This window comes from Rhodococcus sp. IEGM 1381, from assembly GCF_030056795.1.
GTDB lineage: Bacteria > Actinomycetota > Actinomycetes > Mycobacteriales > Mycobacteriaceae > Rhodococcoides.
Genome location: NZ_JASHKQ010000014.1, coordinates 56,717 through 107,639, shown reverse-complemented (window position 1 = coordinate 107,639; position 50,923 = coordinate 56,717). Strand labels below are relative to the sequence as shown.

Sequence of the window (50,923 nt, the reverse complement as noted above, 5' to 3'; positions counted from 1 at the left end):
TCACCGATGACGTGATCGAGGCGATGGCGTCGACCCCGAACATCTGTCCCACTCTGCACATGCCGCTGCAGTCCGGATCGGATCGAATCCTCAAGGCGATGCGCAGGTCCTATCGGCAGACGAAGTTCATGGGCATCATCGACAAGGTGCGTGCGGCCATGCCGCACGCAGCGATCACCACCGACATCATCGTCGGCTTCCCGGGCGAGACCGAAGAGGATTTCGAGCAGACCCTGGACGTGGTGCGACGCGCGAAGTTCGCCAACGCCTACACCTTTCAGTACTCGAAGCGTCCCGGTACCCCGGCCGCCGACATGCCCGATCAGGTACCCAAAGAGGTTGTGCAAGAACGGTATCTGCGGTTGATCGCGTTGCAGGAAGAGATCGTTCTCGCCGCCAACCAGGCGCTCATCGGAACCGAGGTCGAACTGCTCGTCGCCACCGGTGAAGGTCGCAAGAATGCCGCTACGCATCGGATGAGCGGTCGAGCACGAGACGGTCGACTCGTGCACTTTGCCGTCGACGCCGAGAGAGCGAGCAAGATTCGCCCGGGCGACGTCGTGACGACCACCCTCACCGCGGCCGCTCCGTACCACCTCATCGCCGATGCGGGAGTGCTCACGCACCGCCGCACGGCCGCAGGCGACGCGCACGAACGCGGCGTCATGCCGAAGACGGCACCGATCGGTGTCGGCCTCGGACTACCCTCGATCGGCGCACCGGCGCCGCTTCCGGTTCAGACAGGATGCACCGTATGACCGAGACAGACGGACCCGACCGCGTCGTACCTTCTCGATCCGCAGAGGAACTCGAACGAACCGAGAGAGCGGTGATGACCGAGTTGGACCCTGGCGCGCGGGCCATGGTCGTGGCCGGGCTGGTGCTGGTCCTACTGGTCACGTTCGCGTTGCCGCACACCGGATCTGCCAGCGGATTCGATGTGCTCTCGGGTAGCGACGCGGCAGTAGCAGAATCGATCGCGCTGCCGTCGCGCATCTTCGTCGTGCTGGTACTGACGTTCGGTGTGGTCATGTCCGTACTCGCGCTGGTGACCCGCATGTGGGCGTTGGCCTGGGCGGCGCTTGCCGGCTGCGCGGTGTCGTCGGTGTTCGGGATGCTCTCGATCTGGTCGCGGCAGACCGTGCCGGACAACCTGCAGGGCAGCGGACCAGGACTCGGTCTGATCATTGCCTGGATTGCTGTGATCGCGCTGACGTTCCACTGGCTCAAAGCCGTGTGGAACAAGACGAATTCGCAACTCGCGGCTCAGGAACAGCGACGCATCGCGGCCGCGTCGGGCGAACAGAAGCTGCGACTGTGGGACGGCCACTCGGCCCCGTAGACCGAACCGGCCGCCTCCCCGGTCCCGAAGAGGAGGCGGCGGAACGGCTCGACGTGTCGAGTCACAACTCGTCGACGGCGCTCTCGGCCGCGTCGGCCCACTCACGCCACTGCTGTGCCTGGGCCAGCGCACGCTCGGCGTCCTTCGTCTTTCCTGCTGCCGTCGCCTTCGCCGCCTGATCCTCGAACTGGGCTACCCGTTCGCGGAACTGAGCAGCGCGGGCGACAGCCTCGGGGTCGGAACGACGCCACTGCGACTCCACCGCGTCGTGCACGGACTTCTCGATCGCGCGTAGTTTGCCTTCGAGCTCCTGCATTTTTTCACGCGGAACCTTGCCGATGGCATCCCACTTGTCCTGCAGATCCCGCAGGGCCGAGCGGGCGGCGTCGAGATCCTTGCTCGGATCGATGTGGGTTCTGGCCAACAGGGCTTCCTTGGCCTCGGCGTTGGCATCGAACTCGGCGTCCCGCTCGGAGGCCGCGGCGTTTCGGGCCGCGAAGAAGACGTCCTGGGCAGCTTTGAAGTTCTTCCACAGGGCGTCGTCGGCGTCGCGTGGAGCCCGCCCGGACGCCTTCCACTCCACCAGGAGATCGCGGAATGCGGCCGCGGTGGGACCCCAGTCCGTAGACGAGGACAACGCTGTAGCGCGCTCGACCAACTCTTCCTTACGGACTTTCGCTGCCCCTCGCTCGCGATCGAGATCGGCGAAGTGCGCGCCGCGGCGGCGGTTGAAGTTCTCCCGGGCCTTGGAGTAGCGCTTCCACAAGGCGTCGTCGATCTTGCGGTCGACCCCGCGGATCGTCTTCCACTCGTCGAGAATTTCGCGTAGCCGATCTCCGGCCTGCTTCCATTGTGTCGATTCGCCGCCGATCTGCTCGGCCTCGACCGCGAGAGCCTCCTTGCGAGCAGTGTGCTCGGCTCGTTCGAGTTCTTTCTCGTGCTTGGCCACGGCCGCTGCGGCGTCGGAGTGCTCGATGACGGCGTCGAGTCGTCGGGCGAGCAGGTCGAGATCGCCGATGACCGCTGCGGTCGGCAGACTCTCCAGCAACGAGGAGGCTGCGGCCTTGGTCTTCTTGGCATCGCCGGTGCCCGAAGTCAATCGAGCCTCGAGCAGACCGACCTCCGTGGCCAGGTCGTCGTAGCGCCGACCGAAATGCGCGAGGCCCTCGGCTGCGTCGCCGGCCTGCCAGGACCCGATCTGCCGCTCGCCGTCAGCGGTGGTCACCCACGCAGCGCCGTCGTTGTCGACTCTGCCGAATTTACTGGGATCGCTTGCCGGGGCAACCGTCGGAACCACAGTGGTGACGTGCGAGGAGGTCGGGTGGGGCTTGGCTCCGGCCGAACCGCCGGGACGAGGAGAACCAGCACCTGGGCCGCCGGGCTTGGGTCCACCACCGGGCTTGGGTCCCCCGCCTGGCTTGGGGCCGCTGCCGGGCTTCGGTGCGTTGCCTGGCTCGGATTCGCCGGGGGTCGAGGTGCCGGGCTGGGCGGCACCGGGGGTAGGGGCAGGTACATCCGAGGATGTGGCCTCGGTGGGCGTGCCGGCGTTCGGGTCGGTCATTGTTCCTCATCTCTGCCGCGCGTCACGGCTGCCTTCACTCGCGATCTGGACACCATTGAACTAGGTGACGACCGATCGGACCATTGAAACAGCTCAGACGACTCGAGGTGGACTCGTCGGGCCAAGTCGCGCCACCGACTAGCGTGGTGTTCGTGTTTCGTGCCGCGGCCCTGGTGCCCTCCCCACCGTTGCTCGTCCCCGAACTGACGGGCTCCAGTGCGGCCGAGACGGCCGATCTTCGTGCCGCCGCGGTCGAGGCGGTGACGCAGCTGACGTCGAAAGTCGACCGGTGGATCGCGATCGGTGTCGATCACACCGAAGGAACGTACGACGCGACCACAGTCGGTACGTTTCGCGGCTTCGGCGTCGACGTCGTGGTGCGACTGTCCGATCGACCGTTGTCGACTCTGCCGGACCCAGAACTGCCGTTGACCGTCCTGATCGCCGGTTGGTTGCGCGGAGCGAGTGATCCAGACTCTGCGGTCGAGGTCCGGACGGTCCCCGCAGATGCGAGTGCCCAGTGGTGCGCGACACTCGGCGCGGAGCTGCGGCGCGAACTCGACGCGTCATCCGAGAGCTGGGGCATTCTGGTGCTGGCAGACGGCGCGAACACGCTGACTGCGAAGGCACCGGGCTCGTTCGACGAGCGGGCCGAAGCGATTCAGCGGAGGATCGACGATGCCCTCGCCGCGGCCGATGTCGATGCGCTGGCGCAGCTCGATGAGGACTTGTGCGCGGCAGTCGGCGTAACCGGACGGGCGGCATGGCAGGTACTGGCGGCCGCGGTCGGCTCGGACGCCATCACGGCTACCGAGCTGTACCGCCTGGCTCCCTTCGGCGTCGGGTACTACGTCGGAACGTGGTCCCGTGCCTGACGAACCCGACTCGCACGACCCGGCGACGACCCCGATCGCAGTGATCGGGCCGACGGCCACGGGCAAGTCCGATCTGGCTCTCGATCTGGCCGAGACGCTCGGCGGCGAGATCGTCAACATCGACGCGATGCAGCAGTACCGGGGGATGGACATCGGGACCGCGAAACTGCCGGCGGCAGACCGTCGCGGCATACCGCACCACCAGTTGGATGTGCTCGAGGTCACCGATATCGCGACCGTTGCGCGCTACCAGGGCGCTGCCGTCTCGGACGTCGACGACATCCGATCCAGAGGTCGGCGACCGATCATCGTCGGGGGATCGATGATGTACGTGCAGTCACTGCTCGACGAGTGGGCTTTTCCGGCCACGGATCCGGTCGTCCGCGCGAAATGGGAAGACGTGCTCGACCGCGACGGGGTCGACGAGATCCATCGCGCGTTGACGGCGGCCGATCCCGAGGCCGCCGCGTCCATTCTGCCCACCGACGGTCGTCGCATGGTCCGTGCGCTGGAGGTGGTGGAGCTGACCGGGCAACCGTTCGCGGCATCGGCACCTAAGATCGGTGAACCACGTTGGGGCACAATCATATTGGGAGTCGATCGCGACACTGCTGAGCTGGACGCGCGAATCGATACCCGCACCCGGCTGATGTTCGACACCGGACTGCTCGACGAGGTGGAGAGCCTGCTCGGGCTCGGATTGCGTGAAGGGGTCACGGCGTCGCGGGCGATCGGGTACGCGCAGGCTCTCGAGGTACTGGCGGGGGAATACGACATCGAGCACGCCCGCGAGCGCACGTTCATCGGTACCAGGCGTTACGTGCGACGGCAGCGTTCCTGGTTCCGCCGAGACGACCGGGTGTGCTGGCTCGACGGCGCGTCGTCCACGTTGACCTCGGACGCCCTGGGTGTCATCGACCCCCCGTAGACTGGGGGCCATGGAATTCGCCAAAGGCCACGGAACGCAGAACGATTTCGTCGTACTGCCGGATCCGTCAGCCGAGCTCGAACTCACCAGGTCGGCAGTTGCGGTGTTGTGCGATCGACGCCAGGGCATCGGTGCCGACGGCATTCTGCGCGTCGCCCGAGCCGGTGTGCTCCGAGATGCAGGCGTGCTCGATCGACTGCCGTCGGGTGTCGAGCCCGAGGACTGGTTCATGGACTATCGCAACGGCGACGGCACGATAGCCGAGATGTGCGGCAACGGCGTTCGCGTGTTCGCCCACTATCTGCGCGTGCGCGACCTCGAACATCGCGATCAGTTCGTGGTGGGTTCGCGGGCCGGTGCGCGCGCGGTGACGGTGCACTCGTTCGACGACACCGACGCCGACGTCACCGTTGCGATGGGTGATGTCACGTTGATGGGCTCGAGCTCGGTGACCATTGCGGGTGGCTCGTACGAGGGCGTCGGGATAGACGTCGGCAACCCGCATCTGGCCTGCGTCGACGGCACGCTCACCCGTGCGGCTCTCGGCGCGCTCGACCTGTCCGCACCGCCGACGCTGGACACCGAGTTCTTTCCCCGCGGTGCAAACGTGGAGCTGCTGACCAGGCTGGACGACGGCGGCGTCGAGATGCGGGTGTTCGAGCGTGGCGTCGGCGAGACGCGCTCGTGTGGCACTGGCACGGTGGCCGCGGCCGCGGCGGCGCTGTCGTACGAGGGCCTCGAGACCGGTGAGGTGAGCGTCGGTGTACTCGGTGGTCGGGTTCGCGTGAACATCGATCACGTCGGTGCCACCCTCCGTGGGCCTTCGGTCCTGCTCGCCCGCGGCGAGATCGACGACCGATGGTTCGAGGCCCAGAACTGACGTCTCCTCGGGCCTGATGTGTGTGCGGAGCCGAAACCCGCGTGCACACGCTGGGATTTTCGTGGATCATGGGGGATGTATGACGAACTCACATGAAACATCACCTGCGGGCGAACCGGTCGACCAGAATGCCGACGGTTCACCCGATACCGCATCTGCATGGACCCGCGAGGAATCCGACGCGTGGTCGAGGCGGCTGGCCCGATCTCCGCTCAACGACGAGGACTCGCCGTCCTCGGGTGACATGCAACTCGAAGAACGCACCGCGCTGCGACGAGTGGCCGGACTGTCCACCGAGCTCACCGACGTCACCGAGGTCGAGTATCGACAGCTACGCCTCGAACGCGTCGTGCTGGTCGGAGTGTGGACCACCGGGACTGCTGCGCAGGCGGAGTCCAGCATGACCGAACTTGCGGCGCTGGCCGAGACGGCAGGCTCGGAGGTACTCGAAGCGTTGATGCAACGGCGCGACAAGCCCGATGCTGCGACGTACATCGGTTCCGGTAAGGCAAAAGAGGTCCGCGACATCGTGCTCGCGACCGGAGCCGACACGGTGATCTGCGACGGCGAACTGACCCCCGCCCAGCTCAACGCGCTGGAGAAGGTCGTCAAGGTGAAGGTCATCGACCGCACCGCGCTGATCCTCGACATCTTCGCGCAGCATGCGACGTCGCGAGAGGGCAAGGCGCAGGTTGCTTTCGCTCAGATGGAGTACATGTTGCCCAGGCTTCGCGGCTGGGGTGAATCGATGTCGCGTCAGGCCGGTGGACGCGCAGGCAGCAACGGCGGTGTCGGTCTGCGTGGACCGGGTGAAACGAAGATCGAAACCGACCGCCGACGCATTCGTGAGCGGATGGCCAAGCTGCGCCGCGAGATCAAGGGTATGAAGCAGGCCCGCGACACCAAACGGGAACAGCGACTGAGCGGCACGGTGCCGTCCATCGCGATCGTCGGTTACACCAACGCGGGCAAGTCGAGTCTGCTGAACGCGTTGACCGGTTCCGGCGTGTTGGTTCAGAATGCGTTGTTCGCCACCCTCGATCCCACGACGCGTAAGTCGACTCTCGAGGACGGCCGCGCGATCGTGCTGACCGATACCGTCGGCTTCGTCCGGCATCTCCCGACTCAGTTGGTCGAGGCCTTCCGCTCGACGCTCGAGGAGGTCACCGATGCCGATCTGCTGCTGCACGTGGTCGACGGCTCCGATCCGCTGCCGCTCGATCAGATCAAGGCCGTCCGTGAAGTGATCACCGACGTGGTTCGCGAGCAGGATGCGAAGATGCCGCCGGAATTGTTGGTGGTCAACAAGATCGACGCTGCCGACCCGGTGCAGCTCACGCAGTTGCGCGGCCTGCTGGACGGCGCGCGATTCGTCTCGGCCAAGACCGGTGAGGGTATCGACGCGTTGCGCGATCACCTCGGCGAGATCCTGTCCGAGCCCGACGTACTGGTGGACGTCCTCGTGCCGTACACCCGCGGCGATCTGGTCGCACGGATCCACACCGACGGTCGAATCGTGCAGTCCACGCACGAAGAGGACGGCACTCGCGTCGAAGCTCGGGTACCGCAGTCTCTGGCAGCTGCGCTCGTCGAGTTCACGGCTATCGTCCCCAGCGCCTGACGTCTATGGGGCCACGGCTGGTGGTGCGTGGCGTTGCGGCGTCTGTGGTCGCCACCGCCACCACGTTCTCCGGAACGGCGTTCGCTGCACCGATCGACACGCAAACATACTGTCTGCCAACTGATCCCGGTCTCGCGGAACTGTCCGGGATGACGTCGATCGACGGTGTTCTGTACGCGATCGGAGACAGTGGAGCCGACGATCGGGTCGCGGTGCTCGACGCGAACTGTGCTGTAGAACGGTGGATCGACGTACCCGTCGACCCGTACGACGTCGAGGACCTGACCGCGTACGACGGTTCGCTGTGGTTGGCCGACATCGGCGACAACCAGATGCGTCGCGACACAGTGGCATTGACGCGAATGGACCCGACGACGGGCGCGGGCGAACTGCACCGGCTCACGTACCCCGACGGCGCGCACGACGCCGAGACGGTGTTGATCGAACCCGGCGGTCGACCGGTGATCGTCACCAAGGAACTCTCGGGCGTCAGCGGAGTGTACGTACCTGCAGGCGACGAATCCGTCGCCGATCTGACCAGCCCGGGGCCGACGCCGATGCGCAAGGTGGGCGATCTGGCGTTCACCGCGACGGACACGGTCGGTGGGCCGCCGTTCGTGGTGGGATCCATTCTGGCGACCGGGGGAGCGGTGACCGAAGACGGCATCGTCGCCGCGGTACGCACATACACCGACGCGTACCTGTTCCAGCCGACCGATGGCGACATCGCGTCTGCTCTGGTCGACCCTGCTGCGCCGCGCGCGGTGGTGCCGCTGCCCGATCAGCCGCAAGGCGAGGCCATGGCTTTCACCGACGACGGATCGCTGCTCATCGCATCGGAGGCCGGCTTCGGACCGACAACGGGGACGCTTCCCCCCATTCTGGGGATTCCCGACGCGGCCGTGCTGGATGTTTCCGCGCCCACACCTGCTGCGGAAGAACAGAATTCGCCGGTCGTGGTGGATGAGCAGTCTTCGCAAACGCCGGCAGCGACGGACTCGGAATGGATATTCCGAGCGGCCGTCGCTGCCGGGGTGGTGCTGATCGCCGGAGCGGTGGGATTCACCGTCCGGCGATCGAGGCGTTCTCGCTAGCGCTCTGGTCAGGCGTCCAGATCAGCTTCGACGAGTGCGACCACCTTGTCGAGTGCTGTCTGGTCGTCACTGCTGACGGTGACTTCGGTGCCCTTGGTGGCTCCGAGCGTCATGATCATCAGGGCCGAACCTGCGTCCACCGGCTCCGAGTCGGCCACTGCGAGGGTGACGTCCACGCCGGCTTCGGCGACGGCGTCGGCGATCAGTGCTGCGGGACGAGCGTGCAGACCGATCGAGGATCCGACGGCGACTGTGGTGCTGGGCATGTGCTGCTCCTTCGTAGTGGGTTCGTTGCGATCGTAACGAGTGTCAGACGCCGGCGAGTGCGGGATCGATTTCGGCGTCGGACGGGGCGTTCTTACCCTTGATGAACTGTTTGGCGGAGACGACCAGGAACGCGGCCACGATGGTGCCCACGGCCAGCGAGATGAGGAATCCGAGTAGGTTCCCGATGGCTACGAAGACGAAGATGCCACCGTGCGGGGCACTGAGGGTGACGTCGAACGCCATGATCATCGCGCCGGTCACGGCGCCACCGGCCATCATCGAGGGGATGACGCGGAACGGATCGGCAGCAGCGAACGGGATCGCGCCCTCGGAGATGAATGCTGCTCCGAGGAACCAGGCAGCCTTGCCGTTCTCGCGCTCGGCCTCGGTGAACAGACGCGACCGAACGGTCGAGGCGAGGGCCATCGCCAGCGGCGGCACCATGCCGGCTGCCATGACCGCTGCCATGATGCGTAGTGACGCGGTGTCGGTGACAGACAGGCCTGCCGTTGCGAAGGCGTAGGCAGCCTTGTTGACCGGTCCGCCGAGGTCGAAGCACATCATCAGGCCGAGAATGATGCCGAGGACGATCACCGCAGAGCCGCTGAGGCCGTTGAGCCAGTCGGTCAGCCCACTGGTGATAGCTGCGAGCGGCTTTCCGAGGACCAAGAACATGAGACCACCGACAACGAGCGAAGCAACGAGAGGGATGACGACCACCGGCATGAGACCGCGCAGGACGGCGGGGATCTTCCACCGACTGACCCACAGAGCGACGAAGCCGGCGATGAGGCCACCGACCAGACCACCGATGAAGCCTGCGCCCACGAGCACAGCCACCGCGCCGGCGGTGAATCCCGGTGCGAGGCCCGGCCGGTCGGCGATGGCGTACGAAATGTAGCCGGCCAGCGCGGGAACCAGGAAACTGAAGGACAGCGCTCCGATTTGGAATAGCACGGCACCCAGATAGATCTTCAAACCGCCGTCGGGCAGTTCGGTGAGTGAATAATTCACTACGACGTCGGCCGCGATGTCCTTGATTTCGAAGCCACCGATAAAGAATCCCAGAGCGATCAGCAGACCACCGGCAGCGACGAACGGAATCATGTAGCTGACGCCGGTCAGCAGGATCTGCCGCAGTCGGGTGCCCCAGCCGAGTTCGCCGGCCGAGTCGTTCGAACCGGCCGCGACCGCGGTACCGCCGACACGGGCTGCATCGGGGTTCAGCGCGGCGCGAAGGGCTTCGGTGAGCATGACGTCGGGCTCGTTGATGGCGCGCTTGACGCCCGAGGAGATGACGGGCTTGCCGGCGAAACGCTCGCGGCCCTTGACGCCCACATCGGTGGCGAAGATGACTGCTTCGGCTCCGGCGATGATCGAGGGATCCAACGGCGTGCTGCCGCTCGAGCCCTGGGTCTCGACGTGGACGGTGACTCCGGCACGCTCTCCTGCTGCCACGAGGGAGTCGGCAGCCATGTAGGTGTGCGCGATTCCGGTGGGGCAGGCGGTGACGGCGACGATGTGCTTCGGGGCCGACGACGCCTCCGCGGGGGTGTCCGCCGCGCTGTGCTTGGCGGTGGAGACAGGTGCAGCGGCAGGAGTGGCTGCGGCGGGGTTGGCCGCCGGGTTGATGACCCCGTCGACGAGCGAGACGATCTCGGCTGCCGAGGACGCGTTGCGCAGCGAGGTGACGAACTCCGGCTTGACCAGTGCCCGCGCCAGGCTGGAGAGCAACTTCATGTGCGCGGAACCGGCACCGGCCGGCGCAGCGATGAGGAACACCAGATCGGCGGGGCCGTCGGGGGCACCGAAATCGACCTTCGGGCTGAGCCTGGCGAACCCGAGCGAGGCCGAAGTGACCGCCTCGGAGCGGCAGTGGGGGATGGCGATGCCGCCGGGTAGGCCGGTGGCCGACTGTGCTTCGCGGGCCAGAGCGGCGTCGCGCAGGGCATCGGTGTCGGTTGCGCGACCCGCTGAGGCCAGAACACCTGCGAGGCGTTCGATGACGGCTTCCTTGGATTCGCCGAGATCGGCGTCGAGGAGGATCAGATCCTCGGCGATGATCTGCTGATCTTCGGTGGGGGTGGACATTGTGCAGACTCCTAGAGACGATTCGAAGAAGGGGAGAGTGTGGACGGGGTGACGGGCGTGGGGATGTCGAGCGCACGGACCGTCACCGAATTCGGGTGGGTCTGCTCGGGCAGGGGAAGCGTGGTGCCTGGAAGTGCGGTTGCTGCCGTTCCGTAGGCGACGGCGCGGCGAAGTTTGTCTGCGTTGGAACAGTTTTCGGCATCGGCGAGGATGTAGCCGGCCAGCGAGGAATCGCCTGCACCGACCGTGCTCACCGCGGTGATCGGAGGCGGACTGGCATACCAGGAACCGTTTTCGGTTACCAGAACGGCCCCGGCACTACCGAGGGTGGCCAGTACCGCGCCGACACCTCGGCCCAGAAGAATTGTGCTGGCAGCGATCGCGGCTGTCGGATCACCCAGTGCTGCTGCGCTTTCCAGCTCATCGGAATCGTACCCGGTGAGCTGGGCAAGTTCCTCGGAATTGGGTTTGATCAGATCCGGTGCCGATGCCGGAAATGCGTGTGCGAGAGCGAGGAGAGGCTCGTCGGACGTATCCACCGCAACCTTTGCCGAGGTGGCCCGCAGCGCAATGACGAGCTCGGCATACCAGTCGACGGGCAGGCCGGGCGGGAGAGAACCCGACAGAACGACCCATTCGGCGTCCACCGCGAGAGTGAGGATCCGCTTGCGCAGTTCGGCGCGGGTCTGCTCCGACACCGTTGCGCCCGGCTCGTTGATCTTGGTGGTCGTACCACCGATCTCGCTGACCGTGATGTTGGTTCGGGCCGGCCCCGACGTCGGGACTGCCGAGTAGTGCACTCCTTTCGCGGCCATCGCGTCGAGCAGCGGGTCGCCGACGTTGGCCGGGAGAACTGCCAACGCCTCGACTCCGGATCCGCCGAGGACACGAGCGACGTTGACGCCCTTGCCACCCGGGTCTGTGGCCGACGTCGATGCCCGGTGCACGCCGCCGCGGACGAGCGGTGCGTCGAGTGTGACCGTGCGGTCCATGCTCGGGTTGGCCGTGAGTGTGACCATCATGCGATCACCACCTCGATTCCTTTGTCGCTGAGATTCTTACGGTCGTCGGTCGAGATGTCGCTGTCGGTGACGATGACGTCGATGGACTCCACTCGGGCGAAACTCACCAGGTGCTCGCGGCCGATCTTCGACGAATCTGCCAGTACGACAACATGATTCGCCGCGTCGACCATCGCACGCTTGACTGCAGCCTCGTCGCTGTCCGGGGTGGACAGCCCGTGCCCGACGCTGATGGCGTTGGTGCCGATGAACGCGACGTCCACCCGAAGCCATTCGAGGGCCCGCAGTGCTTCGTCGCCGACGGCCGCCTGAGTGGTTCCGCGTACGCGTCCACCGAGCAACCGAAGATTGATGCTCGGCATGGTGGCAGCTCGAGCGGCGATCGGTACCGCGTTGGTCACCAATGTCAGTTCGCGATCGTGTGGAAGCAGACCTGCCAGCCGGCCCGTGGTAGTACCGGCGTCGAACACCGCGCTGCCGCCCACAGGCGGCAGGAAGGACAACGCCGCGGCTGCGATTGCGTCCTTCTGGTCTGCGCGAGTGAATTCTCGCTCGGAGACGCCGGGCTCGAGTGTGGTCAGTGCTGATGCGGGTACTGCTCCACCGTGGACGCGACGGACGACTCCCATTCGATCGAGAGTGGCGAGGTCGCGCCGCACGGTTTCGGTGGTGACGCCGTACGTGGCAGAAAGATCGTTGACGGAGACACGGCCATGTGTACTGATCAGTTCGGCAATCGCGTGCTGTCGTTCTTCGGCGTACACCTGCGTCTCCTTCCCGGTTGATGTTGCTTTATGTTGTTTTACGCCCGTGTGTGTTGACATGTCAAGGCTTTGGAGTAATCTCGGTCACAACACAGGCAAGCAATTGGGTGCGCCACAGCTCGCCGAACAGTACGAAGACCTTTTGTTCACGCAGGATCCGAGGAGGACCACATGACGGGATCGGTTAGCACCGCTTCGACCGGACACGCAGACACGACAGTCGATGCTGCCGGGACCGGAGCAGCGCAGACGACACTGCGCGGCACGCCCGTCGTACCCGGTGTCGGATACGGTCCCGTCATTCGTCCCGGTGCCCGTCCGTCCATTCCCGTCGATACCGGCGAGGTGGCCGAGGCCGATCGGGAGTCCGAGAAGGCTGTGTTCGATGCCGCGGCGAACGCCGTCGCCACTCGATTGCGCGGTCGCGCGCAGCTGGCGACGGGAGCCGCTTCGGAGGTTCTGTCGGCCAACGCCGCGATGGCAACCGACCGTGGATGGCTCGGTGCTGCTCGCTCGTCGATCGCCAAGGGCAGTTCTGCCGTCACCGCAACCGCTGCGGCCACCGAGAAATTCGCTGCCATGTTCACCCAGCTCGGTGGCCTGATGGCCGAGCGAGTGACAGACCTACGCGACATCCGCGACCGCGTCATCGCCGAGATCCTGGGTGTTCCGGAGCCCGGTGTTCCCGTACCGGCCGAACCGTCGATCCTGTTTGCCGACGACCTTGCGCCGGCCGACACCGCAGGCCTGGACCCCACCTTGATCGTCGGACTGGCGACCTCGCTCGGAGGTCCGACCAGCCACACCGCGATCATCGCCCGTCAGCTCGGCATCCCGTGCATCGTCGCCGTGGCGGGCCTCGACGACATCGCCGCGGGTACGAACGCATCTGTCGACGGAACCAGCGGCCGCATCGACCTCGAACCCGACGCCGGTTCGGCCCGCGCTGCGGTGGTTTCCGCCCGCGACGAGCTCGACAGAGTGTCCCAGTGGGTCGGCCCCGGCAGGACTGCCGACGGCCATGCGGTCGACATCCTCGCCAACGTGCAGGACGGCGCGGGTGCCCGGGCAGCGCGATCGAGCGCAGCGGACGGTGTCGGTCTGTTCCGCACCGAACTGTGCTTCCTGGACCGCGATTCCGAACCCACCGTCGACGAGCAGGCCGAGATCTACGCCCAGGTGCTCGACGCATTCGAAGGCAAGAAGGTCGTCGTGCGCACCCTCGACGCCGGCTCGGACAAGCCGCTGCGGTTCGCCACCCATCCCGACGAGGCCAATCCGGCACTGGGCATTCGTGGCATTCGCATCGCCGAGGCCGATCGCGGCATTCTGTATCGACAGCTCGACGGGATCGCTGCGGCCGCGAAGGCGACCGACTCGTCCCCGTGGGTGATGGCTCCGATGATTGCGACCGCGCAGGAAGCGAAGGACTTCGCCGCCGACGTTCGTGAGCGTGGGCTCACGCCCGGCGTCATGATCGAGGTGCCGGCTGCCGCACTGCTCGCCGAACACATTCTCCAGCACGTGGATTTTCTGTCCATCGGCACCAACGACCTGGCCCAGTACACGATGGCCGCCGACCGGATGTCTGCCCAGCTCGCCGGTCTGACCGATCCATGGCAGCCGGCGGTACTGGCCCTGGTGGCACACACCGCTGCCGCAGGAGCCAAGGCCGGCAAGCCGGTCGGCGTCTGCGGCGAGGCCGCTGCCGATCCGCTACTGGCCTGTGTGTTGGTCGGACTCGGCATCACTTCCCTGTCTGCTGCATCGGCCGCCGTCGCGCATGTGGGTTCCAAGTTGGCCACGGTCACGCTCGAACAGTGCAAGGCCGCAGCCGCGGCTGCTTTGAAGACCGATAGCACTGCCGCCGCCCGTGAGGCAGTGAGCGCGATCCTCGGCTGACGCAATAGTCTTTTCCCATCATGAGAAATCTGGGTTGGACGCTGCACGGAAACGGAAAGACCGTCGAGGCCGGGGCGGTGGTAGCACCGGACGAACGGTTGTCGTGGCCGCGCACCATCGGCATCGGGATGCAGCACGTCGTCGCCATGTTCGGTGCAACACTGCTCGTTCCGACGATCACCGGTTTCCCGGTCTCGACGACACTGCTGTTCTCGGGCATCGGAACGGTGCTGTTCCTGATCATCACCAGGGGGCGGGTGCCCAGCTACCTGGGGTCGTCCTTCGCATTCCTGGCTCCACTCGGCGCCACCCAGGCCAACGGCCCGGCCGCGCAACTCGGCGCCGTCCTGTGTGTCGGTGTCGTGCTTGCGGCCATCGGTGTCGTCGTCAAGATCGCCGGTCGGCGCGTCCTCGACGCAGCGATGCCGCCAGTGGTGACCGGCGCGGTGGTCGTGTTGATCGGGCTCAATCTGGCCCCGGCCGCAACGACGTCGTTCGAGGCGCAGCCCTTGATCGCTGCAGTGACGCTGGTTGCCATTCTGCTGGCCACGGCCGTAGGACCGGGACTGCTCGGCCGGCTCGGAATTCTGCTCGGTGTCGTCGTGGGCTGGGTTTTCGCTGCCGTCACCGGCGGAATCGCGCAACCACGCCTCGACGCCCTGAGTGCGGCCAGCTGGATCGGTCTGCCCGAGTTTCGTGGACCGTCGTTCGAGCTGTCGGTGATCCTGGTGGCGTTGCCGGTGGTGATCGTCCTGGTCGCCGAGAACGTCGGACACGTCAAAGCGGTCGCGGCGATGACCGGCAAGAACCTCGACGACGTGGCCGGTGACGCGCTGATTGCCGACGGGTTGGCGACCACTCTGGCCGGAGCCGCTGGTGGCTCGGGCACCACCACGTATGCAGAGAACATCGGGGTCATGGCCGCTACGCGCGTTTATTCGACGGCCGCGTACTGGGTCGCGGCCTTCACCGCGATAGTGCTGGCGTTTTCGCCCAAGTTCGGTGCGCTGATCTTCACCGTCCCCGACGGGGTCATCGGGGGAGCGACCCTGGTTCTGTACGGACTCATCGGACTACTGGGCGTCCGCATCTGGACCGATGCCAAAGTGGACTTCGCCGATCCGGTCAACCTGATCGTCGTCGCCGCGGCGCTCGTTGCGGGCATCGGCGACCTCACGCTGTCGGTCGGATCGATCGAACTCGGCGGTATCGCGTGGGGTTCGCTCGGCATCCTGGTCGGCTATCCGATCGTCTCGGCTCTCGCGAAAAGCACCGCGAACCGGCGGACTTAGCGAGGGCGGTCACGGATCGCGCACGTTTTGGTCATCGACCCCCGACTCACCGCGAACGTACTGTTGAACGGTGACGTCAGTCGCACCGACGACCGCGCTGTGACACCCCTTTCTCGCGGTAGACGACGGTGCGCACCGAACAAGGAGATCTGCGTGGAACGCACACTTTTCGAGCCAGAGCACGAACTGTTCCGGGAGTCGTACAGGAAGTTTCTCGAACAGCACGTTGCCCCCAATCACGCGAAATGGGAAGAGCAGAACATCGTCGACCGCGGCGTCTGGGTCGAGGCCGGTAAGCAGGGCTTCCTCGGAACTGCCGCACCTGAGGAGTTCGGCGGCGGCGGCGTCAAGGACTTTCGGTACAACGCCATCGTCACCGAGGAAACCACTCGCGGCGGCTACAGCGGCATCGGCTTCACCCTGCACAACGACGTCGTCGCGCCGTACTTCATCGAGTTGGCCAACGACGAGCAGAAGCAGCGTTGGCTCCCCGGATTCTGTTCGGGTGAGCTGATCACCGCTATCGCCATGACCGAGCCGGGTACCGGAAGCGACCTGCAGGGCATCAAGACCAAGGCCGTTCGCGACGGCGACGACTGGGTGCTCAACGGCTCGAAGACGTTCATCACCAACGGAATCAACGCCGATTTGATCATCGTCGTGGCGTGCACCGACCCCGAAAAGGGTGCCCAGGGCTTCAGCCTGCTGGTCGTCGAGCGCGATATGCCCGGTTTCGAGCGTGGCCGCAACCTCGACAAGATCGGGATGAAGGCCCAGGACACAGCCGAACTCAGCTTCACCGACGTTCGCGTGCCCGCGGCCAACCTGCTGGGCGAGGAAGGCATGGGCTTCATCTATCTCATGCAGAATCTTCCTCAGGAACGGCTCTCGATCGCTGTTGTCGCTGCTGCGGCCATGGAATCGGCGCTGGACATGACCATCCAATACTGCCGAGACCGCAAGGCCTTCGGAAAGTCGATCGGCAAGTTCCAGAACACCCGATTCGTGTTGGCGGAGTTGGCCACCGAAACCACCGCCACGCGCATCATGGTGGACAAGTTCATCGAGCTGCTCAACGAAGACAAGTTGACCGTCCAAGAAGCCGCGATGGCGAAATGGTGGACCACCGAAAATCAGGTCAAGCTGATCGACCGGTGCCTGCAGCTGCACGGCGGCTACGGCTACATGAAGGAATACCCGATCGCCAAGGCCTACATGGATTCTCGTGTGCAGACCATCTACGGCGGCACCACCGAGATCATGAAGGAGATCATCGGCCGCGGATTGAACCTGTGATTCGCTGATCCGACGAACGCGAAGGGCCGCAGCACATGTGCTGCGGCCCTTCGCGTGTCACTGCAGAGACGTTGCGCTACAGCTTGCGCATCACGGTGACGACCTTGCCGAGGATGGCAGCGTTGTTACCCGGGATCGGCTCGAACAGCGGGTTGTGCGGCAGCAGCCACACCTCACCCTTGGACCGCTTGAACGTCTTGACGGTCGCTTCGCCGTCGATCATCGCGGCCACGATGTCTCCGTTGTCTGCTACGGATTGCTGCCGAACCACAACCCAGTCGCCGTCACAGATGGCCGCGTCGATCATCGACTCGCCGACGACCTTCAACAGAAACAAGGAACCCTGACCGACCAACTCGCGGGGGAGCGGAAACACATCCTCGATGGCTTCTTCGGCCAGGATCGGTCCACCGGCCGCGATCCGTCCCAGAACGGGTACGAACGTCGGAGTCGGCAACCGGTCCTGTTCCTCGGACGAACCGTCGACCGCGGCGGCGGCTTGATCGGCCTGCACCTCGTCGAGGCCGCGAACGTCGACCGCGCGCGGGCGATTGGCGTCGCGCCGCAGGAATCCCTTCCTCTCCAGAGTGCGCAACTGATGGGCAACCGACGACGTCGACGTCAGGCCGACGGCGTCACCGATCTCACGAATGCTCGGCGGGTAGCCGCGCTCGGTCACCGAAGCTCGGATGACCTCGAGTACCTTTCGCTGTCGCTCCGTCAGGCCGGCGCTGATGTCGGTGCCGACTTCCATGGCCTTGGGCGTCGGTTCCGCGGCAGGCTTCCCCGCCGCGACCTTCGTGGTGGCGGAAGTGGCCGTCTTGGAACCCGTCGTCTTGGAACCCGTGGTCGACCTCGTCGAGGTCTGGTCCTTCATGCTGTCGGCCTCCTGCTGATGTCCTGGATCCGGTCTGCGTGGTTCGGTCTGCGCGGACTGGAGTTGATGGTGTCGACTCGTGTGGCGTGTGGTTTCTGACACGAATCTAGCGTGTATCAGCTGTTGAATCAAACATCTGTTCGACTCGTGTCGCGTTTTCTGCAGACTTTGTCGGAGGCTCGTGATAGAACTTCGAACAAGCGTCCATCGAACGCCTGATCGAACAATCGATCCAATGAGCGAAGACGAGGTTCCGATGACCATCACCACCGATCGCCCCACCACCGCAGGTGTCCGTACCCGGTCCACTGTCGTCGAGCGTCGTCGCCGTGCTCGTCCCGCGCTGCGAAGTTCCATCGAGACGCGCGGTGCGCAGACGACTCCATGCCTGCCGGTTCTGGAGCCGTCTTGGACCGACGTCACCGACCGCGAGGCCGCCGATCGCGAATTCGACGAGACCTCGGCGCACTTCGCCGGTCAGCCGGTCCGGATGCGATCGGTGGTGATGTGGGTGCTTGCAGTTGTCGTCGTCGCCGGTGGCTTGATCGGCATGGCGAACCTACGAGCCGCGTCATCCGACGCAGGGGTGCAGCCGGCCGGTGTGGTCGAGGTTCACGATGGAGCGGTAGTCGAGTACGCGCCCGGCAGATGACCACCGGCCCCATCGCACACACCAATGACTGAGTATCCTCTACTGACTGCCCCGACACGCATGTTCGACGTCGGTGCATCGGCTACGACGGAGGCTCCTTCATGCATTGCCCGTTCTGCAGGCACCCCGACTCACGCGTGGTCGATTCGCGTGAAATGGACGAGGGGCAAGCAATACGGCGTCGTCGTTCCTGCCCGGAATGCGGTCGACGATTCACGACTGTCGAGGCCGCAGTGCTCGCCGTCGTGAAGCGCAGCGGAGTCACCGAACCGTTCAGCCGTGAGAAGGTCGTCAAGGGAGTGCGCAGGGCCTGCCAGGGCAGAGATGTCGACAACGATGCCTTGAATCTCTTGGCTCAGCAGGTGGAAGACGCCATCCGCGCCGCCGGTTCCGCCGAAATTCCCAGCAACGAGGTGGGGTTGGCCATTCTCGGTCCATTGCGCGACCTGGATGAGGTCGCGTATCTGCGATTTGCGTCCGTGTATCGCTCGTTCAGCTCGGCCGAGGATTTCGAGAAGGAAATCCGTGAGCTGCGCAAGCACCGGGAGTCTGCCGACATCGACTGACGGCTCCGCGCGTCAGCGCGCCTGATCGGAGATCGCCTTCTCGATGCGCTTCTCCGAGACCGGGTACGCAGTCCGAACTCCTTGCGCGAACAGCCCTACCCGCAATTCTTCGATCATCCAGAACAGCTCCTGCACGCCCGCGCTGTTCTTTCGGCTTTCCGGAAGCGAATCCAGCAGCCGTCCGTACGAGGCGTAGACGCGGTCGAGTACGTCCATCGCAGCCGCATCACGGCCTGCGCTGCTCGGAAGCGTGGCCAACCTCTTGGTCGCCGCAGCGAGGTATCGCGGCAGATCCGCCAGTCTGCGAGAACCGAATTCGGTGACGAAGCCCCGAAAGACCAATCCTTCGAGCTGCTCGCGCACATCCTCGGCAGGCTCACCCGATGCCGCCTGCAATTGCCCTGATACGGCAAGAGCTGCAGTCAATACGGGGCGTACGAGGGCCAGCACCGCGGCAGTGCGCTGTGGAACCTCGGCATTGACCGATGCTCGAAGTTTCTCGAAAGCCTCCGGATCTCGAACCGGTCCTCCGTGCGCGTCCATTGCTTCCTCGACCGCAATGACTCGGCATTCCTCGAGGAGCGCATCGACACTTCCGTACGGATTCTGTCCGAGGGCAAGGCGTTCGGCAGTCGAGAGACCGGCCAGCAGAGCTTTGGTACCTTTCGGTGCCGTCGACAACAGTAACGTCCGTGTTCCGGAGCGCATCGCTGCTCGCTGTTGGGCGGGGGTGCTCAGGACTCGTACCGCAACGCCCGGTCCTTCCGGCACCAACGCCGGGTATCCGGTGACCTTCTGTCCGCCCACATCACGGGTGACGGTCGACTCCAGTCGGCCCAGAGTGCCCGAGGTCCACGCCAGAGTGGGCGCGCGCTCCGCGTCGCCGACCGCACTCGCAACCTGGCGACCGACTTCGCCGGACAAACTGGTGCGCAGAACGGTCAGATCCTTGTTGCTGCCCAACACCGTTCCGGTCGGGTCGACGGCCGCGAAAGTCATCTTCAGGTGGTCGGGCAGCGCCGCGGTGTCGAAGTCCTTCGCGGTGATGTGGCACTGTGCAGCCCGCGACAGCTCGCGTGCCAATGCCGTCACCAGAGTTTCCGCGCGAGGCTTCATGACCGCCAACGCCGCCGCGGCGAAATCGGGGGCAGGAACGACGTTGCGGCGCAGAGCTTTCGGGAGCGACTTGATCAACGCCGTCACCAACTCCGCGCGCATCCCTGGAACCAGCCAGTCGAATCCCACCGGCTGTACCTGAGCGAGCAGCGCTATCGGAATTCGTGCGGTGACTCCATCGGCGGCCGTACCTGGCTCGAACTGATAGGTCAGCGGAAACTGGATCTCACCCTGTCGCCACGCGTCGGGATACGCACCGGTGAGCACCGAGGCCGCGTCGGAGTTGACGACTGTGTCCGTCGTGAAATCCAGGAGGGACGGGTCGTGTCGACGGGCCTTCTTCCACCACGTGTCGAAGTGTCGCGCCGACACCGCTTCCGGGGCAATACGCGCATCGTAGAAGTCGAACAGTGCATCGTCGTCCACGACGATGTCGCGTCGCCGAGCACGGTGCTCGAGTTCACCGACGTCGTCCAGTAGAGCCCGGTTCTTGTGGAAGAACGCATGCTGGGTCTTCCATTCGCCCTCCACCAGTGCGTGTCTGATGAACAACTCACGTGACGCCTCCGCGTCGATGCGGTGGTAGTTCACCGGTCGCTGCGTGACCAACGGAATGCCGTACAGCGTCACCCGCTCGTAGGCCATCGCGGATTCGCGCTTGATGGACCAGTGCGGTTCCGAGTACGTCCGCTTGACCAGGTGCGGTGCGAGGCGCTCGGCCCATTCGGGTTCGATGCGAGCGGCCATTCGGCCCCACAGGCGTCCGGTCTCCACCAGTTCGGCGGCCATGACCCACCGCGGGGGCTTCTTGAACAGCCCGGACCCAGGGAAGATCGCGAAGTGCGCTCCGCGTGCGCCCAGAAACTCGCGCTTGTCACCCTCCCTGAGTCCGATGTGGGAGAGCAGGCCCGACAACAGTGCTTGGTGCAGAGCAGTCTCGGTGGAGTCGGCATCGGGCACCGTCCAGCCGAGCCCGCGGGTGATCTGACGCAGTTGGCCGTGAAGATCCTGCCACTCGCGAATCCGCAGGTAGTGCAGAAATTCGGTGCGGCACATGCGCCGGAACTGGTTGGACGACAGCTCGTTACGTTGTTCGCGTAGATACGTCCACAGCTTCACGTAGGCCAGAAAGTCGGAGTTCTCGACTGCGAAGCGGGCGTGTTTTTCGTCCGCGGCCTGCTGATGCTCGGCGGGCCGTTCCCGAACGTCCTGAATCGACAGGGCCGCCACCACCACCAGTGCGTCCCGCAGCGACCCGTTGCCGTTGGCCTCGACCAACATTCGCGCCATTCGCGGATCGACCGGCAGAGCCGAGAGTTCCCGGCCGATGGGGGTGAGTTCCGCGGTGCCGTCCTTGGTAGCCGGCTTCAGGGCCCCCAGTTCTTCGAGTAGGCCGATGCCGTCCCGAATGCTGCGCGGGTCCGGCGGCTCGACGAACGGGAAGGCATCGATCTTGCCGAGCCCGAGGGCAGTCATCTGCAAAATGACCGACGCCAGGTTGGTGCGCAGGATCTCCGGCTCGGTGAACTGCGGCCGCGACTCGAAGTCTTCTTCCGAGTACAACCGGATGCAGATGCCGTCGGCGACGCGGCCGCAGCGGCCGGCTCGCTGCCGCGCCGATGCCTGGGAGATCGGTTCGATGGGCAGTCGTTGTACCTTGGTGCGCAACGAGTATCGCGAGATACGAGCCGTGCCGGGATCGACGACGTACCGAATGCCGGGAACTGTCAACGACGTCTCCGCAACGTTCGTCGAGAGCACCACCCGTCGGCCCGAGTGTGGTGAGAACACCCGATGCTGTTCCGCCGCAGACAATCTCGCGTACAGCGGTACGATCTCGGTGTTGCGCAGGTTGCGGTCGTTCAATGCATCCGCGGTGTCGCGGATCTCGCGTTCACCGGACAGGAACACCAGAATGTCGCCGTCGCCCTCGGCCATGAGTTCGTCGATAGCCTGGCAGGTGGCATCGACAGGATCGAGGTCGATCGTCGTGTCGCCGGCGTCGACGGTCAGTGGCCGGTAGCGCATTTCGACCGGGAATGTGCGGCCGGAAACCTCGATGATCGGGGCGGGTACGCCGCCGCGGGCGAAGTGTTGGGCAAATCGTTCCGGATCGATCGTCGCCGAGGTGATGATGATCTTCAGATCGGGTCGCCGGGGGAGTAGTTGCGCGAGGTAGCCCAGGATGAAGTCGATGTTGAGGCTGCGTTCGTGGGCCTCGTCGATGATGAGGGTGTCGTACTGGCGAAGCAGTCTGTCTCGCTGAATCTCGGCGAGCAGAATGCCGTCGGTCATGAGCTTGACGAGGGTCGAATCCGACGACTGATCGGTGAATCTCACCTTGTAGCCGATGGATTCGCCCAGGGGCTCGCCGACCTCCTCGGCAATGCGCTCGGCCACCGTGCGAGCGGCGAGCCGGCGCGGTTGAGTGTGACCGATCGACCCGCGAATTCCGCGACCGAGTGCGAGACAGATCTTCGGAATCTGGGTGGTCTTGCCCGAGCCGGTTTCACCGGCGACGATCACGACCTGGTGCTCGGCGATTGCGGCGGAGATGTCGTCCTTGCGGAGGCTGACCGGAAGCGACTCGGGGAAATCGAGGGTGGGGACCGCAGCTCTGCGATGGGCGACCACGGCTTCGGCGCGAGCGACATCGCGATCGAGGGCGGCGAACGCGTCGTCGGTGCGGGCCTTGTCCAGTCGCCGCCGCAACCGGTTCTCGTCGCGGATGGTGACGTCTGCCAGACGTGTGGCGAGAGAATTTCGCTGACCGGACGGATTCGAGGTAGACATACTCACACCAGGATATCCGTATCGACGCAACCTTCGTGAATGCCGGCCGCGACTGTGCCAGGATCGCCGCATGAGCATCTGGCACGATGTGACCGCGGAGCCGCGAACGCCGGTAACGATCAGGACGCTGAGGGTGCTGTTCGCGGCCCTCACCGCCGCGGCTCTCGTGTCCATCGTCGTGAACGGGCTTGGCTCCCCGACGTTCTCGTTGGTCAATTACTTCAGCTACTTCACCGTGATCAGCAACGTCTTGACGGTGCTCGTACTCGTCGTGGGCGGCGTGATCGATCCGCGGTCTCCGGGTTGGCAGCTCGTTCGCGGAGCAGTGACGCTCTACATGGTGATCACCGGCATCATCTACGCGGTTCTTCTCGCGAACATCGACGTGGGCGTGGCGGATCCGTGGACCAACAACGTGGTGCATCGCATCATGCCCGTGGTCCTTCTGCTCGATTGGATTCTCGCTCCACCGCGGCGGCAGATCTCCGAATCGCGCGGTCTGACGTGGTTGCTGTTCCCGCTGATCTACGGGATCTACACCTTGGTCCGTGGACCCGTCGTCGACTGGTATCCCTATCCATTCCTCGACCCGCGCAGTCAGGGATATCTCGCACTGACTGTCGGGCTGGTCGTTCTCACCGTCGCCTTTGCACTGATGGCCCTGGCGGTGAATGCCGTCGGGCGGCTCGCGGGACGGTGGAGGTATGGACCGAACTCGATCGAGAAATACTCCACTACTGTGTAGCGCATGTCTTCCGACCTGGATCCAGCAGCCGAGCGAACCTCCACCACGCACTCGTCCGCGCTGTGGCACGGCTTCGCCGACATGGGCGCCGTCACCGCCAGCGGCCCGTTCGTCGTTTCGCGAGGCGAGGGTGCGTACATCTTCGACAACGAGGGCACGAAGTATCTCGACGCCACCGCCGGCCTGTGGTTCACCAACGTCGGCCACGGACGTCGCGAGATCGCCGACGCTGTCGCAAAACAGCTGAGCTCGATTGCCCACTACTCGAATTTCGGCGACTTCGTTCCCGAGACCACGCTGGCTCTCGCTGATCGCCTCGCTGCTATCGCGCCGGTTCCGGGCAGCAAGATCTTCTTCACCTCGGGTGGATCGGACTCCATCGACACCGCCGCGAAGCTCGCACGCCGCTACTGGGTGGAAATGGGACAACCGTCCAAGAAGCTGATCGTCGGTCGGCAGAAGGCATACCACGGCATGCACGTCGCAGGTACCTCGTTGGCCGGCATCCCGGTCAACAAGGAGCACTACGGCGAACTCATGGCCGACGCCAGGACGGTCTCGTGGGACGACGCGAAGTCACTGCTAGCGCTGATCGAGGAGGTCGGCGCGGAGAATGTGGCTGCGTTCTTCTGCGAGCCGGTGATCGGAGCAGGCGGAATCTACTTACCGCCGGAGGGCTACCTGCGCGAGGTCCGGCAGATCTGCCGCGACAACGACGTCCTGTTCGTGGCCGACGAAGTGGTCACTGGGTTCGGCCGCATCGGCGGTAGCTGGTTCGCTTCGACGCGCTTCGAGCTCGAACCCGATCTGATGACGACCGCCAAGGGGCTGACGTCGGGATATGTGCCCATGGGTGCAGTGTTCATCGCCCCGAAGATCGCCGAACCGTTCTTCACCGGCGGAGTCTGGTGGCGACACGGCTACACCTACGGCGGCCATGCAGGCGCTGCCGCCGCAGCGATGGCCAACCTCGACATCATCGAGCGCGAAGAACTGTTGACGCACTCCAAGCGCATCGAAGCCGCACTGCACACGCACCTCGCGCCACTGGCCGAACACGATCGGGTCTCGGAAATCCGCAGCGGAATCGGCGCGGTTGCCGCAGTTCAGCTCGCCGACCCGGCCGAGGCGCTACCGTTCGTCAAAACACTGCGTGCGCATGGGGTTTCGGGCCGCGCCGCCGGTCAGGGTGCGATGCAGATATCGCCGGCATTCGTCATGACGGACGCCGAGATCGAAGAGCTGGCCTCGCGAATCCTCAGCGCCCTCGGCTGAACCGGAGCTTGCTACGGAGCTGCTGCCCCCGCGAGAGCGGGGGAGCAGCTATCGGTGCCGGTTCACCCGAGAGAGCCGCGAACCGCTGGTGTAGCTGATCGCGTACTTCGGTCGGCGCGTAGGCGCGCCGCTTACGCTCGGAGCGCACCACCAGTGCCCCGGTGGCCGCGACACCGGCCATCCCGGCGAGGCCGAGAGCTTTCCACACGTTCATTCGGCAACCGTACCGTCACGACGTGCCGAGGCCGATCCACCATGACCTAGGGTGATAGGCATGAACCCGTCTCGAATCAGCCTCGATACCGCCGTCGATGCCACCAGGACGGGCGACATCTGGATCTTCCGCGGAGAGTCGACGGCCGATCGTGCAATTCAGGCGCTGACCAACAGCCCGGTCAATCACGTCGGAATGGCCGTTGTGATCGACGACCTGCCGCCCCTGATGTGGCACGCAGAACTGGGAAAGTCGTTGCAGGACATGTGGACCGGTAACTTTCAGCGCGGTGTGCAGCTCCACGATCTGCGTGCGGCCGTCACCCAGTGGGCCACGAAGTACCAACAGCGTTGCTGGCTGCGGCAATTGGACGAACCTGTCACGAAGGACCAGGAAGACGCCCTGCTGCGCACGATAGCTCGGATGGACGGAACAGCGTTTCCCACCACAGCCGCGCTCGCCGGTCGGTGGTTCCGGGGGCGGGTGCCGACGCTGCGGCGACAACGCGAGCAGGACGCAGCTACCCTCGAAACCGCCTACTGCGCAGAGGTGGTCGCCATGACCTACGACTCGATGGGATTGCTCACCGGCAACAAGAAGGCCAATTGGTTCGACCCCGGAAAGTTCTGGAGCGGCGACCGACTCCCACTGGCTGCGGGCTTCCGGCTGGGCGAGGAAATCGGAGTGGACGTGCCGCTCACACCGTGATCGACGCGTCGATCACGGTGCGTCCGCCCAGTTCCACCCATCCGTCGTCGTCGATCGTGGTGCGCAACCGCGAGCCTGCTCCCTGCACGATGAGCAGACCGCGCCCGAGTTCTCCGGTGAGCCGGACGGCGGCGGCGCCGGTCGCCTCGTCCTCGGCGATACCCATCACGGGCGCGAACATGCGCGATCGCAGCGCCCCGTCCTTCTCGTCGGTCCAGGCCCAGACATAGTGGTGCCCACTGTCGTAGGCGCTCGGGTCGGCCGCGGCCACCTCGGCGGCATCGCGAACCTGATGGAAGGTGAAGTTCGGAGCCCAGTCGGCGCGGGCGCGAACCCAGGTGTCGTCGTCGTAGCGGATGCTCAACGGCCCGGCGGGAACGGCGAGGGTGCTCACCGGATGACCTTGCTCGCGGAGCCACCAGGACAGTCCCACTGTGGGGTGTCCGGCGAAGGGCAGCTCCACCGCGGGGGTGTAGATGGTGGCCGAGGCTGTACCCGGTTCGGTGAGTTCGACGAACACCGTCTCACTGAAGCCGAGTTCAGCGGCGAACCGCTGTCGGTCGTTCTCCGCTACGGCGTCGGCGGAAACGATCCCGAGCGGGTTGCCGAACCCGCCGTGAGGATCGGTGAAGACTCGGACGACAGACACCTCGACAGTCATGCCGGGACGGTACCAAAAGGCTCTCGCGTGGTAGCTGCAGACGTCAGCCGGCGGTGATCACGATCTCGTCGAACACGATCTCGCCGGCGGCATCGGATTCCGGCACGTCGACAATCCCGTCGAGCGACCAACCGTGGTCGCCGTCCGGATCCTCGAGTACCTGACGCACCGTGGTGGATTCTAAACCGACATTCAGGGTGAACAGTGCCGGACCACGGGCCGAGGGACCGGTTCCGATCTCGCCGTACTCGTCGAAGAACGGATCCAGCTCGACTTCCCAATCCGGACCGTCGTCCAGTTCGTCGAGCACATTCCACTGGCGACGCGCCGCCAGGTCGACCCGACGGAAAATCGCGTTACGGGCCAGCACCCGGAATGCCCTGGGATTGGCCGAGATCGGACGCGGCGCGTCGGATCCGTAAGCCTCGACGAGGGCTTCGGGCTCGGCGCCGGGGTCGGTTAGGTTCTCCCACTCGTCGAGCAGGCTCGAATCCACTTGTCGGACGAGTTCGCCCAGCCATTCGGTGATGTCCTGAACCTCTTCCGTTCGAGATTCCGGCGGAACCGTCTGGCGCAGTGTGCGATAGGCGTCGGCGAGATAGCGCAGCACCAGTCCCTCCGATCGCATCAAACCATAGTGACTGATCAGCTCGGCGAAGGTCATCGCTCGCTCGACCATGTCGCGTACGACGGATTTGGGCGACAGCCCGATCTCGGAGAGCCAGGGGTGGGTGCCGCGGTAGATTTCGAACGCCGGAACCAGCAGTTCTGCAAGAGGTTTCGGCCAGGTGACCTCCTCGAGCAACTCCATTCTCTCGTCGTACTCGATACCGTCGGCCTTCATCTGCGAGACCGCCTCACCGCGCGCAGCATGCTGCTGCGCCATCAGGATCTGGCGAGGATCGTCGAGCGTCGATTCGATGATCGACACCACATCGAGTGCGTGGGTCGGTGACTCGACGTCGAGAAGCTCGAATGATGCGACCGCGAAGGTGGACAGCGGCTGGTTGAGTGCGAAATCCGGTTGTAGGTCCACGGTCAGTCGAGCGTGTCGACCGTCGGCGTCCGGCTCCTCGAGTTGCTCGACGATGCCCGCGTCGACCAACCCGCGATACAGCGAGAGTGCACGCAGAATGTGTTTGCGTTGAGCGGGCCGGGTCTCGTGGTTGTCTTCGAGCAGGTGGCGCATGGCGTAGAAGCAATTGCCCGGCCGTGCAATGACGTTGAGCAACATTGCGTTGCTCACCGAGAACCGGGAGGTGAGCGGCTCGGGGCTTGCCGTGATGATCCGGTCGAATGTCGGCTCGCCCCACGAGACGAAACCGTCGGGTGCCTTCTTGCGCTGCACACGCTTGAGCTTCTTGGGATCGTCGCCGGCCCTGGCCACCAGCCGCGCATTCTCTATGTCGTGCTCCGGGGCCTCGACGACGACCGTGCCGAGCGTGTCGTATCCCGCCCGGCCCGCGCGGCCCGCGATCTGATGGAACTCGCGGGCCCGAAGCTTGCGGGTCCTGATGCCGTCGTACTTGGTGAGTCCGGTGAACAGCACCGTCCGAATGGGAACGTTGATCCCCACGCCCAATGTGTCGGTCCCACAGATCACCTTGAGCAGGCCGTCCTGCGCGAGCTTCTCGACCAAGCGCCGATACTTGGGCAGCATGCCGGCGTGGTGCACGCCGATGCCGTGTCGGACCAGCCTCGACAGGGTCTTGCCGAAACCGGTGGTGAATCGAAAATTGCCGATGGCCTCCGCGATCTCGGCTTTCTCCTGTTTCGACGCGACGTTGACGCTCGTCAATGCCTGAGCGCGTTCGAGAGCCGAAGCCTGAGTGAAATGCACGACGTACACCGGCGCGAGGTGTGTCTGCACCAGTTCTTCGATGGTCTCGCTGACCGGTGTCGTGACGTACGAGAACATCAACGGAACCGGACGCTCGGTGCCGGAGACGACCGTCGTGGTTCGTCCGGTGCGTCTGGTCAGATCGTCTCGGAAGAACGACACGTCGCCCAGCGTCGCCGACATCAACAGGAACTGAGCGTGCGGCAGCTCGATGAGCGGAACCTGCCAGGCCCACCCTCGATCGGGTTCGGAGTAGTAATGGAACTCGTCCATGATCACCTGACCGATGTCCGAGCCGGCACCCTGGCGCAAGGCGAGGTTCGCCACGATCTCGGCAGTGGCGCAGATGATCGGGGCTCCGGAATTGACGGACGCGTCGCCGGTCATCATGCCGACGTTCTGGGCACCGAAGATCTCGCACAGGGCAAAGAACTTCTCACTGACCAGTGCCTTGATCGGTGCGGTGTAGAAGCTGCGAATACCTGCGGCCATCGCGGCGTAATGGGCCCCGATGGCCACCATCGACTTACCCGACCCGGTGGGCGTCGCGAGGATGACATTGGAGCCGGAGACCAGCTCGATGAGGGCTTCCTCTTGCGCGGGATAGAGCGTCAGACCTCGATCGGCGGTCCAGCTGGTGAAGGTGTCGAACAGGACGTCCGGGTCGACGCCGTCGGAATTCTCGGCGGAGACATCGGGAATCAGTTCGGTGAGGAGCACCTCTACAGGCTATGTGGGATGTGCCGTCCGTCCCGCATCGACACCGAGCGTCCGTGGCCGAGGCGACGCCTCAGGTCGCGCTGCGCTCGTCGGAACCCATGGCACCGAGAACGGCCATCCGGGTGCTGGCGCTTCCGGTGATCATGTCCTCGCCGACGCCGGTGATGAGCAGATTCCGCCACCGCACCTCGTCGAAGGTCAGAGACGGGGTCGAGTCGATGAAGTCCTCCACCACCTGCAGGAAACGCATGGGGTCGTCACGGAACGGGAAATGTCCGGAGTTCTCGAACACCTCGAGAGTCGAGCCCGGCATGGCCGAGTGGGCGAGGCGTGCATGGCTGACCGGAATGACGGAATCTTGATCACCCCAGACGAGCAGGACGGGCAGGTTCTCGGTGAGATAACAGCGGTCCAGCATCGTGACCACCTGACCTCGCCAGTCCACCACAGCGCGCAGGGTCCGCAGATACGCCTCGTACGTGGTCGGTGCCGGCAGCTCGCTCAACACCCGAATCAGATCCGGGGTGTCGTGCAGCAGCGAACCGGGTCGCAGTGGTGAGCTGTGCAGCTTGCTGAGTATCCCGCCGGCCAGCTTGACCGCGGGTATCGCGCCCGGTAGGCGGAGTAGTTTGACCGCCTCGCTCAGGAACGGCATCGACGCGAGCCGAAGAATGGGGTGCACGTCCTTGGTGACTCCACCGGAGGACACCAGCGCCAGCCTGTCGACCATGTTGGGAAACTGGTAGGCGAACTGCATCGCAACGCCACCACCGAGTGAATGGCCGATGACGGTGACGTGCTCGATGCCGAGAACCGAGAGCAGGTCGCGCATGCCGTTCGCGTACGCGGCGACGGAGTAATCCGCGCGGGGCTTGTCCGAGCGTCCGTGTCCGAGAAGATCCGGCGCAATCACGGTGTAGTTCTTCGCGAGGTGCGGAATCACCTCGTTCCACGTCTCGGAGTTGTCGCCGATCCCATGGATCAACAACACCACCGGGCCCTCACCGGCCATGCGAAACGCTCGCCGATATCCGTGAATGGTCCGGAAGATCAGCCGTGGTTCTTCGTCGGGCACCGGGCGAAGCTTGCGACTGCGCGGAGTGGTAGCCATGTGCGACTCCTGACATTCCCTGGTGCGCCGCACGCGCGACGCAGTACGGCGTCGCCGTGTACGAGTGTGTTGACGGTACGTACCGGAGTACGTGTCGCTACGACTCTCGCACGAGATGACGTTCAGGGCAGAATATCGAGCGTATTTGCGGTTACAGGTATGTTTCGATCCGCTCCCGCTGTCCGATTCGACCGTTGGTACGACTCCACGCTGTGACTACTCACACCGTCGTCGGGTGTCGCATCACTGCCGTTCGGTGTCGTCGCCCTCGTCGAGGCCGGCTTGTTCGGCCAGGAAACGCTCGAATTCGGCACCGAGCTCGTCCCCGCTCGGCAGCGGCTCGTCACCGGCCAGCAACGTCGACTGCTGCTCCTGTGCGGCGACGTACGTGTCGTATTGACGCTCGAGCGCCTGCACCACCGACTGCACCTCGTCGTTTCCGGTGATGTGCTCGTTCACCTGCTCGCGAACTCGCGCCGCGGCCTCGCCGAGTGCCGCGAGCGGAAGATCGAGCTCGGCGGCCTCGCTGACGTTCTCGAGCAGAGTCTCGGCAGCGCCTGGGTAGTCCGTCTGGGCGAGGTAATGCGGAACGTGCACCGAGAAACCCATCGACTCGTGGCCGTGCTGTGCCATCCGAAGCTCGAGCAGCGAGGACGCACTTCCGGGCACCTGCAGGTCGCCCGCCCAGCTGTTTCCCTCTTTGACCAGCTCTCGGTCGCTGGCATGGGCTGTGACCCCGAGCGGGCGCGTGTGCGGAATTGCCATCGGGATGGAGCCGAGACCGATGGTGCGCCGAACACCGAGCTGCTCGGCGAGGAGGCGGACGGCGGTGGTGAACTTCTCCCACCGCAGATCCGGCTCCATACCGGCCAGAAGCAGGAACGGGGTACCGGATCTGTCCTTGACTGCGTAAAGGTTCAACTCGGGGGCGTCGTAGTCCGAGAAGTGGTCGGACTTGAATGTCATCGTCGGCCGACGGGACCGGTAGTCGATCAACTCGTCGACGTCGAACGACGCCACCAATTCGGATTCGAGGCTTTCGCGCAGATGGGTCGTCGCCAACTTCACTGCGTGACCGGCGTCGGAGAATCCCTCCAGGCCGTGCACGAGGACGGGTCCGACGCCGTCGTCGGAGAAGATTTGCGGTGCCGGAAATTCCAGCTCGTACATCTTCGACTGTTCGGTCATGGCCGGGCCCCTTTCGGATCGACTCGTCGGTACCTCGATGCGAGATCCGGGTCAGAATACGCCGACCCTCTGTATGCACCGTGTACGCGCCGACGTCGAACGTGGCGAATCACTGATGGAAAGAACAACCGGACGGCCGTCGTTCATTCCCCAAGTGGTCGTCGGGGTTCCGAGGGATGCCCGTCAGCGGTCGAAGTTGGCCAGCGCGCGGATCTTGTTGGTGACATCCAGCGCGGCAACCTTGTACGCCTCGGACAGCGTCGGGTAGTTGAACACGGCGTCGACGAGGTAGTCGACGGTACCGCCGCATCCCATGACTGCCTGTCCGATGTGCACCAGATCCGTGGCACCGGACCCGAAGATGTGCACACCGAGGATCGACCGGTCTTCGGTGGAGACGAGCAACTTCAACATTCCGTACGAGTCACCGGCAATCTGGCCGCGGGCCAGTTCGCGGTATCTGGATACCCCCACCTCGTAGGGAATCGACCCCTTCGTCAGATCTACCTCCGTCGCACCGACGTACGACACCTCCGGGATCGAATAGATGCCGATGGGCTGGAGGTCGGTCAGTTTCGCGCTGGACTCACCGAACGCGTGATACGCCGCCAGCCTGCCCTGATCCATCGACGTCGCGGCCAGCGCTGGGAACCCGATCACATCGCCGACTGCGTAGATGTGATCGACCTTGGTCTGGAAATGCTCGTCGACGAAGATGCGACCGCGCGCGTCCGCCTCGAGTCCCGCGTTCTTCAGTTCGAGTGCCGTGGTCAGTCCCTGGCGTCCGGCCGAGTACATCACCGTCTCCGCTGGAATGCGCTTGCCGCTTGCGAGCGTGGTGACGGTACCGTTCGGGCCGACGTCGACCGCGGTGACCGCCTCGCCGAATCGGAACGTCACGGCGAGATCGCGGAGATGGAACTGCAACGACTCGATGATCTCGCGATCGCAGAAGTCGAGCATCGAATCGCGTTTCTCGACGACCGTGACCTTGGTGCCGAGGGCCGCGAACATCGACGCATATTCGATCCCGATCACACCTGCTCCGACGACCACCATCGAAGCCGGGATGAATTCGAGATTGAGTATTCCGTCGGAGTCGAGTACTCGGTAGTCGTCGAACGCGACGTCCGCGGGACGGGCCGGCGCGGTTCCGGTGGCGATCACGACGTTGGCGGCTGTCACGGTGATGCGTTCGCCTCGCGAATCGTCCTCGATCGCGATGGTGTTGGCATCGACGAACCGGCCGACACCGATGATCAGTTCGATGCGGTTGCGCAGCAATTGCGAGCGCACCACCTCGATCTCCTTGCCGATGACATGCTGGGTTCGCGCTAGCAGATCGGCCGGAGTGATGTCGGCCTTCACCCGGTAGCTGGCCCCGTACAGCTCACGTTGGTTCATGCCCGTGAGGTAGAGAACGGCCTCGCGCAGCGTCTTCGACGGGATGGTCCCGGTATTGACGCAGACCCCACCGAGCATGTGTCCCTTCTCCACGATCGCCACTCGCTTGCCGAGCTTCGCAGCCGCGATGGCCGCCTTCTGGCCGCCGGGGCCGGAGCCGATGACCACCAGGTCGTACTCCATGGGTTCAGACATTGCTCATAGATACCGGTCGCACGCAAAGACTGCGTGCCCACCCGGTCACAACCTTGTGAACTCCACGATTCGGTACGCCGAACCCATGCAGATGTCGCCACGTGCTGATGCGTTGTGCGAGGCTGAACCGAGCACGCAACACACGATTTTCAGTGGAGGAACACATGCCGCAGCAGGTCCGCGCCGTCGTCGCCAAGAGCAAGGGCGCACCCGTCTCCATCGAGACGATCACCATCCCCGATCCCGGCCCCAACGAGGTCGTCGTGAAGATCCAGGCCTGCGGGGTGTGCCACACCGACCTGCACTACCGCGAAGGCGGCATCAACGACGAATTCCCGTTCCTGCTCGGACACGAAGCCGCCGGCATCGTCGAGACCATCGGCGACCGCGTCGAGCACGTCGAGGTCGGCGACTTCGTCGTACTCAACTGGCGCGCGGTGTGCGGGGAATGTCGAGCCTGCAAGCGCGGCACCCCGTGGTACTGCTTCGACACCCACAACGCCGCCCAGAAGATGACCCTCGCCGACGGCACCGAGCTGACACCGGCTCTGGGAATCGGCGCGTTCGCCGAGAAGACCCTCGTCCACGAAGGCCAGTGCACCAAGGTCGCTGCCGACGCCGATCCCGCGGTCGTCGGGCTGCTCGGCTGTGGAGTGATGGCCGGACTGGGAGCGGCGATGAACACCGGCCACGTCTCACGCGGTGATTCGGTGGCCGTGATCGGCTGCGGCGGTGTCGGTGATGCCGCGATCGCCGGAGCGCGCCTGGCCGGGGCGTCGACGATCATCGCCGTGGACCGTGACAAAGGAAAACTCGACTGGGCCCTCGAACTCGGAGCCACCCACACCGTCGACTCCTCAGTTTTCGACGCGGTCGAGGCCATCCAAGAGCTCACCGGCGGCTTCGGTGCCGACGTGGTCATCGATGCCGTCGGCCGCCCGGAGACCTGGAAGCAAGCCTTCTACGCCCGCGATCTCGCCGGAACCGTCGTGCTCGTCGGTGTCCCGACCCCGGAGATGACCCTCGAGATGCCGCTCATCGACTTCTTCTCCCGCGGCGGATCGCTCAAATCCTCCTGGTACGGCGACTGCCTACCCGAGCGCGACTTCCCGCAGCTGGTGGATCTGTATCAGCAGGGCCGGTTGCCGCTCGAGAAGTTCGTTTCCGAGCGCATCGGCATCGAGGACGTCGAGGCTGCATTCGACAAGATGCATCAGGGCACCGTGCTGCGTTCGGTGGTGGTTCTGTGAGCGGGACATTTCGTGTCCAGAACGTCGTGACTTCAGGAACGTTCAGCCTCGACGGTGGCACCTGGGACGTGGACAACAACATCTGGCTGATCGGTGACGACGACGAGGTCGTCATCGTCGACGCCGCCCACACCGCGGCCCCTATCGTCGACGCGGTGGCCGGCCGGACTGTCAAGGCAATCATCTGCACCCACGGTCACAACGATCACGTGACCGTCGCCCCCGAGCTCGCCGACACCCTGGATGCGCCGATTCTGCTGCACCCCGCCGACGACATGCTGTGGGAGCAGACTCACCCGGGGGTCGGGCACTCGACCCTCGAGGACGGTCAGCGCGTCACCGTCGCGGGAACCGACATCCTGGCGCTGCACACCCCCGGACATTCACCCGGCTCGACGTGCCTGTACCTGCCCGAAGCGGGGGAGTTGTTCTCCGGCGACACCTTGTTCTCCGGCGGTCCGGGAGCCACCGGACGGTCGTACTCGGATTTCCCGACCATCATCGGGTCCATCCGCGACCGGCTCTTCGCGCTTCCCGCCGACACCCGCGTCAACACCGGACACGGAGACGGAACCCGTATCGGCGACGAGGCACCACACCTCGAGGAATGGATCGCCCGCGGCAGCTGAATTTGCGACACTGCGGTAGGTCGCCTGCCGCGTTCGAGGTGGTCGGAATGAGACAGTGGTGGGACGCCGGAGCGTGTGCTGCGGCGTCCCACCGACCCGAAGAGGACGTCTTGTGAGCCCCGCCGCACGCAGAACCCACCTGTCCATCACCGCGACCTCGGCGGCGATCGCAGCTCTCGTGCTGGCCGGCTGCAGCTCCACCGTTACGGGAACCCCCGAACCCAGCGCCGGCAGTACGACGGCGTCGCAATCCGGGACAGATCTGAACACACTGCTGATCGACCCGTCGAGCTTTCCGGCACCGTACGACGCCCTGGTGCTGCCCCAGCAGGCCATCTCGCAGGCGGCCCCCGACCTCAGCGGAATACCCGCCGGTGCAGAGGTCAGCCCAGCCGGATGCAAGCCGGCCGATCAGGACTTCGGCCCCACCGGCACGGCCATGATCGTCGGCACCGACAACGACAGCCGGTCGACCATCTCCATCGAATTGACCGCAGTCGACGAGCCGCTCTCGACCCGAATGGAGCAGCTCGAACAGTGCGGCGAGGTGACGGCCACCAAATCGGGCGCCACCTCGACGGTGACCTCCACGTTGACCCCTGCACCTCCGATCGATGCGGACGACACCTTGGCCGTCCGTCAGACGGTGGCGTCGGGAGCCGGTGGCGACGCGGTCACTCAGTCGATGCTGACGCTGATGGCACAGATCGACGACGTGCGGGTGGCGGCCACCTTCATGTCGTTCGGTTCCGAGACGCCCGACGCGATGACGCTGGACGAGCTCTTCACCGCGGCGGTGCAGAAGGTCAAGCAGGGGTGACCCGCGCCTAGCAGAAGGGGCCGACAGATATCGGTCGACAACTGCGCGTGCGGCGCGGTTCGTCCACAGAAGGCTCGTTCTCCACAGGGCTTTACGGAAGCCCAGCTCGCGCTGCGTTCCACGATCACAGTGCCGCGAGAATTTCGGTCATGTACACACCGACGAATTCTCACGACAACTTCGACTCTCGCCGCCGCGTGCGACTCGGCGACGCCAGCGATCTCATGGCAGCGGTCCCGGCCATGCTCGGCTTTCATCCCCACCGTTCCATCGTGCTCATCGCGGTCAAGGACGGCGGCGCGAGCGTGGGTCCCACGATGCGTCACGACCTGGTGCTGGCAGGTGAGCACATCGATCGGCGCGCCGGCAGCGGTACCCGGGCGACACCGGAGATGCTCGACGTCATCGGCTATCTGGCCGGCTATTGCGCGTCCGAGAACATCCCTGCCGTCATCGCGGTGTTCGTCGACGACCGCCTCGATCGGGCCGTCAGAGGTACCCATCTGCTCGATGTCGAGGCTGTGGTGGGGGAGCTGGTCACCACTCTTGCATCGTTCGGGATAGAGCTCTGTGCGGCCCTCGCGGCGGCGGAGATCGCCGACTCCGCCGTGTGGTGGTCGGTGTCCGGGCCGCAGCGGCACGGCCGAATATCCGATCCGTCGACGTCACCGCTGACCGTCGCCCGCGTGCTCGACGGCTACTCGGTACGACGGTCGAGGCGCGAGCTGGCCGAGACCATCGCGCCGGGCCCCGAAGGCACAGTACGGGCCGTGGCCGCCGAGATCGCGCGCCTCGGTCCCGGCGGACGTTCTCGCACCGATGAATTGACAGCGGTCCTGTCGTACGTCGCGCGGGCCCCGTACGACACAGAACTGGACCCGGTCGACATTGCTCGGATCGCAGTCGCGATCCGAGCGGTTCAGGTTCGCGACGCGTTGCTTGCCTTGACACTCGGTGACGATGCGGGGTTTGTCGAGGAATTCTGGGCGATGATCTCCCGCTTGCTCCCACGGCGCGAAAGAGCCATCGCTGCAACGCTTCTGGCGTTCAGCGCGTACGTTCGCGGCGACGGACCGATGGCTCGTATCGCGATCGATGCGGCCCTGGAAGCGGACGAGAAATACAGCCTGGCGCGATTGCTGGACAGATCGCTCAGAGCCGGTGCCGGCCCGGAACTGGTTCGCGAAGTCGCCGAGAGTGGATTCGCGTGTGCACGTGCATGCGGCGTTCGGCTACCCGGCGACCCGTTCGGTCGACGCTGACTGCGATGTCAGCTCGTCAGCGTGCGGCGTGGGAACGATCGCCCAGTTGCTGCAGAAAAGCCCAGGCGTCGGCCACGATTCGATCGAGATCGGTCAGCTCCGGCGACCACTTCAGCTCCTCCATTGCTCGTGCACTGGAGGCGATCAGAACGGCAGGATCGCCCGTGCGCCGGGGAGCGTGTTCGACGGTGATGGGCAGGCCGGTGACCCTCTCGCAGGACGAGATGACCTCGTGTACGGAGAAGCCGGTACCACTACCGAGGTTGTAGATGGTGTGCTCACCCGGCTGCGCCGCGTCGACCGCAAGAATGTGCGCCTCGGCAAGATCCGCGACGTGGATGTAGTCCCGGACCGCTGTGCCGTCGGGAGTGGGCCAGTCGGTGCCGAATACCGAGATCTTGTCGCGCTGCCCGAGCGCAACCTGCAGCACGAGCGGAATCAGATGGGTCTCGACGACGCGATTCTCACCGAAGCCGTTGTAGGCACCGGCGACGTTGAAGTAGCGGAGGCTGGTGGCGGCGAGACCGTACGCCGACGCGTAGGACGTGATCGCATGGTCGATCGCGAGCTTGGTGGCACCGTAGGGATTGGTCGGCCGGGTAGGGGCATCCTCGGTGATCGGCGTCTTCTCGGGCTCGCCGTAGGTGGCCGCAGTCGAGGAGAACACCAGTTTCGGAGTTCCGGAAGCCCGCATTGCGTCGAGCAGGGCCAGCGAGGTGACGACGTTCCCGCTCCAGTATTTGTCGGGTGCAACCACCGACTCACCCACGAGCGACTGCGCGGCGAAGTGCAGTACGGCGTCGAACCCGCCGCCGCTCAGCACCTCCGCAGCCACGTCTTTGACGTCACCTTCGACGAACGTGGCACCACCGGGTACAGCGTCCCGATTCCCGGTGCACAGGTTGTCCACGACGACGACATCGTGGCCGCGCTCGACAAGCACGGCCGCACAGACGCTGCCGACGTATCCCCCACCACCGGTAACCAGAAGCTTCACTGTTCGCTCTCCCTCACACGCTTACGGCACCGCCGACAGTGTGAGGTCAGACCCTCTTCACCTGGACGGCGTGTGCCATTTCATCGGATATGTCGACACCGCTGTGCCCTGGCACGGTGATCGTGACGGACCCGGGCTTGGCCTCGACTGTAACCCGAGCGTCGGGAACAACGCCCGCTTCACGAAGCTGCGCGATCACTTCGGGGTCGGACTGAACATGCTCGGCCAGGCGGCGTACGACCACTGCGGTCGGCTGGCCGACCGGCACATCGGTGAGACGGATGAGAGCCTCGGGAGCAAGGGTCGACTGACCGAGACCGAGCTCGGCCAATCCCGGGATGGGGTTTCCGTAAGGCGATGTGGTCGGGTTGTTCAGCACGGTGACCAGACGACGCTCGACTTCCTCGCTCATCACGTGTTCCCAACGGCACGCCTCGGCGTGTACGTCTTCCCAACGCAGACCGATGATGTCCACGAGCAGCCGCTCCGCCAAGCGGTGCTTGCGCATGACGGCAACCGCCAGACTGCGACCCTTCTCGGTCAGCTCCAGGTGCCGGTCTCCCGCGACGGACAACAAGCCGTCGCGCTCCATCCGCGCAACAGTTTGGCTGACGGTGGGACCGCTTTGTTCGAGCCGCTCGGCGATTCGCGCGCGGAGCGGAATCACACCCTCTTCTTCCAAATCGTAGATCGTCCGGAGATACATCTCCGTGGTGTCGACCAGATCCTTCACACTCAACCCCTTCGTCGGGCTCGATCCTACCGTCAGCGCCCCGAAATCGGCGCTGCACCCAACCGGCATGGGCGCTGCACCCAACCGGCATGGGCGCGGCGCACCACAACGGTGCTCGTCGTTTCCCGTGGTTTCTCACAGGGGGACAGATGGCACAACACCGGAACCGTGCCACACCATTCCACCCGACAACGTAGTTTTGTCCGTATGTCTGACAAGGCGACACGCGCCGCTGAGTACATCCCGAACCGCCCCGAGGACATCGTCGTGTGGAGCGAGGACTACCTCGGCTATCGGTGGAGCGACGACCACCCGATGAATCCCACTCGACTCGATCTGACAATGGCACTCGCCACCGACATCGGAGTGCTCGCGGGAGTCGAACTCGTCGAGCCCGCTGCCGCCCCGGATTCCGAGCTGTTGCGATTTCACACCAGCGCCTACATCGAGGCGGTCAAACGGGCACCGTCGCAGGGCCCGGCCCTGCGTGATCCCGACGACGTCGTTCACGGGCTCGGTTCCGACGACAACCCGGTGTTTCCGCAGATGCACGAGGCGAGCGCCATGCTGGCCGGCGGTTCGTTGGCCGCAGCCCGCGAGATCGCGTCGGGTCGTGCCCGCCGCGCGGTGAGTATCGGTGGCGGGATGCACCATGCCATGGCCGACTGGGCCTCGGGCTTCTGCGTCTACAACGACGCCGCGATCGCCATCTCGTGGTTGCTGGACAACGGATTCGACAGAATTGCCTACATCGACGTCGACGCCCATCACGGTGACGGCGTTCAGGCCGCTTTTCTCGGCGACCCCCGCGTACTCACCGTCTCCCTGCACCAACATCCAGCGACGTTGTGGCCGAACACCGGTTGGTCGACCGAGGTGGGAACCGAAGGCGGTGAAGGAACCTCGATCAACGTCCCGTTGCTGCCGGGCACCGCGGATCGATTGTGGTTGCGTGCGTTCCACGCGATCGTGCCCGGTGCCGTCGGGGCGTTCAAGCCCCAGATCATCGTCAGTCAATGCGGTGTGGACAGCCACCGCGAGGATCCCCTCGCCGATCTCGCCCTGACCGTCGACGGCCAGAATGCCGCGTTCCTGGCCATGCGCGATCTCGCCGACAAGCACTGCGAGGGCAGATGGTTGGCCGTCGGCGGCGGAGGATACGGCCTCGTGCGTGTGGTCCCGCGGTCGTGGACGTACCTCATCGCCGCCGCACTCGGCCGCGAGATCGATCCAACCTCAGCGCTGCCGGACACCTGGCGTGAGCGAGTGCGGACGATGGCACCGAGTGTCGACCTCCCACAGACGATGGGTGACGGGGGAGACGTGGACTATCCCGCCTGGGACGGACCCGGTGGGTCTCTCGCCGGAACCGACGGCACCGACAGGGCGCTCGAACGCGTCGACTCGGCGATCACAGCCACCCGCCGGGCAGTGTTTCCGCTGCTCGGCCTCGATCCGGAGGACCCGCGTGACTGATCGGACCGGCACCTCGTCGTCGAACTCCTCGTCCGACGACCCTGCCGCTGAGCCCAGCGCACACGACCTGGCACGAGAGCGCGCGGAAACGTCGTTCCCGCGTCATTGGGTTGCCGACGTACTGACCTCCGACGGTGGCGTCGTGCATCTGCGTCCCATCGTCCCGTCGGACTCCGAGCGCATCGTCGCCTTCCACGGTCGACTTTCCGAACGGACTAGGTACCTGCGATATTTCGGTCCGTACCCCACCATGCCTCAGCGTGACGTGCTCAACTTCACCACCGTCGATCACCACGACCGCGTTGCGTTCGTGGCCGTACTCGGCGACGACATCATCGCGGTCGGCCGGTACGAACGTCTGCCCGAGGGCGACGGCAACTCGGCCGAAGTGGCCTTCGTCGTTGCCGACGCACACCAAGGCCGCGGACTCGGACCTATCCTGCTCGAGCATCTCGCAGGAGCCGCCGCCGAGAACGGCGTCAACATGTTCGTCGCCGAGGTGCTCGCCGAGAACCGGAACATGGTCACGGTCTTCCGGGAAGCGGGCTACCAGGTCAGCAGGTCCTTCGAGGGTGGCGTACTGCGGCTGGAATTTGCCATCGATCCGAGCGAGGCGTTGCTGTCGGTGCGCAATTCACGTGAGCGCGCCGCCGAGGCGCGCAGCGTACGGAACGTGCTCAGCCCCCGGTCCGTGGCCGTGATCGGAGCGTCGACGGACAGCTCGAAGGTGGGCAACGCGGTGCTCGCCAATCTGCTGGCCGGCAACTTCACCGGCCCGGTCTATCCGGTCAATGCAGACCACCGGTCGGTCCGCGGCGTTCGTGCCTACGCCACGGTGCACGACATTCCAGACCCGGTCGACCTCGCGATCGCAGCGGTTCCGGCCGACGCCATCGACGCGGTACTCGACGACTGTCTGGATAAGGGTGTCAAAGCACTGTTGGTGGTGTCGGGTGGATTCGGCGAGACCGGGCCTGCGGGGCAGGAGAGCGAGCGCAGGTTGGTACTCGCAGCGAGGGCGCACGGGATGCGATTGATCGGGCCCAATGCGCTGGGAGTGGCGAACACCGACCCCGAGTTCGGGTTGAACGCCACCCTCGCTCCGCATCTGCCGACGCCCGGCAACGTCGGTTTCTTCTGCCAGTCCGGCGCTCTCGGCATCGCGATCCTGGACGAGGCCGCCAACCGCAGGCTCGGTCTCTCGACGTTCGTCTCGGCAGGTAACCGAGCCGACGTGTCCGGCAACGACCTGTTGCAGTACTGGGACTCGGACCCGGCAACCGAGGTGATCCTGCTGTACCTCGAAAGCTTCGGTAACCCGAGAAAGTTCACCAGAATCGCTCGCCGGGTGGCGCGCAGCAAACCCATCATCGCCGTCAAGAGTGGACGCGGAGCCGTTCCGCCCGCACATGCGATCGGCGCCGATATCGACGATTCGATCGTGCGTGCTCTGTTCGCACAGGCAGGCGTCATCCAGGTCGACACCATCTCGGAATTGTTCGACTGCGCGGTCCTGTTCGGTAATCAGCCTCTGCCGGTCGGACCGAGGGTCGCAGTCGTCGGGAACTCGACGGCGCTCGGTGTGCTGGCGGTCGATGCTGCGCGGGCCAAGGGATTGCACGCGAGCACCCCGATCGATGTCGGCCCGCAAGCCGGTCCCGAGAATTTCGCCGAGGCCGTCTCGTCGGCACTGGCCGCGTCGGACATCGACGCCGTCATCGTCGTGTTCGTACCTCCGGTTGCCGTCGAGGTCGAACCGTTCGCGGCGGCTCTGGGAAACGCTGTCCGTGGTTCCGACAAGCCCGTGCTGTCGACGTTTCTCGCCACCGAAGGGATTCCCGACGTACTGGCCGTGCGCGGACCGAGCGGTCATCCGATTCGTGGTTCGGTTCCCTCGTACTCGAGCCCGGAGCGGGCGGTTGCTGCTCTGGCCGCGGCATGGCGCTACTCCTCGTGGCGGTCGCGACCGGTGTCGAACCTGGTTCGGCCCAAGAGCATCGATTCCGAGGGTGCGAAGAACCTGGTCGAGCGATGGCGTTCGGCCGGCAACCGGGGACGTTGGCTGTCGGATTTCGAGACCGCAGAACTGCTGGCCTGCTACGGGCTGGAGGTCGTGCCGTTCCGCGTCGTGACCGACGAGGACGAGGCCGTGGCCGCAGCCGACGAACTGGGCTACCCGGTGGCGGTGAAAGCGACGGGCGAACGGTGGCGGCATAGGCCCGATCTCGGGGGAGTTCGTCTGGACATGGCCGACGCTTCCGCAGTGCGGGTGGCGTACCGCAATCTGGCAGCCGATTCGGGCGAGCCGCTGCTGCACGTCCAGCGGATGGCTGTCAAAGGAATCGGCTGCGTCGTACGGGTTCAGGACGACCCCTCGTTCGGCTCGCTCATCTCGTTCGGCCTGGCCGGCGTCATCTCGGACCTGTTGGGCGACCGGGCGTTTCGGGTACTTCCACTGACCGAGGACGAAGCTGCCCAATTGATCGACGCGCCGAAGGCGGCACCGCTACTGTCCGGTTATCGCAATGCGGTGCCTGTCGACAAGAAGGCCCTGATCGATCTGGTTCAGCGGATATCCGCACTCGCAGAGGACATCCCGGATATCAGGGAGATTTCGTGCGAGCCGGTGCTGGCGTCCGCCGACGGCGCGCAGATCACCGATGCGCGCGTGCGTATCGGGCCCGAACCGACCAAGGCCGATCTCGGCCCGCGTCGGCTGCGCTGAACGAGGCAGGCTTCGAAATGGCGGAAGCCGAGTCGACATCCCGGGGGAGGGAATGTCGGCTCGGCTACCGCATGAGGTGGTGCGAACGGGGATGCTCACCGCCGCTCCACCGGTCGGTGGCTGCGGTCAGCTGGCGTAGGACCGCAACTTTTCGGCGCGGTCGCCCTGCCGCAGCTTGACCATCACCTCGCGCTCGATCTGGCGAACACGCTCACGAGACAGACCGAACAGCTTGCCGATCTGATCGAGAGTGCGGGGCTGCCCGTCGTCGAGGCCGTAGCGAAGTCGAATGACCTGCTGCTCACGCTCGTCGAGTGTGCCGAGCACTACTCGGACGTCGCTGTGCAGCAAACCGGCGATGACGGCATTCTCGGCCGACGTCGCCTCCGAGTCCTCGATGAAGTCTCCGAGGGGTGCTTCCTCGTCGCTGCCGACCGGCATGTCCAGGCTGACCGGGTCGCGGCTGTGATCGAGCAGATCGGCGATCTTCTCGACGGCAATGCCGGATTCGCTCGACAACTCCTCGTCGGTCGCCTCACGGCCGAGCTGCTGATGGAGCTCACGCTTGATTCTGGCCAGCTTGTTGACCTGTTCGACGAGGTGGACAGGCAGCCGGATGGTGCGGCTCTGATCGGCCATGCCGCGGGTGATGGCCTGCCGGATCCACCAGGTCGCGTACGTGGAGAACTTGAAGCCCTTGGCGTAGTCGAATTTCTCCATTGCGCGAATCAGACCGAGGTTGCCCTCCTGGATCAGGTCGAGCAGAGGCATACCGCGACCGGTGTAGCGCTTGGCGAGAGAGACGACCAGGCGAAGGTTGGCTTCGAGCAAGTGGCTCCGCGCTGCGCTACCGTCACGAACGATGATGGCGAGGTTGCGCTTCTTGACCGCGCTCAGACGCTTGGTGTTCTCGAGAACCTGCTTGGCGTACAGACCAGCCTCGATCCTCTTTGCGAGATCGACTTCTTCGGCAGCCGTCAGCAGTGCCGTGCGACCGATACCGTTGAGGTATACGCGAACGAGATCGGCTGCTGGGCTCTGGGCGTCCAGATCGGCGTCGGTGGGCCGTGGACGAATCGTGGTGCTGGGGCTGGTCATGACTTGCCTCCTGGTCGGTGGTGTCTCACAAGGTTCAACGCTCGGGAGACTCCGATAAGTTCCCACGCCGATCCTTCTGATACCCGCGTGACCAGGGTTTACGTCATGGTTGTCCTGAGAAGTTGCTGAGAACTGAGACCGCTGGGAACAGCGCCTTGCGCGAGGCACTCTGCGGCGGTCTCATCGGGCCGGTCGAACCAGGCCATGCCGGACGAGCCCCTGCATCATCGTCACGGCGTGCGCAGCCAGATCTTCGGGGTCTTCGTCGTGCGCAGCGGCGAGCAACTCGACCAGTTCGCCGACCGGCAGACCATCGGGTCGGAGGCCGGCGAGCAATGCTGCACCCAGTTCGTCGATGTCGTGCTGCCATTGCGGGCCGTTGCCGCGGTGAACCCGCACCGCCACCGGAGCCCAACCCTCGTCGCCGGGTATGTAGACGCGTTCGAGTGCCGTGTTCGGGTCCAGAGTGAGCACCGAGTCGAGAATGTCGTGCTCGCGCAGCCAGGCCAACCGCGCGAAGTACTCGATCGATTCGTTTCCGAGAGGGTCCGAGAAGCCATGCGTAAGTTCCTCGGCGAGAAGATCGGTCGGTGTGTCGGTACGGCGGAGATAGACGAAGCCGAAGCCGATTCCCTCCACGTCGGCGGCGGCGAAGTGGTCGAGCCATGACTGCGCAACCGCGGCCGCGTCGGGATCGCGGGGGTCGAGGCCGCCGTCGCGCATCCAGGTACCGACATAGAGAGCCGGATCGGCGACGTCGCGTTCGACGACCCAGGCGTCGATCCCGTGCGCAGGCAGCCACGACGCCACCCGCGTGCGCCAGTCCTCGCCTCGGACATGGACCCAGGACGCCAGGATGGCAGCCGTGCCGCCCGGGGCCAGGTGCTCCGGGGCCTGCCCGATCATCAACGCGCTTGCACCGTCGAGGTCGAGCCCGGAATCGCGATAGGAATGCTGCACTTCGGCGCGCCCTACGACGAACGGTGGGTTGGCCACGATGCGATCGAACCGGCGCCCTGCCACCGGCTCGAACCACGACCCGTGCAGCAACTCGACCTCGAGGCCGTTGATCGCCATTGTCGCGGCCGCGAGATCCATGGATCTCGGGCTGATATCGGTTGCGGTCACCTGCTCGGCGTAGCCGCGGGCGTGGACAGCTTGGACGCCGCAGCCGGTGCCGACATCCAGAACGGTCGAGACCGGGGACGTGGGCGTCCCTCGCAGCAGTGACAGCGAGGCCTGGCCGACGCCCAGTACGTGGTCGGCCGCGGTCTCGGCTACCCGCATGCTGCCGTCCGGATCCGAGACGATCCACCGGGTGCCGTGTCCGGCATCGAGCGGTCGAATGTCGAGCAACGTCCGCACCGCGGATCCGGAGCGGTGGAGAATGCCGGCCGCGACGGCGTCGGCGACGCTCAAGGGGGCGATGGCGTCGGCGACCTCGGACTCGGGGCAATCGTCGACCAGAAGAAACAGGCGCACAAGTACACCCAGCGCGCCGGAGCCCCAGCTGGCGTTGCGGACAGGGACCGGCTCACTGCGTCCGAGTGCCGCGTGAGCGTCGTCGCCGAGCATCGCCAGGACGCCGTCCGCGTCGTACCCGCTTCGCTCGAAGGCCTGTCGGAGTTGCGAGCATGCGGCGATCAGCGGGGGAGTGGAAGTCGGTGCAGTCACTGCGCAAGTGTCGCATCGGCACTCCGGCCGGTGTCAGTCGTCGCCCGGTTCGATCACTCGGTGATTGCTCGATTCCAACTGTGGCTTGTCCACGGTTCGGTAGTCGTACCGGCTCATTTCGTCCTTCGTGCGCGGCGGTCGATCGTTGGCGATCAACACCGCCATCCACGGCAGCGGAATGGACGCGCCGACGATCGCCATGGAGATCCACGGGTTCATCCACATTCCGTAAGCGAGGGCAGCCAGCACCAACGCCGGGATACGAAAGGACATGATGAACATGTACTTTCGTACACGCTTCTTGTGCTGCTCTTCGACCGACTGTTGTGCCTCGGTGATCAGTACAGGCCCATCCGGCGAGTCGCTGTACGCGCTGCCGTCGAACCCTGGGGTCCTTGTCATACCTCCACTGTGGCACTACCGCTCACAGAATGCATACGACGAGCTGTGGAACCGGTTACCCCCTGCTGTGGATCCACGGATTAATCTGTGTTCATGAGCACTCAGACGAAGGACCGTCCCGACATTGCGCCGGACGAGACCACCGAGGACGACCGGCCGAAGTTCTTCCATTACGTGAAGAAGAACAAGATCGCCGAGAGTGCCGTGATGGGTACACACGTGGTCGCACTGTGCGGTGAGGTGTTTCCTGTCACCAAGTCCGCAAAGCCCGGATCTCCCGTGTGCCCCGACTGCAAGAAGATCTACGAGGGCCTGAAGAAAGGCGAGTGACGACCTACTCGGCTGTGGGCTCGGGGCGATCCGGCCGGGCACGATCTCCCGCCAGTTTGATCGGTCCCGTGGCGAGCCGTCGAGCAACGGCAGTCATCGGTCCCGACGGCTTCTCGTCGGTGGCTGCCTGCGCCGCGATCCACTCGCGCATCTGGTCCATTCGAGTTGCCCGGGCCGGCCAGAACTCCTGAATCGTGGCGTTGAACTCGGCTCCGAGAACGACGGCGAAGCCGAGGAAGAACGTGAACAGCAAGAATGCGATCGGCGTGGCGAGCGCGCCGTAGGTGTACCCCGTGCTCGTCACCCAGGTGAGGTATCGGCGGAGCACCGCACTGGCGATCATGAAGAACACGCCTGCGAGCAATGCCCCACCGAGCAGTCGGTGCCACGGCAGCGAGGTGTGCAGAGCGAGCTTGTACAGAGTGGTCAGACCGATGATCAGAAGCAGACCGACGGCCGGGTAATAGAAGAAGTCGATCAGTTCGCTGCCGAAAGTGATCCACGAATCGGGCAATATCTGCTGGACGTACACCGGTCCGAGTGCGACGAGAGGAAGCACGAACACCGCGATGATCAGAAAGCCGACGTAGAGAAGCAGCGCGAAGAACCTTTGCCAGACGGGATTTCGCGCGTCGGCCTGTCCATGCGCTTCGACGATGGAGTCCACGAACGTCGAGATCGCTGACGAGCCGGCCCACAGCGACAGCAGGAAGCCGACCGAGACGATCTCGCCGCTACCTTGCGCAAGAACGTCTCTGACGGTCGGAGCGATGATCTGATCGACCACACTGCTGCTGAAGAGTGTGTTGCTGAAGGTGATGATCTTCGACTCGATGATATCGACGGTGTTGGGGCCGAACCACCCGCCGACGAATCCCAGGCTGCCCAGCACGCCGAGAAGGAGCGGCGGCAGCGAGAGGGTCTGCCAGAACGCCGCCGTGGCGGCCTTGCTGAAGATCGAGTCGTCCCACGCTTTGCTCAGGGTGCGCAGCGTCACTTTCCACACCGCACGTATCGGCTTTCTCGCCGACAACCGTTCCGGTGTCGGCGTTACGCCTGTTGACTCACTCATGGTCGCTCCAGCATTCCTGACGAAAGGCGTCTTCGCCTAACGACCGACCCGCCGTGTCGCGTCCGGTTCACCCCAGCGATGCGGGATCGGCCGGTGTGGAGCGATAGGCTCCTCGGCGGACACTGCAGGGCTACCGAGAGCGCGAGGAATTACATCGATGCCAGGAACCGGCGGCCAGTGAGCGCTGACATGTTCGATCCCACACCACAATCCGAGCAGGTAGCTGCCCCCGTGAGCGGGGGAGCGCCGCTGCGCGCGTGGCAGCGGCGTGCGTTGACGAAGTACCTGGTGGCCTCACCGAAGGACTTCCTGGCCGTCGCGACACCGGGCGCGGGTAAGACGACGTTCGCTCTGCGCGTGGCTGCGGAGTTACTGGCCCATCGCACGGTCGATCAGGTGACCGTCGTGGCACCCACCGAGCACCTCAAGCATCAGTGGGCGGAGTCGGCGGCGAGGGTGGGGATCGCTCTGGACTCACGCTTCTCGAACTCGACCGGTCAGACGTCCAGCGACTATCACGGCGTGGTCGTGACGTACGCACAGATCGCCTCGCATCCGTTCAAGCATCGGGTGCGTACCGAAGCGCGCAAGACCCTTGTGATCCTCGACGAGATTCACCACGGCGGCGATGCGAAGAGCTGGGGAGAAGGCATTCGCGAGGCCTTCGGCGACGCCACCCGACGTCTCGCACTGACCGGTACCCCGTTCCGTAGCGACGACAGTCCCATTCCGTTCGTCAACTACGAACCGGACCAGGACGGGTTGATGCGGTCCAAGGCGGACCACTCGTACGGGTATTCCGACGCGTTGGCCGACGGCGTCGTTCGACCGGTGGTCTTTCTTGCATATTCCGGAGAAGCGCGTTGGCGAGACAGCGCGGGTGAGGAATACACCGCCCGACTGGGCGAGCCGCTCAGTGCCGAGCAGACCGCGCGGGCTTGGCGGACAGCACTCGACCCGCAGGGCGACTGGATGCCCGCCGTGCTGTTGGCTGCCAATACCCGTCTGGCTCAGCTTCGTGCGGGCGGAATGCCCGACGCGGGCGGGCTCGTGATTGCCACCGATCAGACGGTGGCGCGGGCGTACGCGAAGCTCATCGAGGTGATCACGGGGGAGACGCCGGCCATCGTCCTGTCGGACGATCCCACGTCCTCGGCTCGGATCGCCGAGTTCGGCAAGAGCGACCAGCGGTGGATGGTGGCCGTTCGGATGGTGTCCGAGGGCGTCGACGTGCCGCGTTTGGCTGTCGGCGTGTACGCGACCAGTGCGTCGACTCCGCTGTACTTCGCGCAGGCAATCGGTCGATTCGTGCGGTCGCGGCGCAAGGGAGAGACGGCGAGTGTCTTCCTGCCGTCGGTACCGGTGCTGCTGGATCTCGCATCTCAGCTCGAGGCGCAGCGTGACCACATTCTCGGCAAGCCGCACCGCGAGAAAGACGGATTCGACGACGAGCTCCTGGCCGATGCGAACAAGCAGAAGGACGAACTCGGCGAGGAGGAGAAGGCGTACACCTCCCTGGGCGCGGACGCCGAACTCGACCAGGTCATCTACGACGGTTCCTCGTTCGGAACCGCGACGTTCTCGGGCAGCGACGAGGAAGCGGATTACCTCGGGTTGCCCGGGCTGCTCGACGCCACGCAGATGCGCGACCTGCTGCGTCAGCGTCAGCAGGAACAGATCGACAAGCCCGCGGCCGGCCCGTCTGTTCCAGCCCCTCCCGTCGTCAACGACAGGGCCGCCAGTGCGGGCCAGCTTGCCGGCCTGAGGCGTGAACTGAACAGTTTGGTTGCGGTGTACCACCATCGCACCGGAAAGCCGCACGGTGTGATTCACGGCGATCTACGACGCATCTGCGGCGGCCCGCCGACGGCGATGGCGTCGGCCGATCAATTGGGCGAGCGGATCGCTCAGTTGCGAAAGATGTAAAGCGGGCACACGAAAGAACGGACGGTCTGCAGACCGTCCGTTCTTTCGTGAGATTCGATCGTGGCGAACCTGTGTCCCCCGACGTCTCGGTGGATTACACCGTGGAGTCCGATTCGGTCATCACCGTTGCGTTCACTTCACGCAGACGGGCTTCGTGCTCGGCGGCGTGGTGACCGCAGAAGAGAAGTTCTCCACCGGTCGAGAGCACGACACGCGCGCGAGCCCCTGCACCGCACCGGTCGCACCGGTCCGCTGCTGTCAATTGTGGGCTGGTCAATGTTCCGGGCATGACTCCTCCGTACTGGCTTGCGGGTTGTCCCGTTCGCCTGGGGCCGGTCCGCCGCGTCGGTATGGCGCGGTTCGTTCACTCTGTCAGACGTATGGCGGTCACGCGTTGTTCCCGAGCGCGTTTCTTTGTGTTGTCACTAACACGAAACATGCCTCACGAGCTGGAACGTCGTGAAATCTGTTCGCTGAGAGCAGACACGGCTCGCAGCGAGCCGCGGCAGTAGGGTCGCCGTTGTGGCTTCGACTTCTCATTCGCTGTCCGGCGCATCGAAGCTGGGTATTCCGTCGCTGTTCGTGATCGGTGCGGTGTGCATGTACGTCGGTGCGGCGATCGGTGTCTTCTTGTTCGACACCGTCGATCCGGCCGCGGTGGCGTGGCTGCGGGGTTTCGGCGCGGCTCTGGTGTTGGTGGTCTGGCGGCGGCCCTGGCGGCACCGCGCCGGGGCGGGCGGCACGTGGTCCGTGCGGCGACTGTGCACGGCAGCCGCGTTCGGCGGTGCGACGATCGGCATGAACGCGATGTTCTACGAGGCCATCGCCCGGCTTCCGCTGGGCGCGGCAGTAGCAATCGAGTTTCTCGGGCCCATCGCGGTCGCAGCAGCCGGTTCGAGGAAACCGGGCGACGTGTGTGCGCTGCTCCTGGTCGTTGCCGGCGTCGGTGCCATCGCCTCCGCGCAGTTCGAGGGCGGCGAAGTGGGCCTGGTAGGAATCGCATTCGCGCTGGGTTCGGCGGCCTTGTGGGCCGCCTACATCGTCCTGGGTAAGTCCGTTGCCGATGCAGGTCAGGGTCTCGACGACATGGCTGCCGGGTTCGGCATCGCGTCGGTGATTCTTGCCGTGCCGTTGTTCGGGCCGTTTGCACTCGCTCATGCCGACGCTCTGGGGGACTGGCGGATCTGGGTTCTGGGATTGGGCGTCGGTCTGCTGTCGAGTGTGGTTCCGTACGTTCTCGATCAGTACGTCCTGGTGCGAGTCGGGAGGGCGCGGTTCGCTCTGCTGCTGGCGCTTCTCCCGGCGACGGCCACGGTGGTCGGCGCCGTGGTCCTGACTCAGATTCCCACCACCCTGGAGGCTGTCGGAATCGCGGCTGTCATCGCGGCGGTGGTCGTCGGTGGGCTCCCATCCGGCAGAGATCGCGGCGTTGTCGACGTTCCGCCGCCCTGACGGGGGCTCCACCCGGCAGAATGAAGTCGTGACCAGTAAGCAGGACGACCTCGTTCACATCTGCACCGCAGGGGAGT

45 protein-coding genes (1 of these 45 only partly in view) are annotated in these 50,923 nt (G+C 65.1%); 25 read left to right on the top strand and 20 right to left on the bottom strand.

The features are described 5' to 3' along the window. Both QM797_RS21840 and QM797_RS21835 read left to right on the top strand, forming a co-directional pair. Positions 1 to 758 (top strand): radical SAM protein (locus QM797_RS21840; RefSeq protein WP_283277748.1); only part of this gene is annotated, 758 nt, incomplete at its 5' end. After that, on the top strand, positions 755 to 1,342 hold the full coding sequence (locus QM797_RS21835) for an Rv2732c family membrane protein (protein WP_283277747.1): 588 nt from the start codon (positions 755 to 757) through the stop codon (positions 1,340 to 1,342). The genes QM797_RS21840 and QM797_RS21835, both read left to right, overlap by 4 nt. Before the next feature lie 61 nt (positions 1,343 to 1,403). Here QM797_RS21835 and QM797_RS21830 read toward each other — a convergent pair whose 3' ends face one another. Beyond that, a complete protein-coding gene (locus QM797_RS21830) occupies positions 1,404 to 2,903 on the bottom strand; it encodes a DUF349 domain-containing protein (RefSeq protein WP_283277746.1) in 1,500 nt (499 codons plus the stop codon). A gap of 152 nt (positions 2,904 to 3,055) precedes the next feature. Between QM797_RS21830 and QM797_RS21825 the strand changes: the two genes are divergently transcribed. The 5 genes from QM797_RS21825 (at position 3,056) to QM797_RS21805 (ending at position 8,301) form a co-directional block, all read left to right on the top strand. After that, positions 3,056 to 3,778: a class III extradiol dioxygenase subunit B-like domain-containing protein gene (locus QM797_RS21825; protein ID WP_283277745.1), complete on the top strand. Its 723-nt coding sequence runs from the start codon at positions 3,056 to 3,058 to the stop codon at positions 3,776 to 3,778. Continuing rightward, complete coding sequence (gene miaA, locus QM797_RS21820; RefSeq protein ID WP_283277744.1) at positions 3,771 to 4,706, top strand: tRNA (adenosine(37)-N6)-dimethylallyltransferase MiaA; 936 nt, start codon at positions 3,771 to 3,773, stop codon at positions 4,704 to 4,706. The genes QM797_RS21825 and miaA overlap by 8 nt, the downstream gene beginning before the upstream one ends. A gap of 10 nt (positions 4,707 to 4,716) precedes the next feature. After that, positions 4,717 to 5,586 (top strand): diaminopimelate epimerase, encoded by an 870-nt coding sequence (dapF, locus tag QM797_RS21815; RefSeq protein ID WP_283277743.1) that lies wholly within the window; start codon positions 4,717 to 4,719, stop codon positions 5,584 to 5,586. Positions 5,587 to 5,665: 79 nt separating this feature from the next. Further along, positions 5,666 to 7,207 (top strand): GTPase HflX, encoded by a 1,542-nt coding sequence (hflX, locus tag QM797_RS21810; protein ID WP_502942374.1) that lies wholly within the window; start codon positions 5,666 to 5,668, stop codon positions 7,205 to 7,207. 5 nt (positions 7,208 to 7,212) lie between these two features. Beyond that, positions 7,213 to 8,301 (top strand): hypothetical protein, encoded by a 1,089-nt coding sequence (locus QM797_RS21805; RefSeq protein WP_283277742.1) that lies wholly within the window; start codon positions 7,213 to 7,215, stop codon positions 8,299 to 8,301. An 8-nt stretch (positions 8,302 to 8,309) separates the two neighbouring features. Here QM797_RS21805 and QM797_RS21800 read toward each other — a convergent pair whose 3' ends face one another. The 4 genes from QM797_RS21800 to QM797_RS21785 are packed head-to-tail and all read right to left on the bottom strand — an operon-like array spanning position 8,310 to position 12,445. After that, entirely contained in the window at positions 8,310 to 8,567 is a 258-nt protein-coding gene (locus tag QM797_RS21800; protein ID WP_283277741.1) for an HPr family phosphocarrier protein, read from the bottom strand. Positions 8,568 to 8,610: 43 nt separating this feature from the next. Beyond that, a complete protein-coding gene (locus tag QM797_RS21795) occupies positions 8,611 to 10,659 on the bottom strand; it encodes a PTS fructose transporter subunit IIABC (protein WP_283277740.1) in 2,049 nt (682 codons plus the stop codon). 11 nt (positions 10,660 to 10,670) lie between these two features. Beyond that, positions 10,671 to 11,681, bottom strand: a complete 1,011-nt coding sequence (locus QM797_RS21790; protein ID WP_283277739.1) for a 1-phosphofructokinase family hexose kinase — start codon at positions 11,679 to 11,681, stop codon at positions 10,671 to 10,673. Next, a complete protein-coding gene (locus QM797_RS21785; RefSeq protein ID WP_283277738.1) occupies positions 11,678 to 12,445 on the bottom strand; it encodes a DeoR/GlpR family DNA-binding transcription regulator in 768 nt (255 codons plus the stop codon). The genes QM797_RS21790 and QM797_RS21785 overlap by 4 nt, the downstream gene beginning before the upstream one ends. Positions 12,446 to 12,616: 171 nt before the next feature. On the opposite strand from QM797_RS21785, the gene ptsP reads away from it, so the two are divergent. From ptsP to QM797_RS21770, 3 genes are all read left to right on the top strand, one after another. Continuing rightward, positions 12,617 to 14,347 (top strand): phosphoenolpyruvate--protein phosphotransferase, encoded by a 1,731-nt coding sequence (gene ptsP, locus QM797_RS21780; protein WP_283277737.1) that lies wholly within the window; start codon positions 12,617 to 12,619, stop codon positions 14,345 to 14,347. A 20-nt stretch (positions 14,348 to 14,367) separates the two neighbouring features. Further along, entirely contained in the window at positions 14,368 to 15,639 is a 1,272-nt protein-coding gene (locus QM797_RS21775) for a uracil-xanthine permease family protein (RefSeq protein ID WP_283277736.1), read from the top strand. A gap of 153 nt (positions 15,640 to 15,792) precedes the next feature. Then, positions 15,793 to 16,935 (top strand): acyl-CoA dehydrogenase family protein, encoded by a 1,143-nt coding sequence (locus QM797_RS21770; RefSeq protein WP_283277735.1) that lies wholly within the window; start codon positions 15,793 to 15,795, stop codon positions 16,933 to 16,935. A gap of 76 nt (positions 16,936 to 17,011) precedes the next feature. Here the strand turns inward: QM797_RS21770 and lexA are convergent, their stop codons facing one another. Further along, the gene (lexA, locus tag QM797_RS21765; RefSeq protein ID WP_283277758.1) at positions 17,012 to 17,689 is read right to left on the bottom strand and encodes a transcriptional repressor LexA; all 678 of its coding nucleotides are present in this window, start codon (positions 17,687 to 17,689) and stop codon (positions 17,012 to 17,014) included. Positions 17,690 to 18,047: 358 nt separating this feature from the next. Between lexA and QM797_RS21760 the strand changes: the two genes are divergently transcribed. Beyond that, on the top strand, positions 18,048 to 18,464 hold the full coding sequence (locus QM797_RS21760; RefSeq protein ID WP_283277734.1) for a hypothetical protein: 417 nt from the start codon (positions 18,048 to 18,050) through the stop codon (positions 18,462 to 18,464). A 101-nt stretch (positions 18,465 to 18,565) separates the two neighbouring features. Then, positions 18,566 to 19,030 (top strand): transcriptional regulator NrdR, encoded by a 465-nt coding sequence (gene nrdR / locus QM797_RS21755; RefSeq protein WP_283277733.1) that lies wholly within the window; start codon positions 18,566 to 18,568, stop codon positions 19,028 to 19,030. A gap of 12 nt (positions 19,031 to 19,042) precedes the next feature. Here the strand turns inward: nrdR and hrpA are convergent, their stop codons facing one another. Then, positions 19,043 to 22,939, bottom strand: a complete 3,897-nt coding sequence (gene hrpA, locus QM797_RS21750) for an ATP-dependent RNA helicase HrpA (protein WP_283277732.1) — start codon at positions 22,937 to 22,939, stop codon at positions 19,043 to 19,045. A 70-nt stretch (positions 22,940 to 23,009) separates the two neighbouring features. On the opposite strand from hrpA, the gene QM797_RS21745 reads away from it, so the two are divergent. After that, a complete protein-coding gene (locus tag QM797_RS21745) occupies positions 23,010 to 23,684 on the top strand; it encodes a Pr6Pr family membrane protein (protein ID WP_283277731.1) in 675 nt (224 codons plus the stop codon). Between the two features lie 3 nt (positions 23,685 to 23,687). Then, positions 23,688 to 24,959, top strand: a complete 1,272-nt coding sequence (locus tag QM797_RS21740; RefSeq protein ID WP_283277730.1) for an aminotransferase family protein — start codon at positions 23,688 to 23,690, stop codon at positions 24,957 to 24,959. Here QM797_RS21740 and QM797_RS21735 read toward each other — a convergent pair. Then, positions 24,943 to 25,173: a hypothetical protein gene (locus tag QM797_RS21735; RefSeq protein ID WP_283277729.1), complete on the bottom strand. Its 231-nt coding sequence runs from the start codon at positions 25,171 to 25,173 to the stop codon at positions 24,943 to 24,945. The two genes, QM797_RS21740 and QM797_RS21735, sit on opposite strands and share 17 nt — an antisense overlap. Positions 25,174 to 25,233: 60 nt before the next feature. Here QM797_RS21735 and QM797_RS21730 point away from each other — a divergent pair, with 60 nt between their 5' ends. Beyond that, complete coding sequence (locus QM797_RS21730) at positions 25,234 to 25,881, top strand: hypothetical protein (RefSeq protein ID WP_283277728.1); 648 nt, start codon at positions 25,234 to 25,236, stop codon at positions 25,879 to 25,881. On the opposite strand, the gene QM797_RS21725 is transcribed toward QM797_RS21730, so the two are convergent. The 5 genes from QM797_RS21725 to sthA all read right to left on the bottom strand — a co-directional run bounded on the left by QM797_RS21725 (position 25,871) and on the right by sthA (position 33,000). Then, positions 25,871 to 26,542: a PhzF family phenazine biosynthesis protein gene (locus tag QM797_RS21725; protein WP_283277727.1), complete on the bottom strand. Its 672-nt coding sequence runs from the start codon at positions 26,540 to 26,542 to the stop codon at positions 25,871 to 25,873. The genes QM797_RS21730 and QM797_RS21725 overlap by 11 nt on opposite strands. A gap of 43 nt (positions 26,543 to 26,585) precedes the next feature. After that, a complete protein-coding gene (locus tag QM797_RS21720) occupies positions 26,586 to 29,102 on the bottom strand; it encodes a DEAD/DEAH box helicase (protein WP_283277726.1) in 2,517 nt (838 codons plus the stop codon). A 70-nt stretch (positions 29,103 to 29,172) separates the two neighbouring features. Continuing rightward, positions 29,173 to 30,213 carry an alpha/beta fold hydrolase gene (locus QM797_RS21715; RefSeq protein WP_283277725.1) on the bottom strand — a complete coding sequence of 347 codons (1,041 nt, stop codon included), beginning with the start codon at positions 30,211 to 30,213 and terminating at the stop codon, positions 29,173 to 29,175. Positions 30,214 to 30,456: 243 nt separating this feature from the next. Beyond that, positions 30,457 to 31,401 (bottom strand): proteasome assembly chaperone family protein, encoded by a 945-nt coding sequence (locus QM797_RS21710; RefSeq protein WP_283277724.1) that lies wholly within the window; start codon positions 31,399 to 31,401, stop codon positions 30,457 to 30,459. A gap of 183 nt (positions 31,402 to 31,584) precedes the next feature. After that, positions 31,585 to 33,000 carry a Si-specific NAD(P)(+) transhydrogenase gene (sthA, locus tag QM797_RS21705; protein WP_283277723.1) on the bottom strand — a complete coding sequence of 472 codons (1,416 nt, stop codon included), beginning with the start codon at positions 32,998 to 33,000 and terminating at the stop codon, positions 31,585 to 31,587. A gap of 164 nt (positions 33,001 to 33,164) precedes the next feature. Between sthA and QM797_RS21700 the strand changes: the two genes are divergently transcribed. The 4 genes from QM797_RS21700 (at position 33,165) to QM797_RS21685 (ending at position 36,961) form a co-directional block, all read left to right on the top strand. Next, complete coding sequence (locus QM797_RS21700; protein ID WP_283277722.1) at positions 33,165 to 34,250, top strand: S-(hydroxymethyl)mycothiol dehydrogenase; 1,086 nt, start codon at positions 33,165 to 33,167, stop codon at positions 34,248 to 34,250. Then, positions 34,247 to 34,879, top strand: coding sequence for an MBL fold metallo-hydrolase (locus QM797_RS21695; RefSeq protein WP_283277721.1), 633 nt, complete (start codon positions 34,247 to 34,249; stop codon positions 34,877 to 34,879). Before QM797_RS21700 ends, QM797_RS21695 begins: the two co-directional genes overlap by 4 nt. A 112-nt stretch (positions 34,880 to 34,991) precedes the next feature. Continuing rightward, entirely contained in the window at positions 34,992 to 35,699 is a 708-nt protein-coding gene (locus QM797_RS21690; RefSeq protein WP_283277720.1) for a DUF5642 family protein, read from the top strand. Positions 35,700 to 35,848: 149 nt separating this feature from the next. Further along, entirely contained in the window at positions 35,849 to 36,961 is a 1,113-nt protein-coding gene (locus tag QM797_RS21685) for a DUF4192 domain-containing protein (RefSeq protein WP_283277719.1), read from the top strand. Between the two features lie 16 nt (positions 36,962 to 36,977). On the opposite strand, the gene galE is transcribed toward QM797_RS21685, so the two are convergent. Next, positions 36,978 to 37,958: a UDP-glucose 4-epimerase GalE gene (gene galE, locus QM797_RS21680; protein WP_283277718.1), complete on the bottom strand. Its 981-nt coding sequence runs from the start codon at positions 37,956 to 37,958 to the stop codon at positions 36,978 to 36,980. Positions 37,959 to 38,004: 46 nt separating this feature from the next. Further along, positions 38,005 to 38,691, bottom strand: coding sequence for an iron-dependent transcriptional repressor DtxR (locus QM797_RS21675; RefSeq protein WP_032403288.1), 687 nt, complete (start codon positions 38,689 to 38,691; stop codon positions 38,005 to 38,007). A 207-nt stretch (positions 38,692 to 38,898) separates the two neighbouring features. Here QM797_RS21675 and QM797_RS21670 point away from each other — a divergent pair, with 207 nt between their 5' ends. Next, a complete protein-coding gene (locus tag QM797_RS21670) occupies positions 38,899 to 40,167 on the top strand; it encodes an acetoin utilization protein AcuC (protein ID WP_283277717.1) in 1,269 nt (422 codons plus the stop codon). A gap of 67 nt (positions 40,168 to 40,234) precedes the next feature. Continuing rightward, entirely contained in the window at positions 40,235 to 42,892 is a 2,658-nt protein-coding gene (locus tag QM797_RS21665; RefSeq protein WP_283277757.1) for a bifunctional acetate--CoA ligase family protein/GNAT family N-acetyltransferase, read from the top strand. Positions 42,893 to 43,018: 126 nt separating this feature from the next. Here the strand turns inward: QM797_RS21665 and QM797_RS21660 are convergent, their stop codons facing one another. The 3 genes from QM797_RS21660 to QM797_RS21650 all read right to left on the bottom strand — a co-directional run bounded on the left by QM797_RS21660 (position 43,019) and on the right by QM797_RS21650 (position 46,066). Further along, entirely contained in the window at positions 43,019 to 43,990 is a 972-nt protein-coding gene (locus QM797_RS21660; protein WP_032377730.1) for a sigma-70 family RNA polymerase sigma factor, read from the bottom strand. A 180-nt stretch (positions 43,991 to 44,170) separates the two neighbouring features. Then, a complete protein-coding gene (locus QM797_RS21655) occupies positions 44,171 to 45,664 on the bottom strand; it encodes a DUF7782 domain-containing protein (protein ID WP_283277716.1) in 1,494 nt (497 codons plus the stop codon). Between the two features lie 33 nt (positions 45,665 to 45,697). After that, on the bottom strand, positions 45,698 to 46,066 hold the full coding sequence (locus tag QM797_RS21650; RefSeq protein ID WP_283277715.1) for a DUF3099 domain-containing protein: 369 nt from the start codon (positions 46,064 to 46,066) through the stop codon (positions 45,698 to 45,700). A gap of 93 nt (positions 46,067 to 46,159) precedes the next feature. Here QM797_RS21650 and QM797_RS21645 point away from each other — a divergent pair, with 93 nt between their 5' ends. Beyond that, the gene (locus QM797_RS21645; protein ID WP_032378432.1) at positions 46,160 to 46,396 is read left to right on the top strand and encodes a DUF3039 domain-containing protein; all 237 of its coding nucleotides are present in this window, start codon (positions 46,160 to 46,162) and stop codon (positions 46,394 to 46,396) included. A gap of 4 nt (positions 46,397 to 46,400) precedes the next feature. Here QM797_RS21645 and QM797_RS21640 read toward each other — a convergent pair whose 3' ends face one another. Then, positions 46,401 to 47,468, bottom strand: coding sequence for a YihY/virulence factor BrkB family protein (locus QM797_RS21640; protein ID WP_283277714.1), 1,068 nt, complete (start codon positions 47,466 to 47,468; stop codon positions 46,401 to 46,403). Positions 47,469 to 47,657: 189 nt separating this feature from the next. Between QM797_RS21640 and QM797_RS21635 the strand changes: the two genes are divergently transcribed. After that, complete coding sequence (locus QM797_RS21635; protein ID WP_283277756.1) at positions 47,658 to 49,394, top strand: DEAD/DEAH box helicase; 1,737 nt, start codon at positions 47,658 to 47,660, stop codon at positions 49,392 to 49,394. 94 nt (positions 49,395 to 49,488) lie between these two features. On the opposite strand, the gene QM797_RS21630 is transcribed toward QM797_RS21635, so the two are convergent. After that, positions 49,489 to 49,683 carry a DUF7455 domain-containing protein gene (locus QM797_RS21630; protein ID WP_032377734.1) on the bottom strand — a complete coding sequence of 65 codons (195 nt, stop codon included), beginning with the start codon at positions 49,681 to 49,683 and terminating at the stop codon, positions 49,489 to 49,491. 233 nt (positions 49,684 to 49,916) lie between these two features. On the opposite strand from QM797_RS21630, the gene QM797_RS21625 reads away from it, so the two are divergent. Both QM797_RS21625 and QM797_RS21620 read left to right on the top strand, forming a co-directional pair. Continuing rightward, a complete protein-coding gene (locus QM797_RS21625) occupies positions 49,917 to 50,846 on the top strand; it encodes an EamA family transporter (protein WP_283277713.1) in 930 nt (309 codons plus the stop codon). 28 nt (positions 50,847 to 50,874) lie between these two features. Next, positions 50,875 to 50,923: the 5' portion of a DUF952 domain-containing protein gene (locus QM797_RS21620; RefSeq protein ID WP_283277712.1), read on the top strand. The gene runs 311 nt beyond the window's last position; 49 of the gene's 360 nt are visible here — the first part of the coding sequence; it begins with the start codon at positions 50,875 to 50,877; the stop codon falls past the right edge of the window.

Coding starts and splice junctions, on each gene's coding strand:
- QM797_RS21835 (WP_283277747.1), top strand. CDS start 755: ATGACCGAGACAGACGGACCCGACCGCGTCGTACCTTCTCGATCCGCA.
- QM797_RS21830 (WP_283277746.1), bottom strand. CDS start 2,903: ATGACCGACCCGAACGCCGGCACGCCCACCGAGGCCACATCCTCGGAT.
- dapF (WP_283277743.1), top strand. CDS start 4,717: ATGGAATTCGCCAAAGGCCACGGAACGCAGAACGATTTCGTCGTACTG.
- hflX (WP_502942374.1), top strand. CDS start 5,666: ATGACGAACTCACATGAAACATCACCTGCGGGCGAACCGGTCGACCAG.
- QM797_RS21805 (WP_283277742.1), top strand. CDS start 7,213: ATGGGGCCACGGCTGGTGGTGCGTGGCGTTGCGGCGTCTGTGGTCGCC.
- QM797_RS21800 (WP_283277741.1), bottom strand. CDS start 8,567: ATGCCCAGCACCACAGTCGCCGTCGGATCCTCGATCGGTCTGCACGCT.
- QM797_RS21795 (WP_283277740.1), bottom strand. CDS start 10,659: ATGTCCACCCCCACCGAAGATCAGCAGATCATCGCCGAGGATCTGATC.
- QM797_RS21790 (WP_283277739.1), bottom strand. CDS start 11,681: ATGATGGTCACACTCACGGCCAACCCGAGCATGGACCGCACGGTCACA.
- ptsP (WP_283277737.1), top strand. CDS start 12,617: ATGACGGGATCGGTTAGCACCGCTTCGACCGGACACGCAGACACGACA.
- QM797_RS21775 (WP_283277736.1), top strand. CDS start 14,368: ATGAGAAATCTGGGTTGGACGCTGCACGGAAACGGAAAGACCGTCGAG.
- lexA (WP_283277758.1), bottom strand. CDS start 17,689: ATGGAAGTCGGCACCGACATCAGCGCCGGCCTGACGGAGCGACAGCGA.
- QM797_RS21760 (WP_283277734.1), top strand. CDS start 18,048: ATGAGCGAAGACGAGGTTCCGATGACCATCACCACCGATCGCCCCACC.
- nrdR (WP_283277733.1), top strand. CDS start 18,566: ATGCATTGCCCGTTCTGCAGGCACCCCGACTCACGCGTGGTCGATTCG.
- hrpA (WP_283277732.1), bottom strand. CDS start 22,939: ATGTCTACCTCGAATCCGTCCGGTCAGCGAAATTCTCTCGCCACACGT.
- QM797_RS21745 (WP_283277731.1), top strand. CDS start 23,010: ATGAGCATCTGGCACGATGTGACCGCGGAGCCGCGAACGCCGGTAACG.
- QM797_RS21740 (WP_283277730.1), top strand. CDS start 23,688: ATGTCTTCCGACCTGGATCCAGCAGCCGAGCGAACCTCCACCACGCAC.
- QM797_RS21735 (WP_283277729.1), bottom strand. CDS start 25,173: ATGAACGTGTGGAAAGCTCTCGGCCTCGCCGGGATGGCCGGTGTCGCG.
- QM797_RS21730 (WP_283277728.1), top strand. CDS start 25,234: ATGAACCCGTCTCGAATCAGCCTCGATACCGCCGTCGATGCCACCAGG.
- QM797_RS21725 (WP_283277727.1), bottom strand. CDS start 26,542: ATGACTGTCGAGGTGTCTGTCGTCCGAGTCTTCACCGATCCTCACGGC.
- QM797_RS21715 (WP_283277725.1), bottom strand. CDS start 30,213: ATGGCTACCACTCCGCGCAGTCGCAAGCTTCGCCCGGTGCCCGACGAA.
- QM797_RS21710 (WP_283277724.1), bottom strand. CDS start 31,401: ATGACCGAACAGTCGAAGATGTACGAGCTGGAATTTCCGGCACCGCAA.
- sthA (WP_283277723.1), bottom strand. CDS start 33,000: ATGTCTGAACCCATGGAGTACGACCTGGTGGTCATCGGCTCCGGCCCC.
- QM797_RS21700 (WP_283277722.1), top strand. CDS start 33,165: ATGCCGCAGCAGGTCCGCGCCGTCGTCGCCAAGAGCAAGGGCGCACCC.
- QM797_RS21685 (WP_283277719.1), top strand. CDS start 35,849: ATGTACACACCGACGAATTCTCACGACAACTTCGACTCTCGCCGCCGC.
- QM797_RS21670 (WP_283277717.1), top strand. CDS start 38,899: ATGTCTGACAAGGCGACACGCGCCGCTGAGTACATCCCGAACCGCCCC.
- QM797_RS21660 (WP_032377730.1), bottom strand. CDS start 43,990: ATGACCAGCCCCAGCACCACGATTCGTCCACGGCCCACCGACGCCGAT.
- QM797_RS21650 (WP_283277715.1), bottom strand. CDS start 46,066: ATGACAAGGACCCCAGGGTTCGACGGCAGCGCGTACAGCGACTCGCCG.
- QM797_RS21645 (WP_032378432.1), top strand. CDS start 46,160: ATGAGCACTCAGACGAAGGACCGTCCCGACATTGCGCCGGACGAGACC.
- QM797_RS21640 (WP_283277714.1), bottom strand. CDS start 47,468: ATGAGTGAGTCAACAGGCGTAACGCCGACACCGGAACGGTTGTCGGCG.
- QM797_RS21635 (WP_283277756.1), top strand. CDS start 47,658: ATGTTCGATCCCACACCACAATCCGAGCAGGTAGCTGCCCCCGTGAGC.
- QM797_RS21630 (WP_032377734.1), bottom strand. CDS start 49,683: ATGCCCGGAACATTGACCAGCCCACAATTGACAGCAGCGGACCGGTGC.